At 72.8% G+C, this 57,671-nt stretch carries 40 protein-coding genes (1 of these 40 running past the window's edge); 11 read left to right on the plus strand and 29 right to left on the minus strand.

Annotated elements, in window-relative coordinates:
* Positions 1-2,678: condensation domain-containing protein (locus tag ACWCPW_RS18095; RefSeq protein WP_449762555.1), on the minus strand; the 2,678-nt coding region annotated here is incomplete at its 3' end.
* On the minus strand, positions 2,675-10,666 hold the full coding sequence (locus tag ACWCPW_RS18100) for an amino acid adenylation domain-containing protein (protein ID WP_449762556.1): 7,992 nt from the start codon (positions 10,664-10,666) through the stop codon (positions 2,675-2,677). The genes ACWCPW_RS18100 and ACWCPW_RS18095, both read right to left, overlap by 4 nt.
* A 183-nt stretch (positions 10,667-10,849) precedes the next feature.
* On the opposite strand from ACWCPW_RS18100, the gene ACWCPW_RS18105 reads away from it, so the two are divergent.
* From ACWCPW_RS18105 to ACWCPW_RS18115, 3 genes are all read left to right on the plus strand, one after another.
* Entirely contained in the window at positions 10,850-14,389 is a 3,540-nt protein-coding gene (locus ACWCPW_RS18105; RefSeq protein ID WP_449762557.1) for an amino acid adenylation domain-containing protein, read from the plus strand.
* Positions 14,390-14,490: 101 nt separating this feature from the next.
* A complete protein-coding gene (locus tag ACWCPW_RS18110) occupies positions 14,491-16,158 on the plus strand; it encodes a (2,3-dihydroxybenzoyl)adenylate synthase (RefSeq protein ID WP_449762558.1) in 1,668 nt (555 codons plus the stop codon).
* Between the two features lie 189 nt (positions 16,159-16,347).
* A complete protein-coding gene (locus ACWCPW_RS18115) occupies positions 16,348-17,097 on the plus strand; it encodes a hypothetical protein (RefSeq protein ID WP_449762559.1) in 750 nt (249 codons plus the stop codon).
* A gap of 22 nt (positions 17,098-17,119) precedes the next feature.
* Here ACWCPW_RS18115 and ACWCPW_RS18120 read toward each other — a convergent pair whose 3' ends face one another.
* Entirely contained in the window at positions 17,120-17,500 is a 381-nt protein-coding gene (locus ACWCPW_RS18120) for a winged helix-turn-helix transcriptional regulator (RefSeq protein WP_449762560.1), read from the minus strand.
* A 148-nt stretch (positions 17,501-17,648) separates the two neighbouring features.
* Between ACWCPW_RS18120 and ACWCPW_RS18125 the strand changes: the two genes are divergently transcribed.
* Positions 17,649-18,056: a RidA family protein gene (locus ACWCPW_RS18125; RefSeq protein ID WP_449762561.1), complete on the plus strand. Its 408-nt coding sequence runs from the start codon at positions 17,649-17,651 to the stop codon at positions 18,054-18,056.
* A gap of 128 nt (positions 18,057-18,184) precedes the next feature.
* Here ACWCPW_RS18125 and ACWCPW_RS18130 read toward each other — a convergent pair whose 3' ends face one another.
* Complete coding sequence (locus ACWCPW_RS18130) at positions 18,185-18,460, minus strand: hypothetical protein (RefSeq protein WP_449762562.1); 276 nt, start codon at positions 18,458-18,460, stop codon at positions 18,185-18,187.
* Between the two features lie 188 nt (positions 18,461-18,648).
* Here ACWCPW_RS18130 and ACWCPW_RS18135 point away from each other — a divergent pair, with 188 nt between their 5' ends.
* Together ACWCPW_RS18135 and ACWCPW_RS18140 are read left to right on the plus strand one after the other, a co-directional pair.
* A complete protein-coding gene (locus ACWCPW_RS18135) occupies positions 18,649-19,488 on the plus strand; it encodes an amidohydrolase family protein (RefSeq protein WP_449762563.1) in 840 nt (279 codons plus the stop codon).
* Entirely contained in the window at positions 19,485-20,453 is a 969-nt protein-coding gene (locus ACWCPW_RS18140; protein ID WP_449762564.1) for an IclR family transcriptional regulator, read from the plus strand. The genes ACWCPW_RS18135 and ACWCPW_RS18140 overlap by 4 nt, the downstream gene beginning before the upstream one ends.
* A 234-nt stretch (positions 20,454-20,687) precedes the next feature.
* Here the strand turns inward: ACWCPW_RS18140 and ACWCPW_RS18145 are convergent, their stop codons facing one another.
* From ACWCPW_RS18145 to ACWCPW_RS18155, 3 genes are all read right to left on the minus strand, one after another.
* Positions 20,688-21,227, minus strand: a complete 540-nt coding sequence (locus ACWCPW_RS18145) for a UGSC family (seleno)protein (RefSeq protein WP_449762565.1) — start codon at positions 21,225-21,227, stop codon at positions 20,688-20,690.
* Between the two features lie 31 nt (positions 21,228-21,258).
* Positions 21,259-22,344: a hypothetical protein gene (locus ACWCPW_RS18150; protein WP_449762566.1), complete on the minus strand. Its 1,086-nt coding sequence runs from the start codon at positions 22,342-22,344 to the stop codon at positions 21,259-21,261.
* Positions 22,345-22,802: 458 nt separating this feature from the next.
* Positions 22,803-24,896, minus strand: a complete 2,094-nt coding sequence (locus tag ACWCPW_RS18155) for an ATP-binding SpoIIE family protein phosphatase (protein WP_449762567.1) — start codon at positions 24,894-24,896, stop codon at positions 22,803-22,805.
* Positions 24,897-25,200: 304 nt separating this feature from the next.
* Between ACWCPW_RS18155 and ACWCPW_RS18160 the strand changes: the two genes are divergently transcribed.
* Positions 25,201-26,139: an IclR family transcriptional regulator gene (locus ACWCPW_RS18160; RefSeq protein WP_449762568.1), complete on the plus strand. Its 939-nt coding sequence runs from the start codon at positions 25,201-25,203 to the stop codon at positions 26,137-26,139.
* 107 nt (positions 26,140-26,246) lie between these two features.
* On the opposite strand, the gene ACWCPW_RS18165 is transcribed toward ACWCPW_RS18160, so the two are convergent.
* The 3 genes from ACWCPW_RS18165 to ACWCPW_RS18175 all read right to left on the minus strand — a co-directional run bounded on the left by ACWCPW_RS18165 (position 26,247) and on the right by ACWCPW_RS18175 (position 29,496).
* The gene (locus ACWCPW_RS18165; protein ID WP_449762722.1) at positions 26,247-27,029 is read right to left on the minus strand and encodes an NADPH-dependent F420 reductase; all 783 of its coding nucleotides are present in this window, start codon (positions 27,027-27,029) and stop codon (positions 26,247-26,249) included.
* 432 nt (positions 27,030-27,461) lie between these two features.
* Positions 27,462-28,685 (minus strand): DegT/DnrJ/EryC1/StrS family aminotransferase, encoded by a 1,224-nt coding sequence (locus ACWCPW_RS18170; protein WP_449762569.1) that lies wholly within the window; start codon positions 28,683-28,685, stop codon positions 27,462-27,464.
* Between the two features lie 28 nt (positions 28,686-28,713).
* Positions 28,714-29,496, minus strand: a complete 783-nt coding sequence (locus ACWCPW_RS18175) for an SDR family NAD(P)-dependent oxidoreductase (protein ID WP_449762570.1) — start codon at positions 29,494-29,496, stop codon at positions 28,714-28,716.
* A gap of 259 nt (positions 29,497-29,755) precedes the next feature.
* On the opposite strand from ACWCPW_RS18175, the gene ACWCPW_RS18180 reads away from it, so the two are divergent.
* Positions 29,756-30,571: a sugar phosphate isomerase/epimerase family protein gene (locus tag ACWCPW_RS18180; protein ID WP_449762571.1), complete on the plus strand. Its 816-nt coding sequence runs from the start codon at positions 29,756-29,758 to the stop codon at positions 30,569-30,571.
* Between the two features lie 104 nt (positions 30,572-30,675).
* Complete coding sequence (locus ACWCPW_RS18185) at positions 30,676-32,238, plus strand: GMC family oxidoreductase (protein WP_449762572.1); 1,563 nt, start codon at positions 30,676-30,678, stop codon at positions 32,236-32,238.
* Positions 32,239-32,456: 218 nt separating this feature from the next.
* On the opposite strand, the gene ACWCPW_RS18190 is transcribed toward ACWCPW_RS18185, so the two are convergent.
* From ACWCPW_RS18190 to ACWCPW_RS18245, 12 genes are all read right to left on the minus strand, one after another.
* Positions 32,457-34,256, minus strand: coding sequence for a PucR family transcriptional regulator (locus ACWCPW_RS18190; RefSeq protein ID WP_449762573.1), 1,800 nt, complete (start codon positions 34,254-34,256; stop codon positions 32,457-32,459).
* A gap of 209 nt (positions 34,257-34,465) precedes the next feature.
* Positions 34,466-35,473 carry an LLM class flavin-dependent oxidoreductase gene (locus ACWCPW_RS18195; protein WP_449762574.1) on the minus strand — a complete coding sequence of 336 codons (1,008 nt, stop codon included), beginning with the start codon at positions 35,471-35,473 and terminating at the stop codon, positions 34,466-34,468.
* Positions 35,470-36,312, minus strand: a complete 843-nt coding sequence (locus ACWCPW_RS18200) for an amidohydrolase family protein (RefSeq protein ID WP_449762575.1) — start codon at positions 36,310-36,312, stop codon at positions 35,470-35,472. The genes ACWCPW_RS18195 and ACWCPW_RS18200 overlap by 4 nt, the downstream gene beginning before the upstream one ends.
* Positions 36,313-36,559: 247 nt before the next feature.
* Entirely contained in the window at positions 36,560-37,765 is a 1,206-nt protein-coding gene (locus ACWCPW_RS18205; RefSeq protein ID WP_449762576.1) for a trypco2 family protein, read from the minus strand.
* Complete coding sequence (locus ACWCPW_RS18210) at positions 37,752-38,780, minus strand: caspase family protein (protein WP_449762577.1); 1,029 nt, start codon at positions 38,778-38,780, stop codon at positions 37,752-37,754. The genes ACWCPW_RS18205 and ACWCPW_RS18210 overlap by 14 nt, the downstream gene beginning before the upstream one ends.
* 7 nt (positions 38,781-38,787) lie before the next feature.
* Positions 38,788-39,138 carry an effector-associated constant component EACC1 gene (locus tag ACWCPW_RS18215; RefSeq protein WP_449762578.1) on the minus strand — a complete coding sequence of 117 codons (351 nt, stop codon included), beginning with the start codon at positions 39,136-39,138 and terminating at the stop codon, positions 38,788-38,790.
* A gap of 224 nt (positions 39,139-39,362) precedes the next feature.
* Complete coding sequence (locus tag ACWCPW_RS18220) at positions 39,363-40,859, minus strand: purine-cytosine permease family protein (RefSeq protein ID WP_449762579.1); 1,497 nt, start codon at positions 40,857-40,859, stop codon at positions 39,363-39,365.
* A gap of 213 nt (positions 40,860-41,072) precedes the next feature.
* Entirely contained in the window at positions 41,073-42,428 is a 1,356-nt protein-coding gene (locus ACWCPW_RS18225) for a M20 family metallopeptidase (protein ID WP_449762580.1), read from the minus strand.
* A complete protein-coding gene (locus ACWCPW_RS18230) occupies positions 42,425-43,336 on the minus strand; it encodes a DUF1028 domain-containing protein (RefSeq protein WP_449762581.1) in 912 nt (303 codons plus the stop codon). Before ACWCPW_RS18230 ends, ACWCPW_RS18225 begins: the two co-directional genes overlap by 4 nt.
* Positions 43,337-43,592: 256 nt before the next feature.
* Positions 43,593-44,615, minus strand: coding sequence for an LLM class flavin-dependent oxidoreductase (locus ACWCPW_RS18235; protein ID WP_449762582.1), 1,023 nt, complete (start codon positions 44,613-44,615; stop codon positions 43,593-43,595).
* Positions 44,616-44,617: 2 nt separating this feature from the next.
* Positions 44,618-45,166, minus strand: coding sequence for a YybH family protein (locus tag ACWCPW_RS18240; protein WP_449762583.1), 549 nt, complete (start codon positions 45,164-45,166; stop codon positions 44,618-44,620).
* Positions 45,163-45,996, minus strand: a complete 834-nt coding sequence (locus tag ACWCPW_RS18245; RefSeq protein ID WP_449762584.1) for an alpha/beta fold hydrolase — start codon at positions 45,994-45,996, stop codon at positions 45,163-45,165. The genes ACWCPW_RS18240 and ACWCPW_RS18245 overlap by 4 nt, the downstream gene beginning before the upstream one ends.
* Before the next feature lie 90 nt (positions 45,997-46,086).
* Here ACWCPW_RS18245 and ACWCPW_RS18250 point away from each other — a divergent pair, with 90 nt between their 5' ends.
* Positions 46,087-46,989 (plus strand): MerR family transcriptional regulator, encoded by a 903-nt coding sequence (locus tag ACWCPW_RS18250; protein ID WP_449762585.1) that lies wholly within the window; start codon positions 46,087-46,089, stop codon positions 46,987-46,989.
* Between the two features lie 132 nt (positions 46,990-47,121).
* Here ACWCPW_RS18250 and ACWCPW_RS18255 read toward each other — a convergent pair whose 3' ends face one another.
* The 4 genes from ACWCPW_RS18255 to ACWCPW_RS18270 all read right to left on the minus strand — a co-directional run bounded on the left by ACWCPW_RS18255 (position 47,122) and on the right by ACWCPW_RS18270 (position 53,173).
* Positions 47,122-47,646, minus strand: a complete 525-nt coding sequence (locus tag ACWCPW_RS18255; RefSeq protein ID WP_449762586.1) for an SHOCT domain-containing protein — start codon at positions 47,644-47,646, stop codon at positions 47,122-47,124.
* Positions 47,647-47,891: 245 nt separating this feature from the next.
* Positions 47,892-50,426, minus strand: coding sequence for an ABC transporter permease (locus ACWCPW_RS18260; protein WP_449762587.1), 2,535 nt, complete (start codon positions 50,424-50,426; stop codon positions 47,892-47,894).
* An 11-nt stretch (positions 50,427-50,437) separates the two neighbouring features.
* Positions 50,438-51,265 (minus strand): ABC transporter ATP-binding protein, encoded by an 828-nt coding sequence (locus ACWCPW_RS18265; protein WP_449762588.1) that lies wholly within the window; start codon positions 51,263-51,265, stop codon positions 50,438-50,440.
* Positions 51,266-51,571: 306 nt separating this feature from the next.
* Positions 51,572-53,173, minus strand: a complete 1,602-nt coding sequence (locus tag ACWCPW_RS18270) for a flavin monoamine oxidase family protein (RefSeq protein WP_449762589.1) — start codon at positions 53,171-53,173, stop codon at positions 51,572-51,574.
* Positions 53,174-53,952: 779 nt separating this feature from the next.
* On the opposite strand from ACWCPW_RS18270, the gene ACWCPW_RS18275 reads away from it, so the two are divergent.
* Positions 53,953-54,726, plus strand: a complete 774-nt coding sequence (locus tag ACWCPW_RS18275) for a DUF4328 domain-containing protein (RefSeq protein WP_449762590.1) — start codon at positions 53,953-53,955, stop codon at positions 54,724-54,726.
* 61 nt (positions 54,727-54,787) lie between these two features.
* Here ACWCPW_RS18275 and ACWCPW_RS18280 read toward each other — a convergent pair whose 3' ends face one another.
* The 3 genes from ACWCPW_RS18280 to ACWCPW_RS18290 all read right to left on the minus strand — a co-directional run.
* On the minus strand, positions 54,788-55,489 hold the full coding sequence (locus ACWCPW_RS18280; protein ID WP_449762591.1) for a hypothetical protein: 702 nt from the start codon (positions 55,487-55,489) through the stop codon (positions 54,788-54,790).
* Positions 55,490-55,864: 375 nt separating this feature from the next.
* Positions 55,865-56,650: an SAM-dependent methyltransferase gene (locus tag ACWCPW_RS18285; protein WP_449762592.1), complete on the minus strand. Its 786-nt coding sequence runs from the start codon at positions 56,648-56,650 to the stop codon at positions 55,865-55,867.
* Positions 56,651-56,977: 327 nt separating this feature from the next.
* Positions 56,978-57,671, minus strand: the 3' portion of a protein-coding gene (locus tag ACWCPW_RS18290) for an RNA polymerase sigma factor (RefSeq protein WP_449762593.1). It continues 110 nt past the right edge of the window; 694 of the gene's 804 nt are visible here — the last part of the coding sequence; its start codon lies off the right edge, out of view — the gene reads right to left on this strand; the stop codon is at positions 56,978-56,980.

The raw sequence follows: 57,671 nt of genomic DNA on the forward strand, positions 1-57,671 counted from the left end.
ACCGCGACAGCGTCCGGAACCAACCCCGCACGCTCCTCCAACAAATCCGCCACCGTCGACTCCGGCACCGGATGCGAGGTCGCGTTCCACTCGTCGACCACGCGTCGGCGTTCGGCCGCTTCGAGGATGTCGACGCGGGCACACGCGCGGCTGGGGTCGCTCGCGAATGCTTCGAGGATGCGCAGGTAGCGCTCGGTCAGTAGCTCCACGTCGGCGCGGTCGAAGGCGTCGTCGTGGTACATCGCGCGCAGGCGGGTGACCTCGCCGGGGGTGATCACCACGGACACCGGGTAGTGGGTGGCGTCACGCACCGCGTGGCCGAGGACGCGCAGCCCTCCCTTCGGGCCGAACTCGCGGTTCTTGTCCGGCAGCGGGAGGTTCTGGAAGACGAAGAAGGTGTCGAACAGCGGTCCGGCGCCCACCATCGCCTGGAGTTCGCTCAGGCCCAGGTAGGGGTGGTCGTGCAGGTCGGCCTTGTCGTCCTGGGTGCGCCGCCACAACTGCGCGATCGACTCGTGCGGCGCGACGCGGATCCGTACCGGGACGGTGTTGAACAGCACTCCGACGGTGGTGTCGATACCGTCGACGTCGGGGTGGCGTCCCGACACCAGCGCGCCGAACACGGTGTCGTCGCGTCCGGTGAGTCGGCCCAGCAGCAGCCCCCACGCGCTTTCGTACAGCGTGCCCACGGTGACGCCCGACTCGCGGGCGCGGGCCGCCAGGCGGGCGGCGAGTGCGGCCGGGACCTCGCGGTGGATCTCGCCGGCCGAGGCCGGGGTGGCGTCGTCGCCGGGCGGGCGGGGGCCGGCCAGGAGGGTGGGTTCGGCGACGTCGCCCAGGTAGGCGTACCACGCGTCGCGGGCCGCGTCCCGATCGCGGGTGCCCAGCCAGCGCAGGAAGACCCGAAAGGGCGTGGTGGCCCGCGTGCTCTCGGCCTCGGCGTCGGTGTAGAACTCCAGGAGCGAGGTCAGCGCGAGGCCGCCGGACCAGCCGTCGAGCAGCGCGACCTGGGACGTGAGCAGGAGTCGGTGGCCGGTGTCGGAGGTACGGGCCAGGGCGAAGCGGATCAGCGGGGGCCGGGCCGCGTCGAACGGGATCTCCCGTTGGCGGTCGGCGAACACTTCGAAGGCGGCGTCGACATCGGCCCCGCCGTCGGTGAGGTCGGCGTAGGCGAACGGCACGGCGAACCGCTCGGGGATCACCTGGACGGGCCCGTCCTCGGTGCTCACGAAGCCCGCGCGCAGATTCGGATACTTCTCCAGGACCCGCCGCGCCGCGTCCGCGAGGCGATCGGCGTCCACGGGGCCGTCGAGGAACAGGACGGCCTGCTGTACGTAGATGTCGCGGGCCGCGCCGTCGAGCATCAGGTGGAAGAGCAGGCCCTCTTGCAGCGGCGACAGCGCCAGCACCTCGGCCACGCCCAGGCCGCCGATCGCGGAGTCGAGGGCGGCGTCACGGGCGGCGAGGTCGCCGGCCCGCGCTTCGTCCTCCCGTCCGGCTCGGGCCGCGTCGAGCAGGGCGGGTGCCAATGCCGCGCGCCAGGTCCGCAGCAGTGCCGCGACGTCGAGTTCGGGCAGCGCCTTCGGGTCGACGACCACCCGCAGCGCGACCCGGCGCCCGGCTCCGGCGGGCGAGTGGTCCACCCACAGGTCCAGGCGCAGCGGATAGCGCGAGGTGGCGTACCCGTCGCTCTCGCGGTCGTAGGCGAGCGGCTCCTCGTCGCCGAGGTCGGTGTGCCCGTAGGCCAGGAGCACGCCCGCCTCGGGTGCGTCCGCGAGGGCACCCGCGGTCTGTTCGCCGAGGTAGAGCGCCAGGCCGAAGTCGGCGGCGGCGCGCGGGTCCGCGGGCAGCGCGTCGGTGGCGGGCGAACCGGCGTCCAGCAGGGCGGGGAAGACGCGTCGCAGGTCGCCGACGGTGTCGGCGAAGCGGCCCTCGTGGCGGTCCCGGTCGTCCTCCACGACGTCCACGAACACCGGCCCGGGGGCGAAGGGGCCCAGGATCCGCGCCGCGGTCGAGGCGATAATCGTGCGCAGCGGCGACTGCGGACTCAAGGGGCCTGAATCGAAGGGGAGTTCGAGCATCGTCGCGGCGCCGGTGGGCGGCGTGTCCCAGGCTCCGGGTTCGCTCCCGGGCCACGGCGCGGGCGCCTCCAGGTCGTCCACCCGGTCGATCAGGGTGAACCAGGCGGTGGCCCGGTCGACCAGGTCCGGGTCGCCGGCCTCGTGGGCGAGTGCGGTGGCGTATTCGGCGGTCGGTGCGGGCTCGGGTCCGATCGCTTCGCCGCGCAGGCCCGTGCGCAGTTCGTCGGCGAGGATGCGCCACGAGGTCCCGTCGACAACGGCTCCGGGCAGGGCGAGGACCAGCAGGCCGGGCAGATCGGGGCCACGATCCACCCACGCGGTCGCGGGAGTTCCGTCCACCCGGGCCACCCGGGCGGTCGAGCGCCGGGCGTCCGTGTCGACCGTGAAGGTGCCGCACCACGCCGTCGGGCCGCCGGCACCGAGGTCCCGGTGTCGGGCCAGGACCGCCACCGCGCGGGTGTGCGCGGCGTCGGGGGCGAGTTCGCGCGGGGCAACCATCGCGCGCACCGTCGGCGGCGCGTTCTCGAACGCCTCGCGGCTCCACAGCGCCGCCGGGGTGTGGGCCGGGTGGTCGTTCGAAGGGTTGAGGTCGCTCACGTCGTCCGCCCGGTGTCCGTGTTCGGTGTGGTCGTCTCGTGGTCGGTGGTCGTGCCGGCTGCCGGGACGCGCGCGGTCGTCTCCGCGACCCACGTGGCCAGCAGGCGGCGCGCGTCCTCGGCGTCGACGGTGGGCCCGGCATGCAGGGTGAGCCGGCACCGCGTGCCGTCCTCGCTCGCCGAGACGGCGATCGCCGCGTCCAGGGGCCAGCGCGTACTGACCGCCGAGGGCACGTCGTCGGCCCAGCCGTGGGCCGGCGCGTCGCGCAGGACGATCTCCGCGCGGGCCACCCGGCCCAGGACCCGGGCGCCGGATCGGCTCGCGTAGCGCACTCGGGTGTACCCGGCGCCGCGCCGGTCGGCGCCGCGCAGGTCCGGCAACGCCCCTTCGCGGCCGAAGGCGAGCGGGTAGGCGTAGGCGAACGATCCGACCGGCGCCGCCGTTTCGCCCGATCGGTGCGGGTCCACCACCCGGTCGATCAGCAGTCTCCCCGGGTCGGCGGTACGCGTGCGCAGTGCGACCAGGAACGCCTCGCCGGCGGCGGCCCGAACGGCCTCGACGGAGCCGGCGCCGGGGATGGTGACCACAGTGGTGCTCAGGAACAAGGGGCGGCCCGAACCCGTGCCCCGTACGGCCGGCGCGGGCGTCGCGTCTCGCAACTCCTCGGCCCAGGCCACCGGATCCGCGTCGACACGATCGGCGTCCGCCGGCGACGCGTCCATCGGCGACGCGTCCATCGGCGCGGCGTCCATCGGCGCGGCGTGCACCGGCGCGGCGTGCACCGGCGCGGCGACCGCCGGCAAGGCGTCCACCCGCGCAACGTCGGCCTGCTCGGCGACCAACGACCCCGCGTCGGGCACCGCGGCCGGTGTCGCCGGCAGGCCCGCTCGCACGTCGGCAGCGGATGTCGACGGCAGCTCCGCCCGCACGTCGGCAGCGGATGTCGACGGCAGCTCCGCCCGCACGTCGGCAGCCGATGTCGACGGCAGCTCCGCCCGCAGGCCGGCAGCCAGCTCGTCCGTGATCCGCTCGACCGCCGCCGCGTCCAGCACCAGTGCGTGCGCGGCCACGAACAGGCGCCCCGGCGTCAGCGTCACCGCCAGCGTCGGCCCCTCGATCACGTCCAACGCGGCCACCACTCGCGCAAGCTCGTCGGCCACGTCTTCCCGCGTGCCCTCGACCACACCCACTCGCGGGTTCGCCTCGGCCGTCGACGTGGTGCGCCACAGCCGCTTGCCGACCGTCTCGATCCGCAGCCGCAAAACCGGGTGTCGACGGGTGAGTTCGTCAACGGCCGTCTCCAGCAGATCCGTTCGCCCGGTTCCGACGGCCCGCACGGCGCACACGCGGTGGCCGTTCGGCCCGGTCCCGCCGTCGCGGAAGACGTGGGCCAGCGGCGGGTCGGCGAACACGGGCGGTGCGGCGGTCGCCGTCCGGGCCTGGTCGCGGCGGGCGACCCGGGCGAGCGCGTGCACGCTCTGGTGCCGGAAGACGTCCCGGACGGTGAACCGCAGTCCGACGGAACGGGCCCTGGTCGCCACCAGCGTGGCGCCGATGCTGTCCCCGCCCAGTGCGAAGAACCCGTCCCGCACGCCGACGCGGTCCACCCGCAGCACCTCGGCGAAGATGCGTGCCAGTTCGGCCTGCGCGGGATCGCTCGGCGCCGCGTCCGCGGTCGGCGCGGCGACGCTCGGATCCGGCAGCGCGGCCCGGTCGATTTTGCCGTTGGCCAGCAGCGGCAGCGCGGGCAGGACCACGATCGCGGCGGGGACGAGGTGTTCGGGCAGGTGATCGGCCAACGCGCCGCGCAGCGCCTCGGGGTCCACGGACGCGGCGGCGGCCGCGACCACGTACGCCACCAGCAGCGGCGCACCGGTCGGCCCGGGCCGGGCGGTGACCACGGCGGCCGTCAGCTCCGCCCGCCCGGTGAGCTGTGCCTCGATCTCGCCCATCTCCACCCGTACGCCGCGCAGTTTGACCTGATGGTCGGTTCTGCCGAGATACAGCAGGGCGCCGTCGGCGCGCCGGCGCACCAGGTCTCCGGTGCGGTACATCCGGGTGCCGGGCGGGCCGTACGGGTCGGCCACGAAGCGTTCGACGGTCAGGCCGGGGCGGTGCAGGTATCCGTCGGCGAGTTGGGCCCCGGTCAGGTACAGCTCGCCCGGCAGCCCGATCGGGGTGGGTCGCAGTCGGGCGTCCAGCACCAGGGCGCCGGTGTTCCACACCGGTCGTCCGATCGGCACGACGTCCTCGACGACGGTGCCGGCCGGGTTCCACGCGGTCGCGGTGATGGTGGCCTCGGTGGGGCCGTACGTGTTGTGCGGCATCAGCCCGAGCACTCGCGCGCTGCGGCGCACGGTGGCCGGCGGCAGCGCCTCGCCGCCGCACAGGAGCAGCCGCAACGCCCGTTCGGCCGGCGGCGTCGGGCTCGGGTCGGCCGCGGCGCCGGGACGCACCGGGTCCGGGCGGACACGATCGACGCGGCGGGCGGCCTCTTCGACGACGTCGAGGACGGCGTCCAGCACGGGCGGGACGAAGTGCGCGACGGTGACCGCGCGGGTGTCGATCAGGGCGGCCAGGTGTGCGGGATCACGGTGGCCGTCGGGGTCGGCCAGGACCACGGCGGCGCCCTCGCACAGCGGCCAGAACAGCTCCCACAACGACACGTCGAACCCGATGGGCGCTTTGTGCAGGACCCGGTCGGCGGAGGTGAGCGCGTACTCGCCCTGCACCCAGGCCAGTTGGTGGGCAAGGGCGCCGTGCGAGACCAGCACGCCCTTGGGGCGGCCGGTGGATCCGGAGGTGTACAGCACGTACGCGGGGTGCGCGGCCCGCGGCGGTGCCGGGAGTTCGCCCGAGGCCGCGACCTGGGTCGGGTCGTCGGTGATCACGGTGACCGGCACGCCCCAGGTCCGCCGCGCGTGCGCGGCGTCGGTGAGCACGAGCGCCGGCCGGGCGTCGGCGATGGTCTGCGCCAGGCGTGCGGGCGGCTCCTGGGGATCCAGCGGCACATACGCCGCGCCGCTCGCGAGCACCGCCAGGAGTGCGACCACCAGGTCGGCCGAGCGGGGCAGTGCGATCGCGACCAGGGCGCCGGGCCCGGCGCCGCGGTCGATCAGCTCTCGCGCGTTCGCCCGTACCCGGTCCGCCAGTCGGGCGTAGCCGGTGGTCGTGCCGGCCGCGTCGATCAGGGCGGGTGCGTCCGGGGTGCGGCGGGCCTGAGCGGTGAAGCGCTCCACCACGGTCGTCGTGGGCACCTCGTGCGTGGTGGCGTTGACCTCGTGCACGAGCAGCCGGCGTTCGGCGTCGGTGAGCAGGTCCAGGCCGCTCAGGCGCGCGTGCGGGTCGGCGAGCACGCGGGAGAGCAGCCGGTGCAGCCGGTCCAGCAGCCGGACGACGCCGCCGTGCTCGAAAAGGTCGCACGCGTAGCCGGCTTGCACCCGGATGCCGTCGGTCGCGGTCTCCACGAACCGCAGGTCCAGGTCGAACATCGCCGCGCCCGTATTCGGCGCGAAGGGCTCGGCGCGCGTGCCGGGCAGCGCGAGTTCGATCTCCTCGGCGCGGTGGTGGGTGACGGTGGCCTGGATCAGCGGGTGCCGGGAGAGCGTACGGGTGGGCCGCAGCCGGTCCACCACCCAATCGAAGGGCACGTCGGCGTGCGCGAACGCGGCCAGGTCGGCAGTCCTGGTGCGTTCGAGGAGTTCGGCGAAGGTCGGGTCGCCGTCGACCCGGGTGCGCAGCACGACGGTGTTGACGAAGTAGCCAACCACACGGTCGAGATCCTCGTCGGTGCGCCCCGCGACGGGCGCGCCCAGGAGGATGTCCTCGCCCGCGCCGAGGTGGTGCAGTACGGCCACCACGGCCGCGTGCAGCGTGGTGAACACACTGGTGCCGGCCTCCTGTGCGACGTCGCGCAGGGTGTCGACGAGGTCGGCGGGCAGGGTGTGTTCGACGCTCGCACCACGATGGCTGCGCTCCGCGGGCCGGGAGTGGTCGGCGGGCAGCACCAGTTCCTCCGGCGCGTCGCGCAATGCCCCGGCCCAGTAATCGAGTTGTTGCCTGGTGAGGTCGGTGGGAGTGTCCCGCTCGCCCAGGATCGCGCGCTGCCACGCCGCGTACGAGCCGTGCCCGACGGCCGGTTCGGAACGCGCCTGCAACTTGGATCCGGTGGTGTGCGCGGTGTAGGCGGCGGTCAGGTCGGCCAGCAGCGGCCCGAACGACCAGCGGTCGGCCGCGCTGTGGTGCAGCACCAGGACCAGGACGTGCTCCCCGTCGGCGGGTCCCACGAACACCGCGGCCCGCACCGGCAGGTCGGCGCCGATGTCGAAGGGGCGGGCCACCAGGGCCGCCACCTCGGCGGCGATTTGCTCCGCCGACCACGTGTGGGCCGCCACGACGGCGCAGTGCGATCGCGAGTGCGCGGCGGCGGGCGTGAGTTGCTCGCGGACGGGTGTGCCGTCGGTGCCGGGCACCAGCAGTGTGCGCAGGCTCTCGTGACGCGCGACCACGTCGCGCAGCGCCGCCCGGATCGCCTCCGGGTCGACCCGGCCGCGCAGTCGCACCCCCAGCGGCAGGTTGTAGGCCGCGGACGGCCCGCGCACCTGTTCCTCGAACCACAGGCCGACCTGCGCGAACGACGCGGGTGCCGGGTCGGGGACGGCGATCTCGCGAACGCGCGGGCGCACCGGTTCGGCGCCGTCCAGCAGCCGGGCGAGCGCGGCGGGTGTGGGCGCGTGGAAGACGTCGGGCACGGCGAGTTCGACCGCGAAGGCGCCGCGCAGCCGGTTCGCCAGCCGCGCCGCGAGCAGCGAGTGCCCGCCCAGCGCGAAGAAGTCGTCGTCCGGCCCGACCCGGTCCGGCGCCAGGTCGAGGAACTCGGCGAAGATCGCGCACAGAGCGCGCTCGCGGTCGTCGGCCGGTGCCCGCTTGGGCGCGGCGCTCGCCTGCGGGGCGGGCAGCGCGGCCCGGTCGAGCTTGCCGTTGGGGTTGAGCGGGAACGCGTCCAGGACGACGTACGCGTCGGGCAGCAACGGCGCGGGCAGGGCGCGGGCGAGTTCGGCCCGTACCGCGTCGACGTCGATCGCGATGCCCCGGGTGGGCACGAGATAGGCGCACAGGGCGCTCCCGGATCGGATCGGCACCACCACCGCGCGGGCGATGCCCACGAGTCCCAGGAGTCGGGCCTCGATCTCGCCGGGTTCGATCCGCACCCCCCGGATCTTGATCTGGTGGTCCGCCCGGCCCAGGAATTCCAGTTCGCCGTTCGATCGCCGGCGGACCAGATCGCCGGTGCGGTACAGCCGACTTCCCGGCGGCCCGTACGGGTCCGCGACGAATCGCTCCGCCGTCGCGGCGGGGCGGCCGAGATAGCCGCGTGCGAGGCCGTCGCCGGCGAGGTAGAGCTCGCCGGGCACCCCGAGGGGCACCGCGCGCAGCGCCGCGTCCAGCACGTGGGCGCGGGTGCGGGAGATCGGCCGGCCGATCGGCACGGTCGCGGACCCGGCGGCGGGCGGCCGGTGGACGTGCGCGAGGCTGTCGCCGGCCGCCTCGGAGCAGCCGTACAGGTTGAGCACGCGGGCGTCCGGCCACCGCGCGGTGACGGCGTCCGCCAGCGCGGTGGGCAGGGCCTCGCCGGAGCAGATCCAGGTGTGCACGCCGGCCAGGGCGCCCGGCGGGGCGGTGTCGAGGAGGGTCTCCAGCAGGCTGGGCACCACGGTGAGTACGCCGGCGCCGTGGCGGTCGGCGAGTTCGGTCAGGCGCAGCGGATCGCGGGCGGTGGCGTCGTCGGCCAGGACCAGGGTGTCGCCGGCGACGAGGGCGCCCAGGAGTTCGGTGCTGCCGTCGATGAAGGCGAGCGCGCTCTTGGCCACGCGGACGCTCGTGCCGGGCGCGGCGGTGAGGGCGGAGCGGCCCCAGCGCAGCCGGTTGCTCAGGGCGCGTTGGGTGCCGACGACGGCCTTGGGGCGGCCGGTGGAGCCGGAGGTGAAGACGACGTAGGCGGGCGCCTGCGGGTGGATCCGCGGGCGTTCCGCACCGGGTGTCGCGGCGCCGACGGGCGCGGTGGTGCCCGTGGCCGCGGCATCCCCGACGGGCGCGGCGGTGCCCACGGGTACGGCGGGGAGGTCGTCGACGCGGAGCACGGGCGCCGCGCCGCCGGGCGGGGTGTAGGCGGTGTCGCACACGAGCAGGTCCGGTGCGGCGTCGGCGAGCATCGCGGCGACGCGCTCGGGCGGGTGGGTGCGGTCGAGCGGCAGATAGGCGGCGCCGATCCGCAGGGTGGCGAGCAGGGTCGCGATCAGGTCGGCGGTGCGCGACAGGGCCAGGGCGACGACGGGTTCGCCGCCGGCGCCGTTCGCGCGCAGGGCCTCGGTGAGGGCGGCGGCGATCCGGTCGGCGCGCGCGTCCAGGTCGGCGTAGGTCCAGGTGGTGTCGCCGGCGCGGACGGCGACGGACCGCGGTCGTTCCCGGATGGTGGCGTCCACGAGCGCGGCGACGCCGCCGGCGGGGAAGTCCTCGGCGTCGTCGACGACTTGCTCGACGATCTCGTGCGCGGGGGTCGTGTCGAGCAGCGCGAGCGGCGCGTCGGGCTCGGCCAGCGCGGCCGTCAGCAGCGCCTCGAGGTGGGCGAGGAGGCGTTCGATGGTGTCGGGTTCGAACAGCGGCGTGCGGTAGGTGGCCTCCACGAGCAGGTCCTCGTCCCGGAGAAAGCCCTCCAGGGCGAGGTCGAACTGGGTGGTGCCGTTGTGCACGTGCCGCCAGGAGGTCTCCAGGCCGGGCAGGTCGAGTTCGCCCAGCTCCTGGGTGAGCAGCCCGAACATCACGTCGAACAGCGGCGGCCGACCGGGGCGGCGCGGCGGGCGGACCTCGTCCAGGACCCGGTCGAAGGGGATGTCCTGGTGCTCGAACGCGTCGGCGCACACCGCGCCCAGCCGCACGGCGGCCCGACGGAACGTCGGTTCGCGGATGTCGTCGGCGAGATCGGCGCGCAGCACGACGGTGTTGCCGAAGTTGCCGACCAACTCGGCGGCGTGCGCGTTCGCCCGGTCCATCACCAGCGTGCCGATCGGCAGGTCGTCGGCCGCGGTGTGCCGCCGGAGCACCGCCGCGAACGCGGTGAGCACGACGGTGAACGGGGTGACGCCCGCTTGGGTGGCGAACGCGCGGATGCGGGCCGGCAGTTGCGGGTCGAGACGGCGCACGACCCGGCCGCCGCGCTCGTCCGGCGCGGGCCTTCTGGGGCCGTCGGCCGGCAGTTCGAGCGGAGTCGGCGGCGGGGTCAGCCGTTCGCGCCAGAACTTCGTGCCCGCCTCGTCGAGGGGCCGTGCGTGCGCCCACGCGGCGATGTCGGCGTACTGGACGCGCGGCACGCCGGCGGTGAACGCCGGCTCGGCGCGGGCGCGCCGATACAGCGCCGCGAGGTCGCGCGCGAGTACGCCCCACGTGCCGCCGTCCCAGGCGATGTGGTGTACGACCTGGACGAGTGCGTGATCCTCGGGCCCGAAGGCGAGGAGTTCGTGGCGCACGGAGCGCTCACGCGCGAGGTCGAAGGGGCGCGAGGCCAGGCGCAGCGCGACCCGATCGGCCTCGACCTCCCGGGACTGTGCCGGGATGTGGGCGAAGTCACGCACCGGCAGCGGGTCTTCGGGGGTCGAGCCGACCACCTGGTGCGGCAGACCGGTCGGGTCCGGGTGGTAGGTGGTGCGCAGGACCTCGTGTACGCGCAGGAGTTCGCGCGTGGCCACGCGCAGCGCGGCGACGTCGAGCGGGCCGCGGATCCGGATGAGCAGGCAGCCGTTGTACGACGTGCTTTCGGGGTAGGCCTGTTGGTGCAGCCACAGGCTGTGCTGTACCGCGGACAGCGGCGCGGGCGCACTCCGGTCGCGCGGTTCGATGGCGTCGGCGGGGGTGTCCGATTGCATGCCCGCTTCGGCCAGCAGCCGCCGGATCAGCTCTCGGCGACGGTCGGCGGCCTGGTTCGCACTCGTCAAGGCGTGGCCCCTTCGGCGCCGGTCCGAGGAGCGGCGAACTGTCTTGATCGATCGAAAAGCCTTGCCCGACTTAGGTTTGCCTAGCCTATATTTGTGACGCTCGGGGTGGGTGTCAAGGACGTCTCGGATGGACACCGTCGCACTCGCGTCCCGCGGACACATTCGTGATCGAAGGAGAACAGCGTGCGGCTGACCGTCGAGGACGTACGGCGCGACGTGGCGGAAATGCTGGGCGTGGCACCGGAATCCCTGAGCGACGGGGACGACCTGATCGCGCACGGACTCGACTCGCTGCGCCTGATGCGCCTGGCCGGCGGATGGCGCCGGGCGGGCGCCCGAGTCACCTTCGCGGACCTGGCCACCGCACCCACCGTCGGGGCGTGGGTCGCGCTGCTGGCGGGCGGCGAGCCGGCGGCGACCGCGCCGGACCCGGAACCGGAACCGACAGTCGAACCGGCATCGGAACCCGGCACCGAGTCCGGGCCGTTCCCGCTCGCGCTCATGCAACACGCCTACTGGATCGGTCGTTCCGAGGGGCAGACCCTGGGCGGCGTCGCGGCGCACCTGTACACCGAGTTCGACACCGAACCCGGCGCCGCCGTGGACCCGCCCCGGCTGGAGGCCGCCGCGCGCGCCCTGGTCGCCCGACACCCCATGCTGCGCGTGCGGATCACCGACGACGGTCGCCAGGAGATCCTCCCCACCGCGCCCGGCGAGGTGCTGCGGGTGCTGGACCTGCGAAACGCGGACGCCGCGACCGCCGCCGAGCACCTGGACCGGGTCCGCGACGAATGCTCGCACCAGATGCTCGACATCGAAGCCGGCCGCGTCTTCGACCTGCGGCTGAGCCTGCTGCCCGACGGCCGCAGCCGGTTGCACCTGGACGTGGACATGGTGGCCGCCGACGCGCTCAGCTACCGGGTGTTGCTGGCCGATCTGGCCCACCTGTACGCGCACCCCGAGCGCCTACCGGCCGAACTCGCCTACGAATACCGCGACTACCTCGCGGCCCGCCCCCCGCTGCGGCGCGCCGCGGCCGAACGCGCCGCCGCCTACTGGCACGAGCGCATCCCCGACCTGCCCGGCGCGCCCGACCTCCCGCTGCGCGCCCCGCTCCCGGCCGACCTGACCCGGGTGACCCGGCGTCACCTGTGGCTGACCGCCGAGGAGCACGGGCACTGGTCCGCCCGCGCGCACGCGCACGGCGTCACCCCCGCGATGGCCTTCGCGACCGCGTTCGCCGCCGTCCTGGCCGGTTGGAGCGCCGGCCCCCGATTCCTGCTGAACGTACCGCTGTTCGACCGCGAGGACCTGCACCCGGACGTACCGCGCCTGGTCGGCGACTTCACCGGATCCGTGCTCCTGGACGTCGACATGTCCCAGCCGCGCTCGTTCCTGGACCACGCTCGCGCGCTCCAGTCCCGCATGCACCGCGACGCGGCGCACGCCGACCACTCGGGCCTGCACGTACTGCGCGACATGGCGCGTGCTCGGGGCGAACAGGTGCTCGCCCCGATCGTGTACACCAGCGCGCTGGGCCTGGGCGAACTCTTCGACACCGAGGTCCGCCGTCTGTTCGGCGATCCGTCGTGGATCGTCTCGCAGGGGCCGCAGGTGCTGCTCGACGCCCAGATCACCGAGGTGCGCGGTGGTCTGCTGGTCAACTGGGACGTGCGCGAGGATGCCTTCCCGGACGGTGTCGTGGACGCGATGTTCGCCGCGTACCGGGAGTTGGTCACCCGCCTGGGCACGGCCGAGGCCGACTGGCGGGAGCCGATCCCGGACCTGCCGCCCGCCGCGCAGCGGGCCGTCCTGGATCGGGTGAACAGCACCGACGCCCCCCGTTCGCGGCACGCCCTGCACGAGGGCTTCTTCGCGCACGCCGCGGCACGACCGCACGCTCCCGCCCTGCTGTGGGGCCCCTCGGACGCCGACGGCGACACCATGTCGTACGGCGAACTCGCCGAGCGCGCGCTGCGCGTGGCCGCCGCGCTGCGCGCGCGGGGCGTGGCGCCCGGCGAGACCGTCGCGATCACCCTGCCCAAGGGGCCGGAGCAGATCGTGGCGGCGCTGGGCATCCTCGCCGCCGGCGCGACCTACGTCCCGATCGGCGTCGAGCAGCCGGCCGCGCGCCGCGAACGCATCCACCGCACCGCGGGCATCCGGCTGGTCCTGGACGCCGACGGCGCCGGCGGTGCCTCGCCGCTCGCGCCCGCGCTCGCCCTCGCCCAGGCCGCCGCGCACCCCGCGCCCACCGCCGCCGACCCGCCGGTCCGCGTCGACGCGGAGAGCATCGCCTACGTGCTCTTCACCTCCGGCTCCACCGGTGAGCCCAAGGGTGTCGAAGTCCCGCACCGCGCCGCGATGAACACCATCGACGACCTCGTCGAGCGCTTCGCGCTCGGCCCCGACGATCGCGCGCTGGGCCTGTCCGCACTCGACTTCGACCTGTCGGTGTTCGACGTGTTCGGCCTGCTGTCGGCCGGCGGCGCGGTGGTCCTGCCCGCCGACGAGGACCGACGCGAGGCCGGCCGCTGGGTCGACCTGGTCCGCGAACGGCACGTCACCGTCGTCAACTGCGTACCGGCGCTGCTCGACATGCTGCTCACCGCGGGCGCGGAACCGACGGCGGCGGGCCTGGGCGACACACTTCGCGTGGTGCTGCTCGGCGGCGACTGGGTCACCGTCGACCTTCCCGGGCGACTGCACGCGCAGGTCCCGCGCTGCCGTTTCCTCGCGCTCGGCGGCACCACCGAGACGGCCATCCACTCCACCGTCCACGAGGTGCCGGGCGGCAGTGAACTCCCGGCCCAGTGGCGGGCGATCCCGTACGGCACGCCGCTGCGCAACGTGCGCTGCCGGGTCGTGGACGCGGTCGGCCGGGATTGCCCGGAGTGGGTGCCGGGCGAGCTGTGGATCGGCGGCGACGGTGTCGCCGCCGGATACCGCGGCGATCCCGAGCGCACCGCGGACCGCTTCGTCGAGGTGGCCGGGCTGCGCTGGTACCGCACCGGCGACCTGGCCAGGCGACTGCCGGACGGCGCCCTGGAGTTCCTGGGCCGCGCCGATCACCAGGTCAAACTGCGCGGGTTCCGGATCGAGCCGGGGGAGATCGAGGCCGCGCTGGCCGGTGTCCCCGGGGTGCGCCGCGCGGTGGCGGGCGTGCACGAGGGTGCCCTGGTCGCGGCCGTCGCCGCCGGGTCCGACGTACGGGTGGAGCAACTCCTGGACGCGGCCGCGAAGTCGCTGCCGGCGCACATGATTCCCGAGCACGTCGTGCGGGTCGAGGAACTGCCGTTGACCGCCAACGGGAAGATCGATCGGCGCGCGTTGGCCCCACTGTGGGAGCGCCGACCGGCGGGCCCGCCGCCGGAGCCGCCGCGCACCGACCTCGAACACCTGATCGCCTCGGTATGGCGGGAGGCCCTGCCCGCCGGCGAGCGCGAACTCGGGCGCGACGACGACTTCTTCGCGTTGGGCGGGGACTCGATCCTGGCCACGGCGATCGTGGGCCGACTGCGTGAGGTCCTCGGCGCCGGCGCGGTCACCGTGCGCCTGGTCTTCGCCGCCCGCACGGTCGCGTCCCTGGCCGCGCGCCTGCGGGCACAGGAGGCGACGCCCGGTCGACTGGAGCGGATCGCGGGGATCCACGTGCGCGTCGCGGCCCTGTCGGACGAGGCGGTCGACGCGGCGCTCGCGGCGCAACCCCCCACGACGCCGTGACCGGTGCGCCGGGCGACCGCCCCGGGGTGCGCACCCGCCCGCACGACCCCCACCTCTCGATCCCCTCGATCCCCTCGATCCCCTCGATCACGGAGCCCTCGATGCATGCCGAGAACACCATGTCCCTGCCCGGTTGCGTGCCGTGGCCGGACGAGTTCGCGCGGCGCTACCGCGTGGCCGGGTACTGGCGCGGCGACACGCTGGGCGCCCTCTCCCGCTCGTGGGCGAAGGCGTGGCCCGAACGCACCGCGCTCGTGGACGCGTCGGGTCGGGTCACCTACGCCGAGTTGCACCACCGGGCCGAACGCACCGCGGCCGGCTTCGCCGAACTGGGCGTGCGAGCGGGCGACCAGGTCGTCGTGCACCTGCCCAACACCGCCGACTTCGCCGTCGTCCTGCTGGCCCTGGCCCGGCTGGGAGCCGTACCGGCACTGTGCCTGCCGGCGCACCGCGCCCACGAGATCGGCCACCTCGCCGCCCTGTCCGAGGCCGTCGCGTACGTGATACCCGACGTGTACGCGGGCTTCGACTACCGCGCCCTGGCCCGGGAGATCCGCGACCGGGTCCCCTCGCTGCGGCACGTGATCGTCGCGGGCGAGCCGGACGGCCCGGATCAGACGGCGCTGGCCGACGTCGACGCCGAGCCGGGCGAACTCCCCGGCCCGGCACCCGCCGACGTCGCCGTCCTGCTCGTCTCCGGCGGAACCACCGGTCTGCCCAAGCTGATTCCGCGCACCCACGACGACTACGCGTACAACGCCCGGGCGAGCGCCGAGGTGTGTGGCCTGACCGGCGACGACGTCTACCTGGTCGCGCTGCCGGCCGCGCACAACTTCCCGCTCGCGTGTCCGGGCATCCTCGGCGTCCTGGGCGTCGGCGGCACCGTCGTGTTCGCCGCGGATCCCAGTCCCGACACGGTCTTCCCGCTGATCGAACGCGAACGCGTCACCGTCACCGCCGTCGTGCCGCCGTTGGCCGACCTGTGGTCGCAGATGTGGGAGTGGGAGCCGGGCGACCGCTCGTCGCTGCGGCTGATCCAGGTCGGCGGCGCGCGGCTGAACGCGGACCTGGCCCGCACTCTGGGCCGGAGCCTGGACTGCACGGTGCAACAGGTCTTCGGGATGGCCGAAGGCCTGCTCAACTACACCCGCCTCGACGACGGCCCGGACCTGGTCGCCGAGACCCAGGGCCGGCCGCTGAGCCCGGACGACGAGGTCCTGGTCGTCGACGACGAGGGTCGACCGGCCGCCGAGGGCGAGATCGGCGAGTTGCTCGTCCGCGGGCCGTACACGATTCGCGGCTACTACCGGGCCGAGGACCACAACGCCGGCGCGTTCACCCCACAGGGCCACTACCGCAGCGGCGACCTGGTCCGCCGCCTCGCCGGGGGTTACCTCGTGGTCGAGGGCCGCGTCAAGGAGGTGGTCAACCGCGGCGGCGAGGGCGTTCCGGCCGGCGAGCTGGAAGAGCACCTGGCCACCCACCCCGGCGTGCGGCACGCGGCGGTGATCCCGCTCCCCGACCCGGTCCTGGGCGAACGCGTGTGTGCGGTGATCGTCCCCACCGACCCCGCCGCTCCCCCGGCCCTGCCCGACCTCAAGTCCTTCCTGACCGCCCGCGGCCTCGCCGCCTACAAGTCCCCCGACGTCCTGCACTTCGTGCCCGCGCTCCCGCGCACCGCCATCGGCAAGACCGACAAACGGGCGCTGGCCCACGACTTGACGCCCACCCCCGACGCCCCCGAGAAGCCCCACACCCACCCGCACTGACCTCACCACCGAGCCCGACCCGGGCCGGCCCGACGCGCGATCGGGCCGGTCCGGTGTGATCCGGGTGTCCGAATCCCGCACACCAACTGCCGATTGGCGCGGATCGTTCGCTCAGTCGCCGGGTGGCCGAGATCATGAGCCTGGGCCCGATCGCACGGATCGGTCCGTGTACTTGGAAGGACCCAGCGCGTGTACCAGAACCACTTTCGCTACTCCGGCGCCCGCCTGCTGCTCACGCCCTTCCTTCACCCGGTGTCCGAGGGCATCCCGGTCGACCCGGAGAAGCGGGCCGAGGCCCTGCAACCGCCTCTACGCGTGTTGTGGGACCGGTCGGAGCGCGGTGGCCTGACCGTGTTCGAGGCCGCCGCTCAGATCCGGGCCGTCGGGAAGGCACTGGCGACCGGCGGCACGGCCGAGGACCAGGTGCCCGACGATCTCCAGGAGCTCGCCCGGCGCTCCGGCGCGGGCGGCCGACCCGAGGTGTTCCTCGACGTCGCCGAATACGTCGACAGTTGGACGGTCGGTCTCAGCGCCCGACTGGCCGGACAGGTACCCACCGCATGGGAACTGCGGCAGCGGTTCGGGCGCCTGGCGGACATGCTCGAACTGTACTTCGGCCAGGATGGGATCGCCCTGGAGGAGGAGACCCTGTCCGACGCCGAAGGCATCGCCCTGTACGTCGAGCACACCCACCAACAAGGGCTGTGCCATTGGTACTTGCCGATGGTCGTCGCCGAGTGCGCGGAGGCGCTGGCGCTGTTCCCGGACGACGGCGCCCTGTACCGCTTCTTCCGGATCGAACGCGGCCTGGGCTCGGGATCGCACGAGTCCTGGACGGCGTGGCTGAACCTGATCTCGGACGTCCTGACGAACCACCTGCGCCAGGTGCACGGGCCCGTCACCTGGACCGGCGGCAGCAACCCCAACGGGGGAAGCTGACCCTCGACGGGTGCCTCACCCCTCAGACCGGAAAGCGGCCTCGGGACTCCTCGATGTGACCGAGGTGCCGCTGGGTCCAATCGCACATGCCGTCGACCGTCTTGCGCAGGTCCCGGCCCGGCCCGGTGAGGGTGTACTCCACGCGCGGCGGCACGGTCGCGTACACGCACCGCTCGACCAGGCCGTTGCGCTCCAGCATGCGCAGGTTCTGGGTGAGCATCTTGTGGCTGATGCCCTCGACCTCGTTGCGCAGCTCGCCGAAGCGCAGCGTTCGGTCGGCGAGCGCCTCGGTGATCAGGAGCGCCCACTTGTTGGCGATGTCCGAGAAGATCTCCCGCGCCAGGGAGTCCGCGCGCCTGAGGTCCGCGTCCTCGGCCGAGCCCTTGAACTGCTTGGTCACCATCAGGTTCCCCAGTCACCGAAAAGTGCGTTCTTCCAGGTCGACGCTCACTTTCCTACAGTTCTCGAGTAACCACAAGAGAGCACGTGGGCGTCCTGGTCTCGTCGCGGCGAGTCCTGCGGCGCCCGTACGGGAGAAGGAGACCGGCATCATGGCCATCACCCTGCTGAACCCCGAAGGTCTGCCCGAGATCGACGTGTACCGCCAGGTGTCCATCGCGACCGGGTCGAGGCTCGTCTTCATCGCCGGGCAGGTCTCCTGGGATGCCGAGGGGGTCACGGTCGGCGAAGGCGACCTCGCGGCGCAGGTCGAGCAGTGCTACCTCAACATCGGCACCGCGCTGGCCGCGATCGGCGCCTCCTTCGACGACGTGGCGAAGCTGAACGTCCACGTCGTCGACTGGACCCCCGACAAGCTCCCCCGATTCCTGGAGGGGGTCTCCCGCGCCGCCGCGAAGCTGGGCGGTACGCCGGTCCCGCCGGGCACCCTGCTGGGCGTCGCGGCACTGGACGTACCCGAGCACCTGGTCGAGGTCGAGGCCATCGCCGTCCTCGACTGAACGCGAGCCGCCGGCGAGCGCCGGCTCCGGGGGAACCGCTTCGGCCCGCCGCGTAGGCACCCGCGCGTTGCGCGATCGGGGCGGGCGCCCCTTCGCCCCTGCCGAAAGGAACATGCGCCGCCCTCGCGTCACCGAGCCGCGTCGGCCGCGTCCGCCGGTCGGGCCGGATAGGCGATCTCGATGAGCCACTCCTCGCGGGCGAGCCTGTTCAGGTGCTGTTCGGCCAGGCGGCGGGTGATGTGCTCGGGCACCAGGCAGGTGGGGCACGCCGTGGGCCCGGCCGTGATCGTCAACGTGACGTTGGTGCTGCCGGCGTGGCCCACGTGGAGGCGGAAGTCGTCGGCGGCCAGCACCGCCGACAACGGCGCGAGCGCACGGGTGATGTCCTCGGCGGACGGCGACATCGTGCTCTCCTTCTCGGGCGGTGCACTGTCCTGGAAGCCGGCCCACCCTAACTTCGTTCGAAAAGGCAATCAATATCGTCCGAGTATTCGACCTGCCTACACCTTGTAGGCAGTGCCACGTTGCCCACGGCCCACCCGACTCCTAGCATTCGACTATGCGACCTGCCGATCCGACTATTCGGAAACCCGTGGTGGTCGACGCCCACGTGCACGTGGCGTCGGCGGACCGCGAGCGATATCCGCTCGCGCCCTCGGGCGTCGGCAGCCCCTGGTTTCACGCGGACGACGTCGGTGCCCGGGACCTGTCGACCGGGATGCGCGCGGGCGGGGTCGACCGCGCGGTGATCGTGCAGGCGGTGGGCGCGTACGGGTACGACTGCTCGTACGCGATCGACGCCGTGCGCGCCGACCCGGATCGCTTCGCCCTGGTCGGCGCGGTGGACATGGACGGCGCCCACCCCGTCGACGCGCTCGCGGCCCTCGCCCGCGACGCCGGTGAACTCCTGTGCGGTGTGCGGGCCTTCGGCGTGCACGGGCACCGGCCGCGCTGGCTCGGGGACGGGCGCGCGGACGAGGTGTGGGCACTGGCGAACGAGACGGGGCTGACCATGGTCCCGGTGCTGTTCCCCGACGCCCTCCCCCGGCTGGGCGCGCTGGTCGCCGCGCACCCCGACGTCCCGGTCGCGCTGGACCACTGCGGGTTCGCGGACCTGTCGGAAGGTGCGCCGTTCGCCTCCGCCGGCCCGCTGTTCGACCTCGCCGTTCTCCCGGCGGTGCGGATCAAGGTGTCCACGCACGTGCTCGGACACGCGGCGGCCGGGGGCGATCCGGCCGATGTGGTGGACCGGCTCGTGGCGACCTTCGGCCCGGACCGGGTCATGTGGGGGTCGGACCATCCGCAGACCGCCGGCTCGACCTACGCGGAGAAGGCCGCCCTGGGACGGCACGCCGCACGCCGCCTCTCCCCCGCGGATCGCGCCGGCTTCCTCGGCCACACCGCACTCGACCTCTGGTGGAACGCCTCATGACCGCTGTTCGGCCGTCCCCCTCGCTCGCGAATCCCGGCGCCGACCCCGGCGGCCGGTCCGCCTCCCCGCCCACCGACCGCGTGATCGCCGTACTCGATCTGCTCTCGGCCCACCCGGGCCGCGAGTTCACCCTCACCGAGATCATCCGGCACAGCGGGATCAGCAAGGCGACCTGCCACGCGGTGGTACGCCGCCTGGCCGACGCGCACTACCTGCTGCACACGCCGACCGGATACTCGCTGGGCCCGGCGCTGATCGCGGTCGGCCACGCGGCCGAGCGCTCGTTCCCGGCCGCCCGCGCCGCGCAGCACCATCTGGTGTCGTTGGCCGAGGAGTTCGGCGCGCCCTGTACCGCCGCGGTGCACGACGCCGAGACGATCACGGTGGTGGACGCCGCGGGCCCCAGGTCCGCGGGTGACGCCTTCGGGGTCGGCCTGCGCATCCCGTTGGTGCCGCCGTACGGCGCGGTCCAGATCGCCTGGTCGGGCGAGGAGGCGATCCGCGCGTGGCTCGACCGGGCACCGCGCGCCGACGAGGCCTTCCGCGATCGGCTGATCGGCGTACTGGAGACCATCCGCCGTCGCGGCTACGACGTGCACCGCGAGAGCCCGGCGTCGATGCGCCTGCGCGAGGCGCTGTACGGGCTGATGCGCGAGGACCTCTCCGCGTCCCAGCAGGAGGCCGTAGCCCTGCTGTACACCGAGCTCAGCCACATCGATTCGTTGCCGGAGCGCCTGGACGACCGCGTCCGCTACGACGTGAACAGCATCTCCGCCCCGGCGTTCGACGCGCACGGGCGCACCTCGGTCGTGCTGTCCCTGCTGATGGCCAAACCACTGCGAGGCACCGAGATCACCCGCGCCGGCAAGCGCCTGCTGGCCGCCGCCGCGGACGTCACCGGGTCCACCGGAGGCCGCGCGCCCGAGAGCGGCGACGAGCCCCGGCACCCCCGCGGACCGAAGTAGCGGCGCCGGCTCGATCGCGAGGGGTCACGGTCAGGTGGTTGACCGCGACCACGTCGCGCATCGCCTGCGGGGTCCAGTCCACCGGTGACCAGGGCCGCACGGCCCGCCGGGTCGATCTCTACAGCCATCGGTTCCCCGTCCTCCGTGCCGCCCCGTGCACCGTGCGGATCCGCGCGAAGGGCTGCGTGCGGGGCCGCGCACATGGCGTACGAGGCCCCGCGTACGCGGACCCGTTCACGAGGCGGTGGGCGTGGTCGTGGCCAGGAACAGCGCGTCGTCGACGGCTTCGGCGGCCATCGCGTCGAGTTCGGCGTCGGTCGAACCGCCCAGCGGGCCGCGCACGGTGAGCACGCGCGCCTGCGGCAGCCCGTAGAGCGAGCACACCTGGCGGGCGATCTCGGTAAAGCCCGCCGTGGCCAGGAGCAGGGTGGGGATGCCCAGTTGTTCCAGTTCGACGGTGTCGTGGCTGCTCCAGGACGTGCACGAGCCGCAGTCCGCGGAGCCGGTGATCACCACGTCGGCGCACTCGCGGACGCGTCGCATCACCTCCGGTTCGGCGGGCAGCGCGGCGCTGATCTTGGCGATCTCCAACGTGACGGTGGCGCCGGTGCGTTCGGCCAGCAGGCGGGCGATGCCGCCTTGGATGTGGCCGGCGTGCGGCTTGAGGTTGTCCAGGACCGCGATGCGCTTGCCGGTGAGGACGTCCAGGCCGGGTGCGAGCCGCTTGGCGGGTTCGCCGACGTGGCCGGTGGGGTCGATGATCGTGACGCTCATGGATGCGGCTCCGTGGGGAAGGCTCGGATGATCAGGCCGGCGGGACGGTGACGCTGCGGGTCAGACCCCAACTGGGCACGACCAGCGAGTGTTTGCCCGGCCCGCCGGCCACCAGGACGCGGATGTTGTCCGGGCTCTCGGTCATCGGCTGGAGGTCGTCGTCGCCGAGCGCGCGCATCCACGGACGCCACAGCGCGGCGGTGAAGTGCGCGCGGAAGTCGGCCGCGGGGCGGCGGGCCTTCTCGAACAGGTAGGCCTGCACGTCCTGGCGGGCCCAGCCCGCCGCCGCGAGCGTCGCGGCGTGTTCCGGGCCGACCACGACGAAGTACTCGGCGCTGGAGACGACCGCGTTGTTCGTGCCGAACGTCGCCATGACACTGGCGGCCTTGTCCAGAATCGGCGCGGGGTTGCTCCGGGTCTCCATGTCGTGCACGTTGTGCGGGTTCTCCATGCCCGCGACGGTCACCGCGCTCGGCGCGTCCAGGCCGAGCGAGCGCGGGTAGGTCGGCCACGGACTGGCCTCGGCGTTCTCCGCGAGGCAGAAGGTGTACTTGGACGGCTGGCCCTGGGTCGCCGCGTCGCCCAGGCCCTCGCCGCCGACGCCCTTGGCGGTTCCGCCGCCGATGTGCATGAGCGCCAGGCGCACCGCACGGCCGAGGGTGGCGTTGGCCCGGTTGCCCGGGCCGAGGGTGCCGGTACCGGAGTTGAAGCCGCAGCGGCGCACCGCTTCCCCGTGCACGACGACCATCACCGAGACCGGGTGTGTGGTGGAGTTGACGCCCCGCAGGTTGAACTCGGGCGCGCACATTCCCCGTACCGCGGCCACGAGCAGCGGCAGCGACGGTGGCAGGCATCCGGCCATCACCGCGTTCGCCGCCAGCACCCGCGCGGTCGCCTCGCCCAGGCGCGGCGGCAGGACGCCGATCACCTCGTCGGGGTCGCCGTCGTAGCCGGCCAGCATCGCGTCGACGCGCGCCGGGGTCGGCGCGACGATCGGAAGTCCGTCGCCCCACCCGCGTTCGGCGAGCAGCGCGTACAGGGCCTCGGGGCTCTCGTCCGCCAGTGAAATCACCGCGGGAGCCGTGTCGCGGTCGGAGGTTTCGGCGTCTGCTGCCATCGCATTCCTTCGATCGTGTGGCGAGGTCGCGAGCCCGGCCCGGGGCCGGTCGCAGCGGCTCGGGGCGGCGCTCCCGCACAGGCGACGCGCACCCCGGCGGCCGCCGGCCGACCACCGCCGAAGGTAGGCCGACGACCCGTCACGCACAAGAGGATCGTTCGAAAATTCGATGTGGTCGTCCCGACTCTCGAACCACGGGCATCGTCAAGGCACACGCCGTCCCCCGTCGGGAACGCGCGGCGTCCCACGCCGGGGCCCGGACGGGCGCGTTGTGTGCGCATCGACGCGCGATCGGGATCGACGTGCGCCCGGCCCGCCGCCACGACGGTCGGCACGGTCTCGCCAAACCTCGCCGACCGCGCACCGCCGCTCCGGCGGGGTCACACCGGATGTCGACCCACGCACGCCGTCGGTGGCGCACCCGCCACCCGTCGACGGCCCGGCGGCGGACGACACGTTCAGTCGAACTCCCAGGCCTCCTCGACCGGCGCGGTGCCCTGTTCCGCCCAGATCGTCTTGCCGGACTGCTCGTAGCGGCTTCCCCACCTGCGGGTGAGTTGGGCCACCAGGAACAGACCGCGGCCGCCCTCGTCGGTGCTGTGCGCGCGGCGCAGGCGCGGTTGGGTGTTGCTGGGGTCGGAGACCTCGCAGATCAGCACGTCCCGGCTGCGGATCAGCCGCAGCCTGATGGGGCCGCTTTCGCCGTAGCGGATCGCGTTGGTGACCAGTTCGCTGACGACCAGTTCGGTGGTGAACGCGAGGTGTTCCAGCCCCCAGACGGCGAGTTGCCCGGTCGTCAGGTCGCGGGCCCGCGCCACGTGCGCCGGGTCGACGGGCAACTCCCAGGCCACGCTGTCCTCGTCGGGCAGCGGGCGGACCCGGGCCAGCAACAGGGTGGTGTCGTCGTCGCACGAACCGGCCACCGCCGGGTCGAGCAGGTCGCGTCCGATCTTCGCCAGATCCTGCCGCGGGGCGTCGGTGTGTTCGAGGCGATCGAGGAGGCGGCGCATGCCCGCGGTGAGATCGTGGTCGCGCCCGCGGACCAGGCCGTCGCTGTAGAGGATCAGCACGCTGCCCGGCGCCAGTTCGATCTCGGCGATCTCGAACGGCATGCCGCCGACCCCCAGCGGCGGACCGGCCTCGAGTTCCACGAAGTGGGCACGTCCGTCGGGGGCCAGGACCACCGGCGGCGGATGCCCCGCCGACGCCATCCGGCAGCGGCTGGTCACGGGGTCGTACTCCGCGTACAGGCACGTGGCGCCGGAGACCGCCTCGGCACCATGGGACCGGTTCGGGAACCGCTGGACCAGGTCGTCCACGTGCGTCAGCAGCTCGTCCGGCGGCAGGTCCATGTCGGCGAGCGCCTGGACGGCGGTACGCAGGCGCCCCATCGTCGCGCTGGCCTGCAGGCCGTGCCCGGTCACGTCACCGACGACGAAGGCCAGGCGCAGCGAGGACAACGGGATCGTGTCGTACCAGTCGCCCCCGATCCCGGCCGAGGAGGACGTGGGCAGGTAGGCCGCGAAGGTCTCGGCGGCCGGTTCGTCGCTGCCCTCCTCGGGCAGGAGGCTGCGTTGCAGGGCCAGCGCGACGTTGTGCTCCCGGGTGTAGCGGCGCGCGTTGTCCACGCTCAGCGCGGCACGCGAGGCGATCTCCTCGACCAGGCGGGCATCGTTCTCGTCGAACGGGTCCGGGCGCTCGGTGCGCCACAGTTGCACGCTGCCGAGCGAGTGTCCGCGCGCGAACAGCGGTACGGCCAGCAGGCTGTGCGCGTTCGCGGGCACCGAGGAGTCGCCCGGCAGCGGCTCGAGTCGCGGGATCAGCAGGGTGGCCCCGCCCTCCATGGCCCGGACTTCGGGGATGTCCGGCGGGACGGGCAGCCGTTCGCCGACCTGGACCAGTTCCTCGGGCCACGCGTCACCCGCGAAGGCCACCCCGGCCCGGACCTCGGGCGTGTAGCCGGTCGTCGGGTCGACCGCGGGCTCTTCGCCGGCGAGGACCGCCTCGGCGAGGTGCACGGCGGCGAGGTCAGCCAGTCGTGGCACCACCAGGTCCGCGAGTTGCTGGGCCGTCCGGGCGACATCCAGCGAGTCGCCGATGGTCCGGGCGGCCTCGCGTACCACCTCGAAGCGGGATTCGGAGCGCACCAGGTCGGTCATGTCGTTCACGGTGACGAGCAGGCCGAGGGTCGACCCCGGCGCGCGCTCGATCCGCAGGATGCCGATGGTCAGGTGCAGCAGGTTCCCGCCCGCGGCACGTGCGGCGACCAACTGCCACCTGCGCAGGAGTGGTCCCGTCGGGGACAGCGCCCGCCCGAGCACCGGCACCAGGTATTCGAGGCCGAGGGCGGCGAAGACGGCGGCCATGTCGTCCCCCGGACCCATCGGGATCTGCGGGAAGCCCCCGGCGGTGGCGTTGGTGGCGACGACCCGCAGGTCCGGATCCACCGCGGCGAGGAGCATCGCGCCCTGATCGAAGACGGCGTGCGCCAGCGGGCTCGCCCAGTCCGCGGGCAGCTCGAAGGGAGGCGCGCTGTGACCGTCTTCCGTCACCCGTCGATCCTTCCGGACTCCGAGGTCGATTTGCCCAGTATCGCCCACTGGAGCCCTCCACACACACGGGTCCGCACAGAGGTGGATCACGCTCTCGGCCGAGAACCGCACCGTGCCCCCGGGGGCCGGCGACCCACCCGTGACCCCGGATTACGCTGCCCGCCCGGACCTCGACGACGAATAGTCGACAATCATTGTCGAGCAGGTACCGTAGCGGTGCCCCGCCGCGTTCTCCACGGCCCACGGCCCCCGCACCGGGCCCGCTCCGCCATCGAGGATCGCGGTCTCGAAGAACGGACACGTGATGAACAGCGCACCGGACCGCGAGCAGTGGTCGGCCATCCCGTCCCCACCCACGGACCGGGTCGTCGCCGTCACCGAGTTCCTGGCCTCCCGTCCCGGCGAACCGGCGACCGTGGCCGAACTGGTGCGTCGGCTCGGGCTCAACCGCGCCACGTGCCACGCCGTGCTGGCCGCGCTGGTCCGCGCCGGCTGGGTCGTCCGCGATCCCGTCGAGAAGACCTTCACCCCGGGCCCGGGGCTGATCGCGCTCGGCCGCGCGGCCGAGACCGGGGTACCGGTCGCGCGCGCCGCCGAGGGCGAACTGGCCGCGCTGGTCCGCGAGCTGGGCATGGCCGTGACGGCCGGCTACCCCAGCGGCGAGCACATCGTGGTCGGCAGTCACCTCGCCGTGGACGGCGACGCCGCCGATGTCGTGCGCGTCGGGCAACGCATCCCGTTCGCCCCGCCGTTCGGCCCGGGACTGGTCGCGTGGGAGGGGGAACCCGAGATCGGGCGCTGGCTCGCTCGCGCCCCACACGCCGATCCCGCGCGCACCCCGCGCTTTCGCGCCGTGCTCGCCACCGTGCGCCGGCGCGGCTACACCGTCGAGAGCGACACGCCCGCCTCCCGACGCCTGCGCGCGCTGCTCGTCGAACTCGACTCGCTCTCGCCGCGCGGGCGCCCCGCCGTCACCGAACTCCTGCACGAGATCGGCACGATCGACTACCTCGACGACGACCTCCAGGAGGCCCGCACCTACCCCGTGGGTGTCATGTCCGCCCCGGCGTTCACCGGTGCCGGTGTCACGGCGCTCAACATCAGCGTGTACGTATGGGCCGACCTGGATCCGGCCGGCATCCGGGCGGTCGGCGACCGCCTCCTCGCCGCGTCCCGCACGATCACCCACAACCTGCGCGGAACACCCCCGCGCGACTTCCCCCAGGGCACGGTCCACGCCTGAGGATCGAGCACCCGGCGCATCGCCCCGAACGGGAGGACCCACACCTCCCGGCGCGCGGCCGGCCGATCCGCGGGCGCGCGCGGATCGGCCGCGGGACCGGCGTCGCGTCAGTCCCGGCTCGGGAGCATGGCCTCGCCCGCCGACCGGCGGACCGCCGCGTCGACCAGCTCGCCCACCCGCGCGGCCGGCACGGCGATGCCCGGCGTCCGCAGCGTCCAGGCCAGGAACGCCTCGACATCCATGGCGGGCACCTCGCCGAGATAGGGCCGGACGTACACCGGCGTATCCGGTTCGCTGCGCCAACTGGCGTCCAGCGCGCCGATGTCCACCGCGTCGTAACCCAGGACGTCCAACAGCGCGACGGCCTCGGCCCGGCCCCGCGCGTCGTCGCCGGCGATGGGCAGGGCGCTGCGGTCCGGCGCGCCCGCGCGCCGGGCGAGGGAGAACAACTGGTGCGGGGTGATGGTGTTGAACGCCTTGACGACGCGGGAGTGCGCGAGGTGGCGCTGCAGCAGCGCGCTGGAGGTCAGTTCGCCCGTGTCCAGTTCCGCGAGCCGGCCGTCCCGCTCGGGATAGTAGTTGGCCGTGTCCAGCACCGTCTTGCCGGCCAGGGCGTCGACGGGCAGCGCCGCGTAGGCCTTCAACGGGATCGCCGCCACCACCACGTCGGCGGCCCGGGCGGCGTCCGCCGGTGTGGCCGCGCGGGCACGCTCGCCCAGGTCGGTGACCAGGTCGGCGAGGGTCTCGGGGCCTCGGGAATTGCTGAGGACGACCTCCAGGCCCGCCGCGACGGCCAGGCGAGCGACGGAGGAACCGATCATTCCGCTGCCGATGAGTCCGAGAGTTCGGGTCATGGTTCTTTCCATTCGTTCGTGAGGTCGCCGCGCGATCGCATGCCACACGAAAGCGGGCGGGCCACCGGTGGGCGGCGGGCGAGCCGGCCGGCCGGGCGTGGCCCCCTGACAGCCTGGAGCCGCCGTGATCGCGCAGCCAGGTCCGTCCCCCGAGTACTCACCGCGTGATCACCCACCGCACGGCCGGGCGTTGGGTCGTGAGGTGGACGAGTCGGCGTACCCGCACCGGATCGCCCGGCCCTCCCGAGCCGTGCGCGACGGCCGAGGCCGCACCGCGCGGACGGTCCCGCCGTCTCGCGCGATCGCTCCGCACGGCCGTGCGCAACGGGCCGTACGCCCGTGCTCACCGCCTTCCTGCCGCGCTGTCTCCCCACTTCCCGGCGCACCGTCCCGCCGTCCCGCCGTCCCGCCGTCGCACCGTCGCCCGGGTCGCGCGGGAGCGCGCGCCCGGGCGAAAGGGGCGAAACCTCAGGGAGCGGTGGGGAGTTGCCCGATGAACGCGTCGATGCGCTCGGCGACGTGATCGATCATGGCGTCGGTGAGGCCGTGGTTGCAGGAGATCAACATGCCGTACTCCATCACCCGGTCGGCGCCCGGGAGCCCGGCGGCGGGCTGCCGGAACGTGGCGTTCTTCATGAACGGTTGGCGGGCGGCGTTGCCCGTCCACACGACGCGGGTGTCGATGCCGTGCTCCTCCAGGTACTGCTGGAGGTCGCTGCGCCCGAAGCCGGCGTCCGGCCCGACCAGGAAACAGTAGGACAACCAGGCGGTGTTCAGGTCGGGCGACTGCCGAGGCGGCGTGAAGTGCTTCGGGTGCCGGCGCAGCACCTCGGTGAAGCGGGTGAAGTTGTGCTGCCGGCGTGCGTGGTTGCGATCAAGCTTCTTGACCTGCTGGACTCCGAAGGCCGCGCACAACTCGGTGGGCAGGAAGTTCCAGCCGGCCTCGTCGAAGATGAACATGTTGTCGTAGCTGATGCCGTCCAGGTCGGTCCAGAAGCTCCGGGAGCCGGCCTGGGAGCCGAACAGTTGCGTCTCCGAGCGGCGACCCCAGCCGCGCAGGGTCAGGCAGCGGTCGCGCAGCCGGTCGTCGTCGAGCATGACCATGCCGCCGCTGCCGGCCGCGGTGATGATGTGCGACAGCGAGAAGCTGGTGACCGAGATGTCGGAGCGGGTGCCGGTCGGTGTGCCGCGCAGGGTCGAGCCGACCGCGTCGCAGGAGTCCTCGATGACCCTGAGGTCGTGTCGGTCCGCGATGTCGCGGATGACGTCCCAGTCGGGCGCGTTGCCGGCCAGGTTGGGTACCAGGATGGCGCGGGTGCGCTCGCCGATCATCTCCTCGATCCGGGAGACGTCGATCTGGAAGGTGTCGGGCTCGACGTCCACGAACACCGGTACCAGGCCGGCGCGCAGCAGGCAGGACAGGTCGGTGGAGAAGGTCAGCGGCGAGGTGATCACCTCGGAGCCGACCGGCAGGTCCAGGAGTTCGACGGCGAGGAACAGCGCCGCCGAGCCGGAACTGACCATCGCACCATGGCGCTTGCCGAACAGGTCGGCCACGCGGCGTTCCATCTCGGCGACGTTGGGGCCGATCCGCAGGCCGTTCTGGCCCTGCGTCAGAACCGCCATGACGGCGTCGACTTCGTCCTGGTCGTAGACGGCGCTCGCGTAGACGACGCGCTGTTGCTCACTCATGTGGCCGGTCCTTCGAGTGGTGGGTGGGTCAGTGGAAGGTCATCGGGGCGGAAGGCCGCGGTGCCGGGGTCGGGCCGGCGAGGAGGCCGCCGTCGACGGTGAAGTCGGCGCCGGTGGCGTAGGAGGCGCCGGGCGAGGCCAGGAACGCGGCCATGTGCGCGATCTCGTCCGGTTCGCCGACGCGGCCCAGGGGCAGTCGCGCGAACCGGGTGTCCCGCGCGGAACCGCTGCGGTCGGCCGGGAGCATCGCGGTACGGATCGTGCCGGGCACGATGGCGTTGACCCGGATCCCCGCCTCGCCCAGTTCCACGGCCGCGGTGCGGGTCAGGCCGCGTAGTCCCCACTTGGACGCGGAGTACGCGGACGCCCACGCCTGCGCCTGCACGCCGCTGACGGAGGCGATGTTGACGATCGCCCCGCCGCCCGCGGCCCGCATGTGCGGGACGACGGCCCGGATGCCGAGGAAGGGGCCGAGCAGGTTGACGTCGAGAACGCGCCGGAAGGCGTCGGCCGTCTCGTCCTCGAGGGCGACGATACGCATCGCCGCGGCGTTGTTGATCAGGATGTCGATGCCGCCGAAGCGCTCCACGGTCAGCGCGACGGCGGCGGCCCAGGCGTGCTCGTCACTGACGTCGAGGGTGACGAAGGCGGCATTGTCGCCCAGCTCTTCGGCGAGCGCGGCACCCTGCTCGGTGAGCACGTCGGCGAGCATCACCGAGGCGCCGCACTCGACGAACAGGCGCGCCTCGGCGGCTCCCTGTCCCTGCGCCGCGCCGGTGACGAGCGCGACCTTTCCTTGCAGGTCGTACATGGGGACCCCTTCGGATGGCGATGACGGGCGGAGACGGCGGAGACGGCGGAGACGGCGGAGACGGCGGAGACGGCGGAGGCCGGGGCGGGAGCCGGGACCGAGGCCGCAGCGCGGCCGGCGGCGGTGGCGCCGGGACGGTGGCGACGGCCTGCTCCGGAGCTCGTCTGTTTCATGGCTATCATGGTTATGATGGCCTTCACAAGATGCGACCCGTCCACCCGGCCCGGGCCGGGCCGACCGAGGAGCACGCGAGGATGCGATGCGCTACAGCTTCAACACGTTCAACCACTCGACCTACTACGGACTGCCGCCGTCCCTCCCCCGGCAGATCGCCGCCGCCGAGGCGGCCGGCTACGATCACATCGGGCTCGACCTCCTCTCCGTGCTCGCACACGAGCGCGAAGGCCTGCCCGCGAGCGAACTCGCCGCCCACCTGGGACGGCACGACCTGCCCTGCCACGAACTGGTCTCGCTGTCGATCTCCGCGGACGAGCCCGGGACGCTGCGCAGCCTGGGCCAGATCCTTCGGGTGGCCCGCGTACTGCGCCCGGAACAGGTGCTGTGTGTGGTCACCGGCGAAATCGACGACCCGGTGGTGGCCAACACCGCCCGGTGCGCCCGAGCCCTGGCCGCGGAAGGCATCGGCCTGGCCGTGGAGTTCCTGCCCACCCGGCACGTCGACTCGATTGCCGAGGCGCTGCGCCTGTGGGAGCGGGTGGCGCACCCGAACCTGCGTCTGGTCGTGGAGAGTTGGCACTTCTTCCGGGGGCCGAGCAGGTGGGCCGACCTGGCCGCGCTGCCGCTCGATCGCATCGGCTTCGTGCAGTTCGCGGACGCACCCGCGCCGGTGACCGACGACACGCACCACGAGTCCATGCACCGCCGGGTCCTCCCGGGCCGAGGCGTCCTGGACCTGGACCGGTTCTGCGCGACGCTCGCGGCGAAGGGTTACGACGACGTGGTCAGCGTCGAACTGCTCTCCGACGACTGGCGAACCGCCGACCTGTACACGTTCGCCGAGGCCACCCTCGCCGCGACCCGCACGGCCTGGGAGACGGCGGCGCACTCCGCGTAGGCCCGACCGGCATTCCCCGAACAGCCCTGTCCCCTGCACGAAACAGCCGAGTCCGTATGCACGAAACAGCCGAGTCCGTAGTCCCCGAAGTGGAGGAGTCGCCCATGTCAGCCGGCCGACCGAAGCCCGATCCCCAGTCCCCGACCGCTTCCGCGTCCACGCTCGACGGCCGATCCCCGGGAGGCGGTCCGGGCACGTTCGACGTCGTCGTGGTCGGCGCGGGCTCGGCCGGATGTGTCCTGGCCGCCCGGTTGTCCGAGCGATCGGATCGTACGGTCCTGCTGGTCGAGGCCGGTCCCGACCATCGCGCCGACACGATGCCGGACGAACTGCGGCATCTTTCGCGGCCGGTGGCCTGGCCGTACAACTGGGGCGACAAGGTCGCCTCGACCGCGGGGCGCGTGCTCGACTACGCGCGTGGGCGCGGCGTCGGGGGCTCGTCCGCGACCAACGGCGCGGTGGCGATGCGCCCGGAGCCGGAGGACTTCGCGTCGTGGCCGGAGGGAATGCGGTGGGAGCGGATGTCGCCCTACCTCAACCGGATCGAACACGACCTGGACTTCGGCGACGAACCCCACCACGGCAACGCCGGACCGATCCCGATCCTGCGGCACCCGGAGGCCGACTGGAGCCCGTTGCAGCGTGGCTTCGTCGACGGGTGTCTGGCCGAGGGGCTGCCGTTGTGCCCCGACCACAGTCGTCCGGGATCGACCGGGGTCGGCCCGATCCCGATGAACCGGCGCGGCACCCGACGCGTGTCGAACACCGTCGCCTACCTCGACTCGGCCCGCGCCCGCCCGAATCTGACCGTACGCGGCGACGCCCACGTGCGTCGCGTCCTGCTCGCCGGCGGCCGCGCGGTCGGCATCGAACTGGCCGACGGCGAACGCGTATACGCGGGCCGGGTCGTGCTGTCCGCGGGCGTCGTGCAGAACCCGCTGCTGTTGTGGCGCTCCGGCGTGGGACCGGCGCCCGGCATCTCCGGGCTGGGCATCCAACCGCTGCACGAACTACCGGCCGTCGGCGGCGGCTTGAGCGATCACATGGTGGTGTCCTATCGGGCGGCGGTGCGACCGGACGCGGTGCCCGACGGCGGACCGACGCTGCAGACGATCGCCCGGGCCACGGCCCGTCCGGGCGGGGGGCGCACCCACGACCTCCAGTTGACCCCCGTGGCCCGGCGCAATCCGGACGGCACCCGGGAGATCGAGATCAGCGTCGCCCTGCAACTGCCCAACGGCTTCGGCTCGATCGTGCCCACCGGCGCCGCGCCCGACGCCCCGGCGCGGATCTCCTGGCCGTTCACCACCGACCGCGACAACCTGGAGCGCCTGGCGATCGGGGTGCGCCTGGCCGCGCGCGTCGTGGCCGCCTCCGGCCTCGCGCTCGCTCCGGCCGCCGTGCGGCGGGTGTCGGACATGCCCGACGACGCACTGTGCCTGTCCTTCGCCGCCTCGCACTACGCCTTCTACCACGGCGTCGGCACCTGCCGGATCAGCACCGATCCGACGGCCGGCGTGGTCGACGCGGACCTGCGCGTGCACGGCCTGAGCGGCCTGCACATCGTGGACGCCTCGGTCGTGCCGACCGTGCCCCGCGCCAACACCCACCTGCTGGCGACCGCACTGGGCGAGCTGGGCGCGGACTTGATCGCGGCGGCCGACTAGCGAGACGGCAAAGTCACGGATCGACCCAGGGGCGCTCGCGGGTCGGCGGCACCCCGGCGCCGTCCCGTGCGTGGTCGGGTGACCGGCGCCGGCGGTGGGCGGGTTCCGGTCGGCGTCGAGCGTGGTGCGCCGGGTGGGCGCTCCGCCGGCCGGATGAGCAGGGCGACGAACTCCTCGACCTGCTCGTGGTGTCGATCACGCGGCGCGTGCGGCGATGGTCATGGTGTCCGCCATCCGGTCTGGCGTCCGGGTACGGGTCCGCACCGGTCCGCGGATGTCGTCCGCGCCGACTCGCGCGCGGGGGCGGCGCCGGGTTCGGCTCTCGTGACGTCGTGGGCCGGGGCCGACAGCGGGGCCGACGGCGGGGCGGAGGGCGAGGCCGGGAGCCCGTCGCCGGGCTGCGGGCTCATCAAGCGCAGTTGCAAGGTGATCGCGAAGCGCGCCGACGGGTCCTGAAGGTCGATCCGGCCGACCTCGGCCATCCGACGCATGCGGTACCGGAAGGTGTTGGCGTGCACGAACATGCTCGCCGAGGCGGAGGTCACGTCGCCGAACGCGTCCAGCCACGCCCGCAGCGTGTCGACCAGGTTGGTGTTGTGCTTGGCGTCGTAGGCGACGAGCCGGGCGAGCGGACCGACGAGTTCGTCGCCGTTGGCCGCGGCGAGGTCGCGAATCTCCAGGAGCAGCGCGTCGATGTAGACGTCGGTGATCGAGGCGACCCGCTGCCGCACCTGCCCGCCGGCCAGCACCCGCAGCGCGCGGTCCGCGTTCGTGCGCGAGCGCCGCAGCGCGGTGGGTTCGTGCGCGATCGTTCCGATGCCGATCAGCGCCTTGACCCGGTCGCCGGTGCGTTCGAGGAAGTTCGTGGCGATCTGCACCGCGCGCTCGCACGCGGCGGCCGGGTCGCCGGGGGCCGGGAGGACGGCGTAGGCGGTGTCGCCCAGGAGGGCGACGGCCGAGCGCGGTTGCACGGCGTTGAGGTGGATCGCGAGGGCCGCGGTCAAGCGTTGGTGTTCGGCCGTCGACTGGGTGTGGTCCTCGCCGTGGCCGCGGGCCAAGCCCAGCGCCAGCACCACCGTGGGCTCGTACCCCAGTCCCAGGCGGGCGAGTGCGTCGACGGCGCCGGGGCCGCCCTCCAGCACGGTGGTGACCAGGTCCGCGCGCAACCGGTTCTCGGCGTCGGCACCGGCCCGGTGCCGCAACAGGTGCAGGGCCACGAGCTTGGACGCCTCCACGAAGGCCCCGGCGCGTTCCGGGCTGAGGGGCTCCCGGACGGCGGCCCACATCGAACCGAGGATCTCGTCGCCCGCCCGAACGACGATCGCGGTGCGCGCGAGTGCGGCCTCGCCGTCCAGGATCACCGGGGGGATGAACATCGGCTCCCGGCTGCGGTACAGCTCCTTGAAGACGCCGCGGTCCTCGAAGATGCGCAGGTATATGTCGGGTACTCGGCGAGCCAGGATGGTCGCCACGCGCGAGGGATCGGCCTCGTCCTGGCGGCCGGAGAAGGCGAGGATGTGCGAGCGGCGGTCCTCGATGGTGATCGGGGCGTCCAGGAGCGTGGCCACGGCGTTCGCCAGGGCGAACAGGTCGCCGGAAGGCACGCCGCCCAGGGTCTGTGTGCCGGCTTCGCCGACATCGCCCTCGGTGAGCAACGTGCGGAGCATCGCCGCGAGTTGCGCCCAGGACGCGCCCCGGGTCAACGCCAGCAGCGCCACCCCCGCCTCGGCGGCGGCACGCTCGACCGCGACGTCGGGCTCGACGGGCCCGCGCACGATCAGGGCGGCGACGTCGTGGGTGCCCAGCGTGCGCAGGAGGCCGGCGATCTCGGCGCCTCCGTGCACGGCGGCGCCGAGGACGACCGCGTGCCGTGGGTATTGCGGTTCGTCGTACGGGTCGTGGATGACCACCCCGCCGATCTCCTCCACGGTGCCCGCGTCGCCGTGGATCAGGTCGAGGAGGGTGGGACCGAAGTCCTCGAGCACCCGACCGAGGCTTCTGCGGGGATGGGTCGTCACGTGGGGCTCACCTCTGTGCAGTCGAACCGATCCGGTCCTCCGATGTGGTACGCGGGAACCACCATATGCGCCCCCGTGACGAGCGACGTCGCACGTCACGGCGGCGCGTACGCTCGATCACCGAGCGTGCGGCAACAGTGCTCGGGCCACGCGCCGAGCTCGTCCGGTGCGTGGTTTGCCCGCCGCCGCGCCGACCCGGCACGCTCGGGTCAGCACAGACGGGCGACGACCTGGTCGGCGAACTCGCGCATGAAGCGCAACGGTTTTGGGACGAACTGGGCGACGATGACGTTGTCGATGCCCGACTCCTCGATCTCGGCGAGTCGCTCGGCGCAGTACCCGATGGGGCCGGCCACCGTGGAGTGTCCGGCGAGCCAGCCGGTGAGGCCCAACTCGTCCACGAGCGCCGCGTTGTGGCCCGCGGTCTCGGGCGACGCGTGGTGCGCCGAGTCGTAGCGGCGCTTGAGCTCGTTCACCTTCGGCACCAGCGACGACGGCAGTCCCTTGCCCTCGGTGGTGAACCGGAAGACGTGATTGGCGGTGCCCGCCAGGACCGACCGCACCTGCCGGATCCCCTCCTGCTCGGTACGGGCGGGGACGACGTTGGCCATGCACCAGATCTCGATGTCGGCCATGTCCCGACCGGCCTCGGCCGCGCCCGCCGCGATGTGCCCGAGGTTGCGGGCGTACGCCTCGCGCGTCAGCGAGTTGGAGAGGATGACGCCGTCGGCGCAGCGCCCGGCCGCGCGAAGGGTGCGCGGGCCCTCGGCGGCCATCCAGACCGGGGTGGTGGCGGGCGCCCAGCGCTGGACGAGTTCGGTGCCCCGCCAGTCGGCCGGCTCGCCTCGGGTGAGTGCGCGGACGGCGCCCACGTACGCCTCGGTCTCGTTCACGGTGCCCGGTCGCACGCCGATGTTGCGCAGTGCCGAGTCGCCCGAGGCGATGCCGGGCACGAACCGGCCTCCGCTGATCTGCTGGAGGGCCGACGCGGCGGAGGCGGCGACGGCCGGGTGGCGCGTCCTGGGGTTGGAGACCGTGACGGCCAGGCGCTGGGTGCTGGTGCGCGGCGCGGCGAAGGCCAGGCAGACGTAGGGGTCGGCCCACAAGGATTGCGAGTCGCCGGTGGTGAGCATGGTGTATCCGCAGTCGGCGGCCACGGCGAGCCAGGCCGCGTAGTCGTCGAAGTCGCGCACCGTCGTGCCGGTCGCGAACCTCATCGCGAGTCCTCCCGATCGTCCGGGCCCAGGATTCGGCGCGCGTTGTCGGCGAGGATGCGCTGTTTGTCCGCGTCGGGGAGGTCGGCGTCCAGGATTTGGCCGAGCAGGTGGGTGCGCCGGTAGCCCAGGGGCGCGGAGTACAGGTCGGTGCCGAACACCAGCCGGTGTGCCCCGTGTCGGCGCACGAAGGGCTCGATCAGGTCGAACGAGTAGGCCAGCGAGGTGTCGAAGACCAGGTTCGGCGCCGACTCCCCCACCGGGAGCGCCTGTCGCACCTGTTCGAAGGTCGAGAAGGCGTCCAGGACCAGGATGGTGAGATCGGGGAAGTCCCGTGCCAGTTCCCGCACTTGCCACAGCGCCTCGTCCGGTGTCTCGCCCAGTGCGTGCACCAGCGGCACCAGGCCGCGCTCGCCGCAACGTTCGACGATCGCGCGCACGAGCGGGGAGCCGACGGGCACGCCGTGGAAGCGGGCGTGCACGCTGATGCCGCGCAGGCCGAGTTCGTCGGCGCACCGGTCGATCTCGGCGAGCCCCGCCGCGCCGTACAGCGGCTCGGTGACACCGATCGCGACGGGGAACCGGTCGGGCGCCGCGTCGCGGTAGGCGGCAATGGCATCGTTGACGCGGCGGGTGTCGGCCACACCGTTCGGCCGCAGGTAGCCGTGCCCGGGGATGACGACGGCTTCGTGGATGCCGTTGCGCCCCATCGTCGCCAGGCGCGTCGCGCGATCACCGGCGGCGCCGTCGGGGGTCGCGGCCTCCGGGTCGGGCCCGCCGTGCGCGTCACCGACGTGGTGGTGGCAGTCGAGAACGCGGAAGTCGGAGTCGGACCGGGGCATGGTGCGCACCTCCCGCAACGAAGCTCTTGCGACGAGTGTCGAATATTCGACACCCGATGTCGAACGGGTACGCTAGCCGCGCCCGGTCGCAAGATCAACGGGCAACCCACGATCTCGGGGCATCTGCGTGGCCGACTACACGAACCACCAAGGGCCGGCGGAACGGCCCGTCCGCTCGGCGATCGGCCGCCGCCCGACGAAGGCGCGCCGCCGGCCCGCCGTCAGGGTGCTCCCGGACGTGCGGTGCTCAGACTTCGATGGCCCCACCCCCGACGAGCAGGTCTCCGGAGCGGGACCTGGGCGTCAGTTCGAGTCGGATGCGGTGCTGCGCGCCACTCGACGCCCTCTCCGGCCCGCCGGCGAGAACCATCACCCGCACCCCGCCGCCGCGAGCGGAGTCCGTTCGCAGTTCGACCCCGAACTCCAGTTCCACCGTGCCCACTTCGAATTGCAGATCGCTCCCGGCGGCATGGTGGGCCGCCGCCCTGAGTTCATCGCGCACCGATTCGATCGCGGTGGCCAGGTCCACATACGTGTTGCTTCGTTCCGCCACTGCACTGGTTCCTTCCGTGGGGGAACCCTCAGGGAGCCCCGGCTGCATGTCGTCCGGCTCCTGAGAGCCGAACCCTGTCAAACGCACGCTGCTGGAAGCGGTGCCGAAGTCCACCGCGGCGACGCGCGGGTCGTGCAGCACCGCTTGGACGTAGGCGTGCGCGGCCTGCTCGCCCGCGTCCTCCCCCGCTGCCGCCCCGCTCGCTTCCCCGATCGCGGTTCGGGCCTGCAACGCCCGGCTGAGCAGCGCCTCGCCGTGCCGCGCCCCGGCCGAAATCGCCGCGCGATACAGGTCGATCGCCTCCGCCACGTCGCGTTGTGCCGCCGCGAGGTCGCCGGAGGCCCCCGAGGTCACCGCGCGGTTGTGGAGCCCCTTGGCGAGCAGCATCGTCTCCTCCGGCCCGCCGGCGACCCGAGCCAGAGCCCGGTACGCGGCGACCGCCTCGTCCGCGTGCTCCATCGCCGTCACGAGGTCGCCCTGCGCCGCGACCAATCCGGCCCGCATGTCCGAAGCGCCCGCCAACACCCGCCACGACGCCGGATCGTCGGGAGACTCCGCCGCCCTCGAACGGGCCGATTCCACGGCCTCGTCGACGATGTCCAGCGCCTCCAGCGGGGAGTCGGCCGCGACCAGGCAATCGGCGAGATGCAACAGGGCGCGGTTGTAGAGGACTTCGTGTCCGCCGTCGGGATCGCGCGCCGACGCGAGGCGGGCGGCGCGGACCGACTCCTGGCCGAGCGCCAGGGCCGTCCGCAGCTCCCCCGCGTCCCGGTACTGCGTGCTCGCCTGCAATGCCAAGGCCGCCAGGGAAGCCAAGTCCTCGAACGCGCCGGGGTCCGCGTCGACCCGGCGCCGCAGGTACTCCAATGCCTGCCCCAGGCGCGGACTAACCTTGCCCATCGTCGCCTCCCTTCCACTGATCGTCGAACGCCCCCCGGTGCAGTGCGATGATTCGCTCGGCCAGAGCCGGGTCGAAGACGTCGAGGTCGCCCGCCGGGGTGCGCCAGGTCAGCAGGCGTCGCGCGTCCCCCGCAGGGCGCGCGTCGGCGCCCGGCACGGGCGCGGGGTCGGCCGCGACCTCTTCCACGGGCGCCGGCGCCGGAACGACGACCGCCTGACGCATGATCAGCCTGTCGGCGGTACCCACGATCGCCATCACCGGTTTCTGCGGGACATCCGCCCTGCGCATGCGCCGCTCGGTGCGCCGGAACAGCGTGCTCAGGATCAGAGGTTCGCGATCGTTGTCCTCGCGACTCTCCAGCGAGGCCACGAAGTGTGCGGTGAACGTGGTGAGATCGCCGGCGCCGAGCCCGCCCTCGGCCCCGGAGGTCTGCGTGGGCCCGCTCGACGCCAGCACACACACCCCGTCGAGGAGACCCTCGTCGACATCCTCCTTCAGGGCGGCCCGGTCCAGGAGTTCCTCCTCCGCGAGTTCCTCGGCCACGGCCTCGTCGTCGCCGAGCACCTTGGCGGCGACTCCGCTGAAGCAGCAGTCCAGGACCAGTACGACCACGCGGGCGCGCGCCGCCCGCAGCAGGTCGCGCAGGACCGTGTAGCGCAGTCCGGTGGTCACGACGGATTCGGCGCCGGCTGTCGTGCACGACGTCAGGTACAGCTCCCGCTCGGCGCCGACCCGGGAGCCGTGCCCCACGTAGTACACGAAGAGCACGTCGGTCGCCTGCTCGGCCGCGCGCTTGACCGCGGCGCGCACCCCCTCGCCGGTCTGCGGGTTGACCAGCGAGCGGGTGTACTCGCGCGTGCCGTGGAACCCGGCGTACGCCGGGTCGGTGAGCAGGCCTTTCAAGCGCAGGACGTTGTGCAGTGCCGCCTCGACGCTCGCGAAGTCCCCGCCGTCCGGGTAGTCGGCGACGCCGATCAGCACCGCGCGGGACTCACCCGGACGCAGTGAACGCATGGATCGCTCAGGCCGAGGTCAACTCGTCGAGCTTGCGCCGGATCTCGTCCGCGTCCGTTCCGGTCACCGCGAACTCCTTGCCGTCCTTCTCGACGGTGACCGTGATCGACGGAGCGCCCGCACGGCGCCGGTTCTCGCGGAACGCCGCGATCGCGACGCCCAACGAGCCCGCGTTGAACCCGGCGGTCAGGACGAGGGTCACCACGGCCAGGACGCCGAGTTGGCCCGGCGCGGGTTTTCCGGGCTTGGCCTCGGGTGCCGCGTGCCTGCGCGCCTCGGGGATGTCGACCAGCCACTCGTACAGTTCGGCGGAGAGATCGTCGTCCCCCTCCGCGACACACCGGATCGTGACCCGCATGGCAGCCCCCCGTCGCTCGGCACGGTACTCCCCGTGAGGATACGAGGCGCGGGACCCGGCGTCCTGCGAACGCGGCATCACGCGGCGCTCGGACTGCCGGGCGGGACCTCGGGCGCGTCCGCGTGACGGCAACGCGCGTGCACGGTGCCGCTCGTGGCCGAACGCGGAGTGGCCCGCCGCGAGCCGGCCGGGCTCCCGACGGGCGGGTCGACTCCGAGAACCGGTCAGCCGGTCGCGCGAGGTCGGGCGCGTACGACGGCGTCCGCGCCGTCCAGGTGGGTCTTGCTGCGCTCGATCGCCTGCTGTTCGGCGTCGACGTCGAAGCCCCGGGTGGTGATCCGATAGGCCGCGCCGGAGACGACCAGTCCGACGACGAAGGCGATGTCCGCGCCGTCGAGGGTGTCGACCATGGGGCCGGTGTAGAAGCCGGTGACCATGAACGGCACCAGCGCGGCGACGCCCAGCGCGTAGGACAGCAGGCCGCGCCACCCCCAGCGTCCGTAGATGCTGTTCGGGCTGAAGATCTCGGTGATCGCGTAGTGGCCTCGACGCACGAAGTAGTAGTCGATCAGGTTGACCGCGGTCCACGGCGCCAGGACGTAGAGGATCAGGGTGATGAAGTCGTTGAAGCTGCCGAGGTACTTCGACGGCAGGCCCTCGGCCACCGCGAGCGCGAGTGCCGCGCCGGCCACGATGCCGGTGACGCGGGTGCGCACGGTCAGCGCGATGGGGCGAAAGGCCTGCACGATGCTCAGGCCCGAGAGCATCGCGCCGTAGAGGTTGACGCCCATGACGGCGATCGCGCTGGGCACCAGGACGGCGACGACGGCGGTCTTCCCGAAGCCGTCGAACAGGGTGTCGCCGATGTCCTGGAGGTTGACCAGCGCGTCGGGCACCGGGACGGAGCCGGCGATGAAGTTGCCGAGCACCATGAGCCAGATCGCCGACAGGGCGGCCCCGGCGTACGTCCAGCCGATCACCCCGCGTTCGGAGGTGTCCGCGGGCAGGTATCTGGAGTAGTCGGAGACGTAGACGGCGTACCCGAGTTGGTAGCCGGCCGCGGCGACGAACTGGGCGAGTGCCGCGGCGGGGGTGAAGGCGGAGTCGTGCGGGACGGGGTGCGGCTCCAGGTGCGTCAGCGCCAGCACGGTGAGGACCGCGAACACGGGGACGACCAGGTACGGCAGCAGGCGCAGCACGGCGTGCAGCAGGTCGTAGCCGACGATGGCCACGGTCGCCGCGAGTACGACGATGACGACCGCCCACAGCGTCGCCGGGCCGGGCAGCACCGATTCGAGCACCTGGGAGGCCAGCAGCACGCCGAACGCGCTGAAGCCGATGTACACGCAGATGACCGCGAGCATCGGCACCAAGGCGCCCCGGGTGCCGAACTGGGCGCGTGACTGGATCATCTGGGGCAGGCCCATGGTGGGCCCCTGGTTCGCGTGGAACGCCATGAAGCAGGTGCCGAACAGGATGCCGAGTACGGTGGCCGCGATCGACCAGCCGATCGACAGTCCCATGACGGGTCCCGCGAAGCCGACGACCATCGTGGTCGGCACGAACTGCCCGGTGAACCAGAACGGCGCCTGGTGCCAGGCACGGCCGTGCCGCTCGGACTGCGGGACGTAGTCGATCGAACGCGTTTCCAACACCGGGCCGCGGGCGGTCCCGGTTCCTGCTGCCTGCCGGCCTGTCACCGCGCCTGACTGGTCAGCCATGTGCCCTCCTTCATGTGGCGCAGAACATACACTTTTCCTGTAGGTTTGTCTGCGCAATGGGTGGTTTTGCGGCGAAGACGTGGTGCGGCGCGGTCCCCGATCCCCGCGCCGACGGGTCGCGTACGAACCCGTCGACCTCCCGGCGCCGACGGGACCCGCGCGGGTCCGGCGGCGCCTGATCGTGCTCGTCCGACCGCGAGGGTCGGATTCCGGTCAGCCGCGCGATTCCTCGGCGCGCTCCGCTGCCGTCGTCGGCGGCGACGGCCGTGCAGTCCGCGCCCCGGATCCGCCCGGGGCGCCGGATCCCTCCCGGGCGCCGGATCCGTCCGGGGCGCCGGATCCGTCCGGGGCGCCGGTGCCCGCCACGTAGTCGGCGAACCCCGCCATCGCGCGGGCGAAGGTCCGCGCGGCCGAGGCCAGGTCCTCGATCTCCACCCACTCGTCGGCGCCGTGCGCCTGCCGGATCGAGCCCGGGCCGTAGACGACGGTGGGAATCGCCAGGCGGTTGCGCAGGAAGCGCGCGTCGGAGCCGAGGAACAGCCCCACGAAGCCCGCGTCGTCCCGCGCCCTGGCGAGACGGCACGTGTCGACGAAGTCCGCGAAGGGGTGCGGCAGCGGCAGCTCGGACGCCTCGCAGAAGAACGTCGGGACCACGCGGTAGTCGACATCCGGGCAGGCCGCGTCGATCGTGCGGACGATCGAGGTGTACACGTCCTCGGCCGTCTCCCCCGGCAGCGTGCGCCGGTCGATGGTCAGCACGCAGTTCGGCGCGATCACATTGGCGGCGACCCCGCCGCGCACCATCGCCACATTGCACGTCGGGCTGCCCAGCAGCGGATGCGGGACCTCGTGGAACCGGGCCAGATGCAGGGCGGTGGTGACACGGGCCGCGTCCGCGACCGCCGAGCGTCCCCGCGCCGGGTCGCCACCGTGTCCGGCCGTGCCCGACACCTCGATCCGGGCCTGCCAGGAGCCGCGTTCGGCCACGGCCGGCCGCAGGTCGGTCGGCTCGGGAACGATGCACGCGTCGGCCCGGACCACACCGGCGGCCACGAGTTCCTCCGTCCCGTGCACGCCGCCGGTCTCCTCGTCGGCGACGAGGTGGAACACGATGTCGGCGCCGAGGTCGACGCCGGAGTCGACGCACGCGCGCAACCCCTCGATCGCCGCGGCGATACCGCCCTTCATGTCCGCCGCACCGCGCCCGATCAGGCGCCCGTCGCGCAGGACCCCCTCGAAGGGGGGCACCGTCCAGTCCGACTCGGCGACCGGTACGACGTCCACGTGGCCGTTGATCAGCAGCGTCGGGCGGCCCGGCGCGACGCGACCGTAGCCGGCGAGCACCGAGGGCCGCCCGGATCGCGACGTGAACACCTCGGTGGCACAACCGATCGCGCCCAGCAGTTCCAGCAACGCGGGCACGGCAGCGGACTCCCGGCCGGGCGGGTTCCGGGTGTCGATGCGCACCAGTTCCACCGCCGTCTCGCGCACCCGGTCGACCCGGACGAACGTGTCCACCGCGGGGCGCGGGCGGTCCGCGTCGAACCCCCCGGACCAAGGCGGCCTCACGGCCGCACCTCGACCGCCGGCAGGATCCCGACCCGCTGGAGGCCACGCGCGAACTCGCCCAACTGCGGTCGATCAGCGGTGAGTTCCGCGAGCAGCGCGGTGCCGGCCGCGCTCTCGCCACAGCGCAGCAGGATGACCGCCCGCCACAGGTCCGCCTCGCGGTTGGCGCCCAGGCCGGGCGCGACTCCCGCGAGCGCCTCGACCATCCCGCGGGCATCGGCGGCGGCGATCCGCGACGCGTCGCCGATCACCAGCGGCGGGGCGAACAACGCGGCCCCGATCGCCCGAAAGCCCTCGTGCACGGGCAACAGGCGCCGCAACTCGCCCACCGGGTCGGCGTGGTCGTCGACCCGGATGTCGGCGAGCACGTGCCGCCAGGGCCGCTCGCCGCGTACGCCGTCCACCACCTTCAGGACCGCGGACTGCGATCCCCTCGCGTCACCGCCGGCGCGTTCGCCCGCCTCGAGCGCGGACACCAGGCGCCGGGCGTGCGCCGTTCCGGGGTCGTGGTGGGCAGCCGTCAGCACGGCGGCGCACACGCCGTCCGAGGCCAGCATGTTTCCGGCGACGGCCATACCCGCGCCGCGTGCGACGTCGGCGTGCGGCGCACACCGGTCGCCGGTGAAGCAGGCGTAGCCGCCCGTCGCGTCCATGACGATCGCCTGCCGGTACTCGGCCGGCGGATCGCTCGCGGTCAGCGTCGCCAGCACGTCGTCGGGCGTCGCCCCCGCGCGCAGCATCGCCAGCCCCTCGTGCGGCCAGTCGGTGTTGGCGAAGGCCTGGCTGACCACGACGCCGACGCCGGCCTCCGCGTCGCCGACCACCGAGCCCACGGCGAAGAAGTGCGACTGCGCGGCGAATCCGAGGGAACCGTCGTGCGGATCGAAGCTCACGATCGAATAGGTCATCGGTGTCTCCCATCGCTGGTGTGTGCTGTCCCGGCGCGGCGGCCCCGACGTCGGGGGCGACCACCCGACCCCGAAGCGCCGACCACCGCTCTCGGCCGCGCCGGGCGGGCGGGCCGTCCCCCATCGGGCGGGCGGGCCGTCGGCCCCCGGGCGGGCCGAGGGATCCCGCCCGGGTGAATCGTGTCCCGGGGCCGAACCGACGCCCCCGGACCCGGGTTGGCCACCCGGGTCCCGCCGGCCCGGCCGCCGCGACGTCTCACCCCGCGGAGCGGACCGCCCGCACCCGAGGCAGGAGTTCGCGCGCGAGCAGGTCGACCTGCGCCTCGGCGTCCTGGTCGGGCAGCGGACACAGCGCCACGCAGTGCGCTCCCGCCTCGGCCAGCAGCGCGATCCTGCGGGCGCAGTCCTCGGGCGTGCCCACGACCGCCAGTTCGTCGATCCACGCGTCCGGGATCGCCCGCACGGCGTCGTCGAAGTCCAGCGCGGCCAGGGCCTCGGCCGCGTCCGCGATCCCGTGCGCCTCGGTCATCGGGTTGCGTGGTCCGGCCAGCAGGTAGAGGCCGAACAGTTCGCGCAACCGCTCGCGGGCGACGGCGGCATCGTCGTCGACGGAGCACAGGACGTACGCCACCAGGTCGTGCGCGGGACCGGCGCCGCCGCCGGCCACGGCGTCGGCCGCCCACTTGACGTATTCCGTTCCGGCGAGCACCGAGAGCACCGTCCCGTCGGCGGACGCGCCCGACATGGCGAGCGCCTTCGGCCCGCCCACACCCGCCAGGATCGGCGGCACCACCGCGGGCGGATGGGCCAGTTGCACCTCCCGGGCCCGGTACGAGGACGCCTCGACGGTCAGCGTCTCCCCGGCGAGGAGGGTACGCAGCCCGGCGATCACGTCCCGCACCGAGGACAGCGGCTTCCTCGATCGGATCGCCATCTGGTCCAGCCAGTCCGGCACGCCCGCCCCGACGCCGGCCTTGAGCCGCCCCGGATACAGTCCGGCGAGAGTGGCCAACTCCATGGCCAGGAGCGCGGGATGCCGGGAGGTGGTGGGCACGATGCCGATCCCGACCGGGAGTTCGGTGGCGGCCAGGACGGCGCCGGCCGCGGCGATCGCGCCGGTGTAGAAGTAGTCCTCGCCGACCCACAGTTCGTCGAAGCCGCCGCGCTCGGCGGCCTTGGCCGCCGCGACGATCTCGGCCGGACGTTGTGAACTGCCGAGCACGAGTGCGATGCGCGGGGATTCTTGGCCCGTGCGCGCGGAACCTTCGGCGACGGCCATGCTCAGACGCCCTTCGGGAGCGGGTTCCACGGGACCCAGCCCAGGCCGCGACTGTTGGTGGAGTCGTCGAATCCGGGCCGGGTCTCGTCCAGGTCGGGCAGCGCGGTGATGTGGGTGTGCCACATGCGCCACTGGGGTGCGCCCCGCCCGTTGTCGCGGTGGTAGATCTCGGTGGCCCGTCCCACCGTCGCGTCGACCGAGTCCGCGGTCCACTCCCCGCCGTCGAGCATCTCCGCCTCGACGGTGAACTCGCAGGCCAGCCAGGCGGTGTCGCCGCGGACCTCCAGGCGCATGATCCGCGTCGTCAGGCCGCCCGTCTGGGCGATGATCTCGCGGTACCACTTCCACAGCGCGACCTTCTCGGTCATGTTGAAGTACGGGTGCCCGTTGAAGTTGAACATCAGGTACTCGTCGCCCGGCGACGGGAACACCTCGACCATGCGGTCGATGTCCCAGCCGATATTGGATTCCCACCACTGCGTGTGGAGCCTGCGGATCTCGGCGATGTCCGCCGCGGGCGCGGTGCGCTCGGCGAACGTGTTCTCGGTCATGATTGGCTTCCTGTTCCGGTGGTGAGACGTCGATGCGGGGCGCGGTCGAGCCGCGTTCCGTCGACGAGGGGTTCGAGGTACGCCGCGACCCGGGCGGGGGCGGTGTACATCGGCAGGTGTCCGTGTCCGACGATGACCGCGAGCCGGCCGCCGGTGACTTCCGCGAAGGCGCGGGAGTCCCGGACGGGACAGCCCGTGTCCCGGTCCCCGACGATCGCGAGGGTCGGGCAGCGCAGTCGGGGCGCCGCGCGCAGTCCCGCGGCCACGGCGGCCGCGGTCCAGATGCGCGCCGCCTCGTCGTCGGAGTTGACGCTGATGTCGGCGGCGACGGCGGCGACCAGGGCGGCGTCCATGCCGGCCTCGCTCGCCAGGATGTCCAGCACCGCCGCACGGGTGCCCTTGGCGGCGACGGCCGCCAGGAACGCGTGCGAGTCGGCCGGCTCGGCCGCGCGGAAGGCGCCGCCGACCGTGGTGACGCCCCGGACCCGGTCCGGGTGTGCCGCGGCGAGTTCCACCGCGACGGCCGCGCCGACCGAGGCGCCCACCAGGTGCGCGTCCGCGACCTCGGCGCCGTCGAGCAGTTCGACGCACTCGCGCACCCACCGGTCGACGCCGTAGGTGTCGTGGCGCGCCGAGGACCCGTGCCCGGACAGGTCGATCGCCAGGCACGTCCACTCGGCCGGCACCGCCGCCAGGACCGCCTGCCAGCACCGGGCCTGGAGGTTGGCGGGGTGGACGAAGAGCACCGTCGGGGAGCCGGCCGCTCCGCCTCGCCGCGACAACGCCGAACCCGAGCCTGCTCCGAAGAAGATGCGCTGCACGGATGACATTGGGCTCCCCTCTCCGCTTGGGGCGCCATAGTTACAGTAACGATGTAAGTTTGTCGAGACTCCCGACCTGGGCCGCCATAGACTCCGACCATGAGTTGGCGAAGCATCGGCGATGTCGCCGCCGAGGTCGGGGTCAGTCCCCAGACCCTGCGGGCGTGGGAGAAACAAGACCTGCTCGTGCCGGACAGAACGGCCGGCGGGCAGCGCCGCTACGGCCCCGAGCACGTGAGCCGGGCACGCCGGATCGCCGACCTTCGACAGCGGCACGGCTGGAATCCCGCGGCGATTCGCACCTCGCTGAGCAGCCCCGACTCCCCGGCTTCCACGGACGAGGCCGCCGACGGCGGTCGGCTCCGCCGCGCGCGCCTGGCGAGCGGCCTCTCACTCAAGGAACTCGCGGCGATGACGGACACGTCGGTGTCCCACCTGTCCTCGATCGAACGCAGCGTCGAACGGGCCTCGACCCAGTTGATCGCCCGGATCACCGACGCGCTCGGCGTTCCCATGAGCAGCCTCGCGTCCTTCACCAAGACGAACGCGAGCGTCGTACGCGCCGACGAGCGCGCCACCGTCGTCCTGGAGGGCGGCGTGCAATGGGAGGAACTGCTCCTGCCCGGCCACGATCTCGAACCGGCCCTGCTGTCCATTCCACCGCGCGGCTCCAGCGGCGGCCCCTACTCCCGGCCCGGGGAGACCTTCGCCTTCCTGATGTCCGGATCCCTGCGCTTCCGGGTGGGAGGCGGGCTCGGCGACCACGCACAGGTCGCGGAGCCGATAGACGTCGCCGAGGGCGACTCGGTCTCCTTCCCGTCCCGGACCTTGATCTCCTGGGAGAACGTCGGCCGCAAGACGGTGCGCGCGATCTGGATCGAGGTGCTCTCCCCCAAGGCCTGGTCGGACCCGATGACCAGGCGCATCATCCGCGCGGCGTCCGGGTTCACCGCACCGGACGACCCCGCCGCACCGGACCCCGCCTCCGCCGAGCCCTCCTAGGGCGGGGGTCCGGTGCGGCGGGGTCGTCCGGGACCCGAAAGGGCGCGCGGCCGTCACCCCGGTCACCGGGCCGGCCCGGGCCTGGTCACCGCCGGGAGCCCTCAATGCGCGCGCCGAGATGCCCCGGCGACGTCAGCCGCCGAGGAGCCGTCGCTTGGCCTGGGCGAACTCCTCGTCGGTCAGGGCGCCGTGGCGATGCAGCACGACCAGACGTTCGATCCGCTCGAGCAACAACGGCTCGTCCCGCGGCCGGCCGGGCGTACCCGTCCGGTCCAGGGTCCGCTCCGCGCTCGCCGCGGCGGCGACGGCGTCGCGCAGCCGTGCGGCGAACGTCGCGACCTCGGCGACGTTCTCCCAGGCATGGTCACCACCCACGGCGGTGACCTTGACGATGTTCCCGGTGAGCCGGGATCGGCCCACCTCGACCTCGGCGATGCCCGCCAACGGCACCGCCACCGTGGGCCTGCCCTCCTTGGTGTAGACCAGCCGGCGCGTGGTGAGCACCAGGGTTCCGTTGGTCCACTCCTGACGGGCGCGCGCGGAGGTCGCCAGCAGCGGGACCTCGCCGGGCACGGCGGTCTCGGCGATGTCGCGCGTCATGGAGTTCTCGCCGCCGAGCCGGTCGAGCACGATGTCTGCGAGGTCTTCCCAGTCCATGGTCTCCATCACACCTTCGCTCTTCGAATTCCGGTACTGACAAGGGAGGTTCGCGACCCGTTCCCGGGGCCCGAACCCGCTCCGGGGGCGGGCCCGAGTGGCAACCGTCGCGCGTGGGTCGGTGCGTACGGACCACGGCCCCGGGCCCCGGCCGCGTGGACGGCGCGGCCGGGTCTCCGGGTCTCCGGGTCTCCGGGTCCGAGGCAGCGCGTCCGAGGCAGCGCCGCGCGTACGAGGCGCCGCGTCTAATCGGTGCGCAGTGCGGTGAGCACGTCGAGCCTCGCGGCACGCCGGGCGGGCCAGGCCGCCGCGAGCACACCCACGATCGCGGCCAGGACCAGGAAGATCAGCACCCGGTCCCACGGGACGACCACCGTCAGGTCCTTGGTGGAGCGGGCCATGCCCTTGACGCCGCCCACCCCGGCGATCAGACCGAGCACGACGCCCAGCAGGCCGCCGAAGACCGAGATGATCAGTGACTCCAACCGGATCACCCGTCGCGTGCGCCGCCGATCGAGCCCGATGGCCCGCATCATGCCGATCTCGCGGGTGCGTTCGAACACCGACATGGCCAGTGTGTTGACCACGCCGAGCACCGCGATGACGATCGCCATCGACAACAACCCGTAGACGATGTTGAGCATGACGTCGAAGAGCTTGTTGAAGTCCTTGCGCACCTCCTTCGCCGTCTGCACGTTCACCGCCGGGCTGTCGCCGGTCGCCTTGCGCAACGTCTCCCGCATCGTGTCCCGGTGCTGCGGCGCGACCTTGGCGAGCACGAAGTCGTCGCCGACGACGCCCACATGCGGGGTCAACGTCTGCAGCGATACGGTCAGGGCGCCGAGCAGCGGCGCCTCGTCGTAGATTCCGCCGATGGCCAGTCGGGTGCGCTCGCCGTCCGGGAAGGTGACGGAAACCGAGGTCCCCACCCGCCACTTGCGCTCGTCGGCGGTCTGCTTCGAGACCAACAACCCACTCGACAACGACTGCGGGCCGCCCTGGGTGAAGGTGGTCGCCAGCACCGAGAACGCGCTCGCCGGGTCGACCGCGGTGATCCCGTGCTCCTTGCCGTCGACGGTCGCCCGCGCCTCGCGGACCGGACTGACTGCGGTCACGCCCGGCACCTTGGCCACCGCGGCGGCGATCTCCGGCGCCAGACTCTGCCCGTCCGCCGACGAACTGAGCACGAACTCGGCGGTGATGCCCTTCGAGAGGGTGCGGTCGACCAGGTGCTTGAGCGAGGTACCGAAGATCGTCAGCGAGGTGACCAGCACCATGCCGATCATCAGCGCGGACGCGGTGGCGGCGGTGCGGCGCGGGTTGCGGGCCGCGTTCTGGTACGCGAGCCGGCCCTCCACCGGGTGGATCCGCCGCAGCAGCGCGCCGAACACGCGTACCGCGGGCGTGGCGAGCAGGGGCGTGAGCACGATGACGCCGACCAGGACGATGCCCGCGCCGCCCATCACGGTGAACACCTTGGCGTTGCCGGTCGCCGAGCCCTTGATGCCGGCGAGCAGGACGGCGCCGCCGAGTACCAGGGTCAGCGCGCCCGCGAGGTTGCGCCGACGCAGGCTCGACGTGCTGGGCGGCAGGCTCGTGCGCAACGCCGCGACGGGCGGGATCTTGGCGGCCCGATGTACGGGCAGCCACGCGGCGAGCAGCGTGACGCCGATGCCGACGAGCAGGCTCCACAACGCGGTCGTGCCGGAGACGATGGTCGATCCGGGCGTAAGGTTGGCCCCGACACTGTTGAGGACGCCGCGCAGTCCGATCGCGAGCCCGATGCCGATGACGAACCCGCCGAGGCCGGCGACCACGCCCACCGCGAGGGCCTCGAACATCACCGAGCGGGCGACCTGCCTGCGGGTGGCGCCGATGGCACGCAACAGCGCGAGTTCACGGGTGCGTTGCGCGACGAGCATCGCGAACGTGTTGGCAATGATGAAGCTGCCGACGAACAGTGCGATGCCGGCGAACACCAGAAGCAGCGTGCGCAGCGACGCGATCTCCTTGTTCACCTTGTTCCGGTCGTCCTGGCGCAGCTTGTCCCCGGTGAGGGCCTCGGCACCGCCGGGCAGCAACGGGGCCGCCGCCGCGCGCAGTTGCTCCTGGGTGGTGCCCGGTCGTGCGTTCAGGCGCAGTTCGCCGTAGACACCCGGTTCCAGGTAGAGCTCCTGCGCGGTGGCGGTGTCCAGGAGGGTGAGCGAGCCGCCGGCCTCGACGGCGGCGCTGTCGGTGGTGAAGACGCCGACGACGGTCTGGTCCAGGACGGGCCCGCGGGCGACGATCCGGATCCGGTCGCCGACCTTGTATCCGGCGGCCCTGGCGGTCTTGTCGTCGAGCGCCGCCTCGCCCGCCTTGACGGGCAGGCGTCCGGCGGTCAGCGGGTACCTGGGGTCCTTGCCGTCCGGGCCGGGCACCGCGTTGGCACCGATCGCGCTCGTCTTCTTGCGGACGAGTGCGCCGGCGCGGTCGACCACGGCGGTGAAGCCGGTGACGTGCCCGGTGACCGAGGCCGTCCCGGGCAACGCGCGGAGCCTGGCCGCGAGCGGCTCGTCCAAGGGCGGGATCTGCAGGTGGTCGACGGCGTACTTGGTGCCGCGGACGTCGACCGAGATGCCGCGGTGCTCGCGCAGCGCGGCGTCCGTCATGGCCTGCTCGAGCGTGTCGCCGAAGACCAGGACGGCCGACACGAACGCGACACCGAAGACGACGGCGAGCGCGGTGAGGGCGAGGCGCACCTTGTAGGCGACGAGGTTGCGCAGGGAAGTGCGAAGCACGGTCGCGTCCTTCAGAGGGGGAGGGCGGGGACGGCGGCCACGGCTACGTCCGGTTTCCGGTTGAACCGGCGCATGCGCTCCAGCACCCGGTCGGAGGTGGGTTGGGCCATGTCGTCGACGATGCGGCCGTCGGCCAGGAACAACACCCGGTCGGCGTACGACGCCGCGACCGCGTCGTGGGTGACCATCACGATGGTCTGACCGGATTCGGTGACCGACGCGCGCAGGAAGTTCAGCACCTCGGTGCCCGAGTACGAGTCGAGGTTGCCGGTGGGCTCGTCCGCGAAGATGATCTCGGGTCGTCCGGCCAGGGCGCGGGCGCACGCGACGCGTTGTTGTTGGCCGCCGGACAGTTGCGCGGGCCGGTGGTCGAGGCGGTGGCCCAGTCCCACGGTCTCCACGACCTTGTCGAGCCACGCGGGGTCGGCCCGCCGTCCGGCGATGTCCAGCGGCAGGGTGATGTTCTCCAGTGCGGTCAGCGTCGGGAGCAGGTTGAACGCCTGGAAGATGAAACCGAGCCTGTCGCGCCGCAGGTGGGTGAGGCCGGTGTCGTCGAGCGAGGCCAGTTCGACGTCGCCCAGCCGGACCGAACCCGAGGAGATCTTGTCCAGGCCAGCCATGCAGTGCATGAGCGTCGACTTGCCGGAGCCGGAAGGGCCCATGATCGCGGTGAACTCGCCGGCTCGAAAGCCCACGGACACCTCGTCGAGGGCTCTGACCTCGGTCTCTCCCTCGCCGTAGACCTTCATCAGGTTCGTGGCGACGGCGGCGTACGGCGCACCACCGGCGGACGGTGGACGTGCTCCGGTGGCGGTGCGGCTGTGGCGGGGTGTGCTCATGGGCGTCTCCATCGGTGCGGCCCGCGCCTCGTGCGAGGCGCGGCGGGTCCCGCCCCGAGGGGCGAGCGGAATAATAGATCGAGTAGTCGGTCTAATTTAACGGGACGATCCGATGCCGACGTCAACCACGCGTAGTAGGAGCGCGTCAGCCCCAGGGTGGACGGAACACCGTCGCGTCGTACGCTGCGTTGAACGTCGCGTTGCAGGTCGCGTTGCAGGTCACGTTGTAGGTCGCGTTGTAGGTCGCGTTGTATGTCGTGTCCTACGGTGCGTTGAACGTTGTCGTACGTCGCGAGGCGCGTCGGCTCACGCGGCCAGGGCCCGCGCGTGCACCTTCTCGACCGCCTGCCGCGCCGACACCATCGATCCGTGCTGCCAGCCCAACATGTTGCTCAGCCAGTCGCCGGCGAAGAAGACCCTCCCGCGCGGATCGGTGAGCGGCCGGAATCGCGGGGTGTTGACGGCGCCGTTGTTCTGCGTGTCGGCCGCCTGCCAGCCGCCCTCGACGAACGGCTCCAGCCCCCACATGACCGAGAGTGAACTCGCAAGCTCCGTACGCGCCTTCGAGCCGTGCACGCGTACGTTGCGGCTCACCGCCTCGGCCGACCTCCGGGCCGGTGGCAGACCCTGGATCGTGGTCTCCGCCCGCTCGAAGTAGGCGACCATCACGCCGCGTTCGCCCTGGTAGTCGCACGACGGGTACCACAGCGACCCGTCCGCACCATAGGAGGTGAGGCCGCCGTAGATCGCGAAGTCGTCCTCCCACCACCGACTGCGGTACTCCAGCCCGATCTTGCCGGGGAACTCCGGCATGAAGCCGCCCAGCAGGGCGGTCGCCTCGGCCGGCAGTCCGGCGATACGCGCGGCCACCAGCGGCGGTGTGGTCACGATGCAGTAGTCGACGTCGAGCACGCCGCTCGCCGCTCCGCGATACGTCACCCGGGTACCGCGCGGACCGTCGGTGATCGCGGTGACCTCTACCCCGCATCGAACCCGCCCTCGACCGATCCGCTCCGCCAGGGCCTCGACGATGCGGTCCATGCCGCCGACCGGTTGGAGCAGGGTCGACGCCATGTCGAAGTTCGCGTCGAGGTACCAGTGCCGCGCCAACTGTTCCGAGAACACGCGGTCCAGCGAACCCCGCCGGGGCAACGGCGTGCCGGGCGATCCCGCGCCGCCGGGGTTGACCGCGAACCCGCGCCGCCGCGGGTCCTCGCGGTACGTCAGGTCGTCGCCGAGATCGCCCATCGCCTTCAGGAACACCAGCAGGCGTTCCTTGTCGACCGCGGTCAACTGCCGGTCCAGCAGCCCCTGGTCGGTCACCTTGGCCAGCAACTCGGCGACCACGCCGTACGCGTCCGCCTGCCCGGTCTGAAAACGCGGCCGGCCAGGACCGTTCGGGTCGAATGCGAAGGTGTTCGAGTTCGATATCGAGAACACCTCCAGGGGCACCCCCAGCTCACGGCAGTAGTCGGTGCTCACCGACCACTGCGGGAGCATCGCGGGTCCGGCGTTGAGGTACTGCCCCGGCGCGAAACGTGCCTGCTGGGTCACGCCGTTGAGGTCGGTCAGGGTGTCGCCGCCACGCACCGTGAGACTGCGCCCGCCGATCCGCGGACGCGCGTCGAGCACGGTCACGTCGTAGCCGGCCTTGTTCAACTCGTACGCGGCGGTCAGACCGGCCACACCGGCGCCGACCACCGCGACGCGCCCCGCGCCGCGGCCGCCGAGCCCGAAGTCGGACGCGCGCGGCGCGCGAAAGGGCGGCGTCGCGGCGCTCGCCGAACTCGGAGCCAGGCCGAGCGCGCCCATCGCGCTCAGCGCCGCGCCGGCACCACCCACGGCACCCACCCGTTGCAGGAATCCTCGGCGGCTGGTCGCCCACTCGGGTCGTCGGGAGTCGGTCATGTGCGTGTCACCTCTTGGATGAAGACGTCGAGTAGGGGACGAGGCGGTCATTAATTGATCGACCCGTCGGTCTATTATTAACCCAGTCGCACGGTCGGCGCGCGCGGGACACGAGATCGACCCCGCCCACTACGTCGGGTCGTTGCGGCGGCGTCGGGTCGTTGTGCCCGCGCAAGTGGCGTGTCGCCGTCGGGTCGACGGGTTGCCGTCACGTCACGTGCCGCCGTCCACCGATCGGCGTCACCATGCCGCGGAGGTCGAGTCGAGCATCCTCGAGGGGCCGCGTGTGGTGCGCGGTGCGCGAGGATGTGCGGGCCGGCGCCGGCCGACAGTGCTCGCTCTCGGCGGATCGGCATCATTCGGCCCGGTGCTCGAACCGCCGTGACGTGGGGCGATGTTCCACGACATGATGTCCGTGGCGGCCCGTGCACGACACGAGGCCGAGCGGGAATCGGCGACGCGAGGACGCGCGCGACCACCCCGCGATCATCGACAGGGGACCGAAGACAGTGCTGTGTTCATCGTGTGGCGGGCCTTCCGGCATGCCCGGCCGCTGCACCGACTGCGTTCTCCGGAGCGTCGTCCCGCCCCCCGGGGAGAACCCTCGCGGCCCTCACGGCCCTTGGCCCGCGCAGTTCGGGTTCGCACCCCCGGTCCACGGGTCACCGGCTCCGCACGCCCGGCCCCACCCGGCCTGGCCCGCCCCGACGCCCCACCCGCGCTCGCTGCGCGGACTCGCGATCGCCCTGTACGCCCTCCTGGGATTCGAAGTCGCCCTCGTGGCGTTCTCCGGCGTCTGGCTCCTCGAACGCGCCTCCCAGTGGGGGGACATCGCACACGGGCGGGCTCCCGACGGCAATCCCTACCAGGCCGGCGACGCGGTGACCCTCCTGTGGCGTGTGAGCGCGATCCCGATCCTCGCCGTGTTCGTGGTCTTCCTGATCTGGTTCTACCTGGCACGCACCAACGTCGACACCTATCCCGACCGCCGGGCCCGGACGTTGTCCTCCGGCTGGTCGGTGGGCGGTTGGTTCTGCCCCGTGGTCAACCTGTGGTTCCCGATGCTGATCACCCGGGACATCTGGCGCGCGAGCGACCCGCGTCCGCCCCGCCCCGACGGCGCCCCCGAGCGCGGCGGGCCGCGCCTGGTGTGGGCCTGGTGGGCCACCCTCATGTGCGTGATCCCGCTGTACGTCTACACCCGCCACGTCCGACCCGACGGCGAGCCGGACCTGTCCGACGACAGGTTCGACCCGATTCCCCATGCCGAGGCAGCCCGCACCGCGGACATCTGGCTCGCCGGCGACTACCTGATCACGACCGTCGCCGCCGGCCTCCTCATCGCCGTGATCGCCCGCATCACGCGCTTCCAGACCGAACGCGAACACCGCATGGTCGCAGCTCGGTTCGGAGCACCGCAGTACGCTCCCCCGGCACCGGAGCACGGCCACCCGACCGCCGAGGCGATCGCTCCCGCGCGCCTATCCGACGCCCCGCAGCCACCGCCCCGGCCACCACACGCGCCGACCGATCGGACGAAACAGCCCACCTGATCGGCGACGCCCGCGAGAGGGCCGTCGCGCGGCGGGCGGACACCCGCCCGCCGCGCGTCGATCACAGCCCGGGGATGGGCACGTTCCCGAGTATCGGCAACTCGACGACCAGATCGGGCGCGGGCGCCTCGATGTCGACGGGTCGGTCGTACTCCGACCAGGTCACGCTGACCGAGTCCCCGTCCGTCTCGGACGCCTCCGCGCGCATTTCAACGGGCAACGGCGGGCCGTCCGCCGGGATGTAGATGAGCGCGGCATCGTCATCCTCGGACTCCGCGAGCACGACCATGCGACGACCCTTGATGACGGTGTCGGCCCGACGATCGGCCTCCGGCAGGTCATGGACGAACGTACGCGGGTTCGCCGCCTTCGACGCCTCCGCCATCCTCGAACGCGCCTGATCGTCCGCCGCGACATGCCCGTACTTGCCTTCCAACGCGGCGACGAGGTCGGCCCTGCCGGGACCGAGACCCCGTTGCCAATAGGCGCGCGAAGCCTTGACGTACATGTCCGAGCCGACGCTGATCGTCTCGACCGTGTAGCTCTCGACCTTCCCGAAGCTGGTGAAGTCACCGGACTTCAAGTCCAGCCGCATGTCGGCGTGGCCGGTCATCCCGGCGCTCCGCAGGTCGGAGGTGACCCGGACATAGCGAATGTCGTCGATCGCCTTGTCCACCCTCTCGTACAGCGCCTTGTTGCCCAGTCGCGACAGATCCGCGGAGGCCGCGTCGGCCAGATCCACAGCCGCGGAACATCCCGTCACCAACGCCATCCCCACCGCTGCCGCCGCCACCCGAACAGCCGAACCCACGCGCGCCATCGACGTCCCCGATCCATTCCCGCCCCGACCCCACCGACCGTGACCCGCATACATGATCCCGAGCGGTCCCGGACGCCTTCACCCGGGGCCACCAAGGAGGTTGGCGAACGGACGTCGGCGAAAGAACGTTGGCACCGGGTGAATTCGCCGGCGTCTCGAAGCAACCACGCGGCGAAACGTCGATGGCCCGCGATGGGTGGGAGTGCAGGGGGCGTTGGTGGCCGCCCGGCGAAAAGCGCGACCGGTCCGCACAGTTCGGCGCACACTGCCTGTCGGATCAGCCCCGGTGCCCGCAAACACGTTGTGTGCGCGGTGAGTTCAGGGCTTGCGGGCCACGGCTCCGTAGCAGGAGACGAGGGCGGGGTCGGTGGGCGTGTCGGAGGTGGGGCGCCAGCGGGAGACGGGGACCACACCGGGGGCCTCGATCTCCCAGCCGTCGAAGAGTGCGATGACTTCCGCGAGTCCGCGTGGGCGCAGGGTGATTCCGGCGTCGGCGTAGGCGCCGACCAGTCGATCCCATCCCTGTGCGTCGTAGTCGCCGGTCACGTGCGAGACGACCAGGCGGCTGCCGGAGGGCAGGCGTCGGGTCAGTCGGCGCAGCAGGGCGAGCGGTTCCTGGTCGTCGGCGACGAAGTGCAGGATGGCGACGAGCAGAAGGGCGACCGGTTCGTCGGCGTCCAGGGTTCGGGCGAACTCCGGGTGGCCGATGACCGATTCGGGTTCGCGCAGGTCGGCGTTGAGGTAGGCGGCACTGCCGTGCGGGCCGCTGGTGAGCAGGGCCTGGGCGAGGGTGAGCACGATCGGGTCGTTGTCGACGTAGACGACCCGGGCGTCGTCGCGGACGGCCTGGGCCACGTCGTGCGTATTGCGGCCGGGGACCGGTATGCCGGAGCCGATGTCGACGAACTGGCGGATGCCCGAGCGCGCGAGATGCTCGACCGTACGCAGCAGGAACGCGCGGTTCTCCCGGGCGGTGGTCCGTAGCGTGGGGAAGGCCCCGAGGGCGGCGTCGGCGGCCTCGCGGTCGGCGTCGAAGTTGGTGGTCCCGCCCAGGTAGTAGTCGTACATGCGCGCGGGATGTGCGCGTTCGATGCCGATCTCCAAGGATGTGTCCGTGCCGAGTCGTTCGGACCGGTCCGCCGCCACCGTCGTCCCCCCGTGGTCGTCGGCCGGGCCTCCGCGTGGCCCGGTCGCTTCGCGTGATCATTGCGAATGCGCGCCGTCTTCGAGGCGCAACAGGGCGTTACCCACCGCGATGGGTGCGACAAGCGCACAATGGGGCGGCGTGTGTCCGGGGGCGACGTGCGTCCGAGTGTGGCGATCGGTCGGGGCGGGCGCGATGTCGCGGCGGGCTTCGGTCCAGGTGTCGGTCCGGGATGGGGGTCCGGAGTCTGGGTCCGGAGTCTGGGTCCGGAGTCTGGGTCCGGAGTTTCAGTCAGAGGTCTCGGCATCGGGGATGCCGAGGGTGCGGGCGATGCTCTGTCTCGCGTGGCGAACGTTGGAACGGATCGTGGCGGCGCTCATGCCCAGCAGGCGGGCGGCCTTCTCGTCGTCGTACTCCAGGATGTAGCGCAGCGCCATCGCCTCGAACTGTCGGTCGGGAAGCCGGGCGATCGCGCGGAACAGGCCGATGGGTCCGTCGAGTTCCGCGAGTTGGTCACGGGACAGGTGCAGCGAGCGTCGGGTGACGGCCGCCGAGTCGGGGTCGTCCTCACTCAGACCCTGCATCAGGATCGCGACCGCGTCGTGCCGAAGTTCGCGCACGGTCTTCTCGCGCCGGCCGAGCAGGCGTGCGGTGTCCTGGTTGCTCTGCCCCAGTACTCGGGTGAGGAGGAAGACCTCGTAGTGGTCCCGGGGCAGTTGGTGGACGGCGGAGAACAGGGCCATGCGGTGTTCGAGGGTGTCGAAGACCTTCGTCGGCAACCGCAGCGCGTCGAAGACGGCCGGGTCGAAGACGGCGGTGTGCACGAACGCCGATTCCCGGCCCTCGCGTTGCAGCCGACGGGCGATGTGCCGACGCAACATCCGCCACGCGATCGGGTCGACCGATCCGGGCGTACGCCCCCATATGGTCCCCAGTTCGATGAAGGCCTGTCGTACCACCTCGGCGGCGGCCTCCCGCCCG

It is taken from the genome of Embleya sp. NPDC001921 (assembly GCF_053594475.1).

Excerpts from the sequence above, each read along its gene's own strand:
- ACWCPW_RS18110 (WP_449762558.1), top strand. The coding sequence starts at position 14,491 with ATGCATGCCGAGAACACCATGTCCCTGCCCGGTTGCGTGCCGTGGCCG.
- ACWCPW_RS18120 (WP_449762560.1), bottom strand. The coding sequence starts at position 17,500 with ATGGTGACCAAGCAGTTCAAGGGCTCGGCCGAGGACGCGGACCTCAGG.
- ACWCPW_RS18125 (WP_449762561.1), top strand. The coding sequence starts at position 17,649 with ATGGCCATCACCCTGCTGAACCCCGAAGGTCTGCCCGAGATCGACGTG.
- ACWCPW_RS18130 (WP_449762562.1), bottom strand. The coding sequence starts at position 18,460 with ATGTCGCCGTCCGCCGAGGACATCACCCGTGCGCTCGCGCCGTTGTCG.
- ACWCPW_RS18140 (WP_449762564.1), top strand. The coding sequence starts at position 19,485 with ATGACCGCTGTTCGGCCGTCCCCCTCGCTCGCGAATCCCGGCGCCGAC.
- ACWCPW_RS18145 (WP_449762565.1), bottom strand. The coding sequence starts at position 21,227 with ATGAGCGTCACGATCATCGACCCCACCGGCCACGTCGGCGAACCCGCC.
- ACWCPW_RS18150 (WP_449762566.1), bottom strand. The coding sequence starts at position 22,344 with ATGGCAGCAGACGCCGAAACCTCCGACCGCGACACGGCTCCCGCGGTG.
- ACWCPW_RS18160 (WP_449762568.1), top strand. The coding sequence starts at position 25,201 with ATGAACAGCGCACCGGACCGCGAGCAGTGGTCGGCCATCCCGTCCCCA.
- ACWCPW_RS18170 (WP_449762569.1), bottom strand. The coding sequence starts at position 28,685 with ATGAGTGAGCAACAGCGCGTCGTCTACGCGAGCGCCGTCTACGACCAG.
- ACWCPW_RS18175 (WP_449762570.1), bottom strand. The coding sequence starts at position 29,496 with ATGTACGACCTGCAAGGAAAGGTCGCGCTCGTCACCGGCGCGGCGCAG.
- ACWCPW_RS18180 (WP_449762571.1), top strand. The coding sequence starts at position 29,756 with ATGCGCTACAGCTTCAACACGTTCAACCACTCGACCTACTACGGACTG.
- ACWCPW_RS18185 (WP_449762572.1), top strand. The coding sequence starts at position 30,676 with ATGTCAGCCGGCCGACCGAAGCCCGATCCCCAGTCCCCGACCGCTTCC.
- ACWCPW_RS18195 (WP_449762574.1), bottom strand. The coding sequence starts at position 35,473 with ATGAGGTTCGCGACCGGCACGACGGTGCGCGACTTCGACGACTACGCG.
- ACWCPW_RS18200 (WP_449762575.1), bottom strand. The coding sequence starts at position 36,312 with ATGCCCCGGTCCGACTCCGACTTCCGCGTTCTCGACTGCCACCACCAC.
- ACWCPW_RS18205 (WP_449762576.1), bottom strand. The coding sequence starts at position 37,765 with ATGGGCAAGGTTAGTCCGCGCCTGGGGCAGGCATTGGAGTACCTGCGG.
- ACWCPW_RS18210 (WP_449762577.1), bottom strand. The coding sequence starts at position 38,780 with ATGCGTTCACTGCGTCCGGGTGAGTCCCGCGCGGTGCTGATCGGCGTC.
- ACWCPW_RS18215 (WP_449762578.1), bottom strand. The coding sequence starts at position 39,138 with ATGCGGGTCACGATCCGGTGTGTCGCGGAGGGGGACGACGATCTCTCC.
- ACWCPW_RS18220 (WP_449762579.1), bottom strand. The coding sequence starts at position 40,859 with ATGGCTGACCAGTCAGGCGCGGTGACAGGCCGGCAGGCAGCAGGAACC.
- ACWCPW_RS18230 (WP_449762581.1), bottom strand. The coding sequence starts at position 43,336 with ATGACCTATTCGATCGTGAGCTTCGATCCGCACGACGGTTCCCTCGGA.
- ACWCPW_RS18235 (WP_449762582.1), bottom strand. The coding sequence starts at position 44,615 with ATGGCCGTCGCCGAAGGTTCCGCGCGCACGGGCCAAGAATCCCCGCGC.
- ACWCPW_RS18240 (WP_449762583.1), bottom strand. The coding sequence starts at position 45,166 with ATGACCGAGAACACGTTCGCCGAGCGCACCGCGCCCGCGGCGGACATC.
- ACWCPW_RS18245 (WP_449762584.1), bottom strand. The coding sequence starts at position 45,996 with ATGTCATCCGTGCAGCGCATCTTCTTCGGAGCAGGCTCGGGTTCGGCG.
- ACWCPW_RS18250 (WP_449762585.1), top strand. The coding sequence starts at position 46,087 with ATGAGTTGGCGAAGCATCGGCGATGTCGCCGCCGAGGTCGGGGTCAGT.
- ACWCPW_RS18255 (WP_449762586.1), bottom strand. The coding sequence starts at position 47,646 with ATGGACTGGGAAGACCTCGCAGACATCGTGCTCGACCGGCTCGGCGGC.
- ACWCPW_RS18265 (WP_449762588.1), bottom strand. The coding sequence starts at position 51,265 with ATGAGCACACCCCGCCACAGCCGCACCGCCACCGGAGCACGTCCACCG.
- ACWCPW_RS18270 (WP_449762589.1), bottom strand. The coding sequence starts at position 53,173 with ATGACCGACTCCCGACGACCCGAGTGGGCGACCAGCCGCCGAGGATTC.